The organism is Anabaena subtropica FACHB-260, from assembly GCF_014697105.1.
Lineage (GTDB): Bacteria > Cyanobacteriota > Cyanobacteriia > Cyanobacteriales > Nostocaceae > Trichormus > Trichormus subtropicus.
Map to the genome: position 1 here is coordinate 1 of NZ_JACJRF010000030.1, position 57,671 is coordinate 57,671.

Annotated in this window: 44 protein-coding genes, 1 tRNA gene and 3 pseudogenes; 19 read left to right on the forward strand and 29 right to left on the reverse strand. The window is 39.6% G+C overall.

Going from position 1 to position 57,671, the window contains the following annotated elements:
- Positions 1–106: 106 nt before the first annotated feature.
- From H6G18_RS16555 to H6G18_RS16600, 10 genes and pseudogenes are all read right to left on the reverse strand, one after another.
- Positions 107–1,201, reverse strand: a pseudogene (locus H6G18_RS16555) (condensation domain-containing protein); the annotation flags it as partial.
- Positions 1,198–3,942 carry a non-ribosomal peptide synthetase gene (locus tag H6G18_RS16560; RefSeq protein WP_190408201.1) on the reverse strand — a complete coding sequence of 915 codons (2,745 nt, stop codon included), beginning with the start codon at positions 3,940–3,942 and terminating at the stop codon, positions 1,198–1,200. The gene H6G18_RS16560 and the pseudogene H6G18_RS16555, both read right to left, overlap by 4 nt.
- Before the next feature lie 36 nt (positions 3,943–3,978).
- Positions 3,979–5,232, reverse strand: a complete 1,254-nt coding sequence (ectB, locus tag H6G18_RS16565) for a diaminobutyrate--2-oxoglutarate transaminase (protein WP_190408202.1) — start codon at positions 5,230–5,232, stop codon at positions 3,979–3,981.
- A 160-nt stretch (positions 5,233–5,392) separates the two neighbouring features.
- Entirely contained in the window at positions 5,393–11,326 is a 5,934-nt protein-coding gene (locus H6G18_RS16570; protein WP_190408203.1) for a type I polyketide synthase, read from the reverse strand.
- Positions 11,327–11,477: 151 nt separating this feature from the next.
- Positions 11,478–12,548: an HAD-IIIC family phosphatase gene (locus H6G18_RS16575; protein ID WP_190408204.1), complete on the reverse strand. Its 1,071-nt coding sequence runs from the start codon at positions 12,546–12,548 to the stop codon at positions 11,478–11,480.
- A gap of 3 nt (positions 12,549–12,551) precedes the next feature.
- Positions 12,552–13,736 (reverse strand): acyl-CoA dehydrogenase family protein, encoded by a 1,185-nt coding sequence (locus H6G18_RS16580; protein WP_190408205.1) that lies wholly within the window; start codon positions 13,734–13,736, stop codon positions 12,552–12,554.
- Between the two features lie 23 nt (positions 13,737–13,759).
- On the reverse strand, positions 13,760–14,008 hold the full coding sequence (locus tag H6G18_RS16585) for an acyl carrier protein (RefSeq protein ID WP_190408206.1): 249 nt from the start codon (positions 14,006–14,008) through the stop codon (positions 13,760–13,762).
- Between the two features lie 19 nt (positions 14,009–14,027).
- Complete coding sequence (locus H6G18_RS16590) at positions 14,028–14,882, reverse strand: 3-hydroxyacyl-CoA dehydrogenase family protein (protein WP_190408207.1); 855 nt, start codon at positions 14,880–14,882, stop codon at positions 14,028–14,030.
- 51 nt (positions 14,883–14,933) lie between these two features.
- Positions 14,934–16,334, reverse strand: a complete 1,401-nt coding sequence (locus tag H6G18_RS16595) for an acyltransferase domain-containing protein (protein ID WP_190408208.1) — start codon at positions 16,332–16,334, stop codon at positions 14,934–14,936.
- Between the two features lie 31 nt (positions 16,335–16,365).
- Entirely contained in the window at positions 16,366–21,726 is a 5,361-nt protein-coding gene (locus H6G18_RS16600) for a non-ribosomal peptide synthetase (protein WP_190408209.1), read from the reverse strand.
- A 983-nt stretch (positions 21,727–22,709) separates the two neighbouring features.
- Here H6G18_RS16600 and H6G18_RS16605 point away from each other — a divergent pair.
- Positions 22,710–25,529: a TonB-dependent siderophore receptor gene (locus H6G18_RS16605; RefSeq protein ID WP_190408210.1), complete on the forward strand. Its 2,820-nt coding sequence runs from the start codon at positions 22,710–22,712 to the stop codon at positions 25,527–25,529.
- 108 nt (positions 25,530–25,637) lie between these two features.
- On the forward strand, positions 25,638–26,681 hold the full coding sequence (locus H6G18_RS16610) for an iron-siderophore ABC transporter substrate-binding protein (protein WP_190408211.1): 1,044 nt from the start codon (positions 25,638–25,640) through the stop codon (positions 26,679–26,681).
- A gap of 32 nt (positions 26,682–26,713) precedes the next feature.
- Here the strand turns inward: H6G18_RS16610 and H6G18_RS16615 are convergent, their stop codons facing one another.
- The 3 genes from H6G18_RS16615 to H6G18_RS16625 all read right to left on the reverse strand — a co-directional run bounded on the left by H6G18_RS16615 (position 26,714) and on the right by H6G18_RS16625 (position 31,511).
- Positions 26,714–28,525, reverse strand: a complete 1,812-nt coding sequence (locus H6G18_RS16615; RefSeq protein ID WP_190408212.1) for an ABC transporter ATP-binding protein — start codon at positions 28,523–28,525, stop codon at positions 26,714–26,716.
- Between the two features lie 160 nt (positions 28,526–28,685).
- Positions 28,686–30,710 (reverse strand): acylase, encoded by a 2,025-nt coding sequence (locus H6G18_RS16620; protein ID WP_242040364.1) that lies wholly within the window; start codon positions 30,708–30,710, stop codon positions 28,686–28,688.
- A gap of 729 nt (positions 30,711–31,439) precedes the next feature.
- Positions 31,440–31,511, reverse strand: a tRNA-Lys gene (locus H6G18_RS16625).
- Between the two features lie 175 nt (positions 31,512–31,686).
- On the opposite strand from H6G18_RS16625, the gene H6G18_RS16630 reads away from it, so the two are divergent.
- Together H6G18_RS16630 and H6G18_RS16635 are read left to right on the forward strand one after the other, a co-directional pair.
- Positions 31,687–31,887, forward strand: coding sequence for a hypothetical protein (locus tag H6G18_RS16630; RefSeq protein ID WP_190408214.1), 201 nt, complete (start codon positions 31,687–31,689; stop codon positions 31,885–31,887).
- A complete protein-coding gene (locus tag H6G18_RS16635) occupies positions 31,884–32,195 on the forward strand; it encodes a hypothetical protein (RefSeq protein ID WP_199311722.1) in 312 nt (103 codons plus the stop codon). Before H6G18_RS16630 ends, H6G18_RS16635 begins: the two co-directional genes overlap by 4 nt.
- 71 nt (positions 32,196–32,266) lie before the next feature.
- Here the strand turns inward: H6G18_RS16635 and H6G18_RS16640 are convergent.
- Positions 32,267–32,563, reverse strand: a pseudogene (locus tag H6G18_RS16640) (MarR family winged helix-turn-helix transcriptional regulator); the annotation flags it as partial.
- 634 nt (positions 32,564–33,197) lie between these two features.
- Here H6G18_RS16640 and H6G18_RS16645 point away from each other — a divergent pair.
- From H6G18_RS16645 to H6G18_RS25085, 4 genes are all read left to right on the forward strand, one after another.
- Positions 33,198–35,039, forward strand: coding sequence for an ankyrin repeat domain-containing protein (locus H6G18_RS16645; RefSeq protein WP_242040359.1), 1,842 nt, complete (start codon positions 33,198–33,200; stop codon positions 35,037–35,039).
- 326 nt (positions 35,040–35,365) lie between these two features.
- Positions 35,366–35,848, forward strand: coding sequence for a DUF4174 domain-containing protein (locus H6G18_RS16650; protein WP_190408215.1), 483 nt, complete (start codon positions 35,366–35,368; stop codon positions 35,846–35,848).
- A gap of 130 nt (positions 35,849–35,978) precedes the next feature.
- Positions 35,979–36,617, forward strand: a complete 639-nt coding sequence (locus H6G18_RS16655) for a glutathione S-transferase family protein (RefSeq protein ID WP_190408216.1) — start codon at positions 35,979–35,981, stop codon at positions 36,615–36,617.
- A gap of 222 nt (positions 36,618–36,839) precedes the next feature.
- A complete protein-coding gene (locus H6G18_RS25085) occupies positions 36,840–36,971 on the forward strand; it encodes a hypothetical protein (RefSeq protein ID WP_277875605.1) in 132 nt (43 codons plus the stop codon).
- A 98-nt stretch (positions 36,972–37,069) separates the two neighbouring features.
- Here the strand turns inward: H6G18_RS25085 and H6G18_RS16660 are convergent, their stop codons facing one another.
- Positions 37,070–38,182, reverse strand: coding sequence for a hypothetical protein (locus H6G18_RS16660; protein ID WP_190408217.1), 1,113 nt, complete (start codon positions 38,180–38,182; stop codon positions 37,070–37,072).
- A gap of 314 nt (positions 38,183–38,496) precedes the next feature.
- Between H6G18_RS16660 and H6G18_RS16665 the strand changes: the two genes are divergently transcribed.
- The 4 genes from H6G18_RS16665 to H6G18_RS16680 all read left to right on the forward strand — a co-directional run bounded on the left by H6G18_RS16665 (position 38,497) and on the right by H6G18_RS16680 (position 40,968).
- Entirely contained in the window at positions 38,497–38,958 is a 462-nt protein-coding gene (locus H6G18_RS16665; protein ID WP_190408218.1) for a VOC family protein, read from the forward strand.
- 328 nt (positions 38,959–39,286) lie between these two features.
- Positions 39,287–39,655, forward strand: coding sequence for a Crp/Fnr family transcriptional regulator (locus H6G18_RS16670; protein WP_190408219.1), 369 nt, complete (start codon positions 39,287–39,289; stop codon positions 39,653–39,655).
- 28 nt (positions 39,656–39,683) lie between these two features.
- Positions 39,684–40,478: a carbonic anhydrase gene (locus tag H6G18_RS16675; protein WP_190408220.1), complete on the forward strand. Its 795-nt coding sequence runs from the start codon at positions 39,684–39,686 to the stop codon at positions 40,476–40,478.
- A 172-nt stretch (positions 40,479–40,650) separates the two neighbouring features.
- Entirely contained in the window at positions 40,651–40,968 is a 318-nt protein-coding gene (locus H6G18_RS16680; protein ID WP_190408221.1) for an RNA recognition motif domain-containing protein, read from the forward strand.
- 255 nt (positions 40,969–41,223) lie between these two features.
- On the opposite strand, the gene H6G18_RS16685 is transcribed toward H6G18_RS16680, so the two are convergent.
- The 3 genes and pseudogenes from H6G18_RS16685 to H6G18_RS16695 all read right to left on the reverse strand — a co-directional run bounded on the left by H6G18_RS16685 (position 41,224) and on the right by H6G18_RS16695 (position 42,930).
- Positions 41,224–41,682 (reverse strand): PPC domain-containing protein, encoded by a 459-nt coding sequence (locus H6G18_RS16685; protein ID WP_190408222.1) that lies wholly within the window; start codon positions 41,680–41,682, stop codon positions 41,224–41,226.
- A 69-nt stretch (positions 41,683–41,751) separates the two neighbouring features.
- Positions 41,752–42,441 (reverse strand): annotated as a pseudogene (locus tag H6G18_RS16690) (ComF family protein).
- A gap of 6 nt (positions 42,442–42,447) precedes the next feature.
- A complete protein-coding gene (locus H6G18_RS16695; RefSeq protein WP_190408223.1) occupies positions 42,448–42,930 on the reverse strand; it encodes a GNAT family N-acetyltransferase in 483 nt (160 codons plus the stop codon).
- Positions 42,931–43,231: 301 nt separating this feature from the next.
- On the opposite strand from H6G18_RS16695, the gene H6G18_RS16700 reads away from it, so the two are divergent.
- Positions 43,232–43,681, forward strand: coding sequence for a cupredoxin domain-containing protein (locus H6G18_RS16700; protein ID WP_190408224.1), 450 nt, complete (start codon positions 43,232–43,234; stop codon positions 43,679–43,681).
- Positions 43,682–43,807: 126 nt separating this feature from the next.
- Positions 43,808–44,635, forward strand: coding sequence for a type I methionyl aminopeptidase (gene map, locus H6G18_RS16705; protein ID WP_190408225.1), 828 nt, complete (start codon positions 43,808–43,810; stop codon positions 44,633–44,635).
- On the opposite strand, the gene H6G18_RS16710 is transcribed toward map, so the two are convergent.
- The 8 genes from H6G18_RS16710 to H6G18_RS16745 all read right to left on the reverse strand — a co-directional run bounded on the left by H6G18_RS16710 (position 44,632) and on the right by H6G18_RS16745 (position 50,228).
- Positions 44,632–46,050: an AtzE family amidohydrolase gene (locus H6G18_RS16710; protein WP_242040361.1), complete on the reverse strand. Its 1,419-nt coding sequence runs from the start codon at positions 46,048–46,050 to the stop codon at positions 44,632–44,634. The two genes, map and H6G18_RS16710, sit on opposite strands and share 4 nt — an antisense overlap.
- Positions 46,047–46,235: a DUF4089 domain-containing protein gene (locus H6G18_RS16715; protein ID WP_190408243.1), complete on the reverse strand. Its 189-nt coding sequence runs from the start codon at positions 46,233–46,235 to the stop codon at positions 46,047–46,049. The genes H6G18_RS16710 and H6G18_RS16715 overlap by 4 nt, the downstream gene beginning before the upstream one ends.
- A gap of 37 nt (positions 46,236–46,272) precedes the next feature.
- Positions 46,273–46,509 carry a hypothetical protein gene (locus tag H6G18_RS24825; protein WP_242040362.1) on the reverse strand — a complete coding sequence of 79 codons (237 nt, stop codon included), beginning with the start codon at positions 46,507–46,509 and terminating at the stop codon, positions 46,273–46,275.
- A gap of 179 nt (positions 46,510–46,688) precedes the next feature.
- Positions 46,689–46,928, reverse strand: coding sequence for a DUF2281 domain-containing protein (locus H6G18_RS16725; protein WP_190408226.1), 240 nt, complete (start codon positions 46,926–46,928; stop codon positions 46,689–46,691).
- 77 nt (positions 46,929–47,005) lie between these two features.
- Positions 47,006–47,353: a DUF952 domain-containing protein gene (locus H6G18_RS16730; protein WP_190408227.1), complete on the reverse strand. Its 348-nt coding sequence runs from the start codon at positions 47,351–47,353 to the stop codon at positions 47,006–47,008.
- A 77-nt stretch (positions 47,354–47,430) separates the two neighbouring features.
- On the reverse strand, positions 47,431–48,006 hold the full coding sequence (locus tag H6G18_RS16735) for an REP-associated tyrosine transposase (RefSeq protein WP_190408228.1): 576 nt from the start codon (positions 48,004–48,006) through the stop codon (positions 47,431–47,433).
- Between the two features lie 79 nt (positions 48,007–48,085).
- A complete protein-coding gene (locus tag H6G18_RS16740; RefSeq protein WP_190408229.1) occupies positions 48,086–48,535 on the reverse strand; it encodes a KGK domain-containing protein in 450 nt (149 codons plus the stop codon).
- 175 nt (positions 48,536–48,710) lie between these two features.
- On the reverse strand, positions 48,711–50,228 hold the full coding sequence (locus H6G18_RS16745; RefSeq protein ID WP_190408230.1) for a thioredoxin-like domain-containing protein: 1,518 nt from the start codon (positions 50,226–50,228) through the stop codon (positions 48,711–48,713).
- Positions 50,229–50,725: 497 nt separating this feature from the next.
- On the opposite strand from H6G18_RS16745, the gene H6G18_RS16750 reads away from it, so the two are divergent.
- Both H6G18_RS16750 and H6G18_RS16755 read left to right on the forward strand, forming a co-directional pair.
- Positions 50,726–52,024: a diguanylate cyclase domain-containing protein gene (locus H6G18_RS16750; RefSeq protein WP_190408231.1), complete on the forward strand. Its 1,299-nt coding sequence runs from the start codon at positions 50,726–50,728 to the stop codon at positions 52,022–52,024.
- Positions 52,025–52,252: 228 nt separating this feature from the next.
- Positions 52,253–52,813: a sugar O-acetyltransferase gene (locus H6G18_RS16755; RefSeq protein ID WP_190408232.1), complete on the forward strand. Its 561-nt coding sequence runs from the start codon at positions 52,253–52,255 to the stop codon at positions 52,811–52,813.
- Here H6G18_RS16755 and H6G18_RS16760 read toward each other — a convergent pair.
- Together H6G18_RS16760 and H6G18_RS16765 are read right to left on the reverse strand one after the other, a co-directional pair.
- Positions 52,810–53,190 (reverse strand): calcium-binding protein, encoded by a 381-nt coding sequence (locus tag H6G18_RS16760; RefSeq protein ID WP_190408233.1) that lies wholly within the window; start codon positions 53,188–53,190, stop codon positions 52,810–52,812. The two genes, H6G18_RS16755 and H6G18_RS16760, sit on opposite strands and share 4 nt — an antisense overlap.
- A gap of 76 nt (positions 53,191–53,266) precedes the next feature.
- Positions 53,267–53,914 (reverse strand): Uma2 family endonuclease, encoded by a 648-nt coding sequence (locus H6G18_RS16765; protein ID WP_190408234.1) that lies wholly within the window; start codon positions 53,912–53,914, stop codon positions 53,267–53,269.
- Between the two features lie 244 nt (positions 53,915–54,158).
- Between H6G18_RS16765 and rbsK the strand changes: the two genes are divergently transcribed.
- Complete coding sequence (rbsK, locus tag H6G18_RS16770) at positions 54,159–55,079, forward strand: ribokinase (RefSeq protein ID WP_190408235.1); 921 nt, start codon at positions 54,159–54,161, stop codon at positions 55,077–55,079.
- A gap of 104 nt (positions 55,080–55,183) precedes the next feature.
- A complete protein-coding gene (locus tag H6G18_RS16775) occupies positions 55,184–56,008 on the forward strand; it encodes an NAD-dependent epimerase/dehydratase family protein (protein ID WP_190408236.1) in 825 nt (274 codons plus the stop codon).
- Between the two features lie 130 nt (positions 56,009–56,138).
- Here H6G18_RS16775 and H6G18_RS16780 read toward each other — a convergent pair whose 3' ends face one another.
- Positions 56,139–56,570 (reverse strand): nucleoside deaminase, encoded by a 432-nt coding sequence (locus H6G18_RS16780; RefSeq protein ID WP_190408237.1) that lies wholly within the window; start codon positions 56,568–56,570, stop codon positions 56,139–56,141.
- 17 nt (positions 56,571–56,587) lie between these two features.
- Here H6G18_RS16780 and H6G18_RS16785 point away from each other — a divergent pair, with 17 nt between their 5' ends.
- On the forward strand, positions 56,588–57,511 hold the full coding sequence (locus tag H6G18_RS16785) for a nucleoside hydrolase (protein WP_190408238.1): 924 nt from the start codon (positions 56,588–56,590) through the stop codon (positions 57,509–57,511).
- Positions 57,512–57,671: the final 160 nt, after the last annotated feature.

The window sequence follows — 57,671 nt, forward strand, 5'->3', positions numbered from 1 at the left end:
TCCTGAGCCTATTTTATTAAACCAGATTTTTGCCAAGCTTACTTCTTTAGGACGTATTCATCCCGTTTCTACGGGCGTTGAACCCTCGTAATTTGGCAAAGGTATTGACAAAAAAACCAATTAGTTTTTCAATCTCTTGCCAGTTACGATTGGCGATCGGTGAACCTACTAAAATATCTTCTTGATTGCTGTAACGATGCAACAATGTCTTAAACCCGGCTAACAAGGTCATGAAAAGAGTTGCATTTTCATGACGGCTCAGTGTCTTTAACGCCTCAGTCAAATCAGTGGATAGAGCAAATGATTTTCTTTGACCACGAAAACTCTGAATTGGCGGTCGGGCATAGTCTGTGGGTAATTGTAAGACAGGCAGATTCCCACCAAGTTGTTTTTTCCAGTAAGTAAGAAGATTTTCGAGAACTTCTCTCTGCAACCATTGGCGCTGCCAAATAGCAAAATCTGCATATTGAATGGGTAATTCTGGAAGCGGTGAAGCTTGATTTTGAGAAAAAGCTTCATATAGTGCTGCTACTTCCTGAATGAGTATCCCCATCGACCAACCATCAGAGATGATGTGGTGCATAGTAAACATCACTACATACTCTTCTTGGGCTAATTGTAAGAGAGTACATCGCAGCAATGGTATTTCAGCTAATTTGAAACATTGCGAAGCTTCCGTACTCAGAAGTTTTTGAACTTCCGCTTCGCGCTCTACTTGCGGTAATTCTTGCAAATTAATTACAGGCAAATTTAAAGTCAAAGTCGGGTGGATGACTTGGACGGGTTGCCCTTGTTGTGAAGCAAAAGTGGTTCTTAAGACTTCATGCCGCCGTACAATTTCGTTGAGGGTCTTTTCCAGTGCTACTACATTGAGTGAGCCTTGCAGATCAAAGGCGGCTGGTAGATTGTAAAAGTTACTGCCTGGTTGTAACTGATCAATAAACCAGAGTCTTTGTTGAGCAAAGGATAGAGGTAGATTTTCCGTCCGTGGTACTGGGCGAATCGGCTGATTATGGGAACTGAAAGTTACGTTGTTTTTACGTATAAAAGCGAGGATTTCTTCTTTGCGTTCAGCTAGTTCTGCTTTAATAACTGGTGTCAGCGCACCTTGAGGGGCGTTGCAACGCAGGCGATTTTCTTCAACCCACAGTTTGATATCGAGACTGCAAAGATCGGATAAAAACTCTTCAATAGTTTTCATATTTCTATCTCCTCACGATCTACTGCATCCATAGAAATAAACTGTAGCTGTTGGACTGTCAGCATCTTTTCGATACGCTCTACCAATTGAGCAACTGTAGGTGCTTCAAATAAACTGCGTAAAGGCAACTCTACCCTAAACGCTTCGCGCAACCGGGAAATAACTTGAGTCGCCAGTAAAGAATGTCCACCCAAATCAAAGAAGTTATCATGAATACCTAGATGCTCTCGCTTTAATATCTGCATCCAAATGTCAGCAACTAGCTCTTCTGCGGGAGTGCGTGGTGCAACGAAGCTAATTTCTTCATTTTGAAAATTTGGTATAGGTAATGCCCGACGGTCTATTTTACCACTGGGAGTCAGGGGTAGTGCTTCTAGAGATAAAATTGCCGAGGGTACCATATAGTCTGGTAGCCTTTCTTTTAGTAAATTGCGTAATTTTTGGATTAGTTCGCTAGTAGCTATTTCATTCTGATGAAACTCTGGACTAAGAACAACATAAGCAATTAAGCGTTTATCATGAGCATTTTCCTCCCTCACAATAACTACAGTTTCTTTAACAGCAGAATGCTGATTTATTAGAGCTTCAATTTCTCCTAATTCGATGCGGAAACCACGAATTTTCACTTGATGATCTATCCGTCCCAGAAATTCAATATTTCCGTCAGGAAGCCACCTGCCTAAATCTCCAGTTTTATAAATTAAATCTCTATCTATTCCTGGTAATGGTTTAGCATTGGTAGAAAATGGATTAGGAACAAAATTTGATTTTGTCATTTTTTCATTCTGCCAATACCCTTCAGCTACCCCAAATCCTGATACACAAATTTCCCCAGGAAATCCAATTGGTACTAGTTGCATTTGAGCATCAAGAATATAGATATTTAAGTTTGCTAATGGTTTACCAATAGGAACTGTACGTTGGTTGTCTGGTAAAGGTTGAGTAACGATAAATTGAGTAATATCATCAGCAGCTTCACTTGGCCCGTAAGCATTAACTACTTTAATTGAGGGATACATCCTCAGCCACTTATTTACCAGTTCTACTGATACAGATTCTCCTGTGACCATCATCCATTTCAAATCGGGTAACAATCTTGCATCTGTGGGTAGTTGGGAGATGTAATCTAATAAGCCTGACAGGACGACTGGGACTAACTCAACAATAGTAATTTTCTCTTCTTTAATAACTTTGAATAACTTTTCTGGATTACAAATACTTTCGGTATCGATGATGACAGTCTTTCCACCAATTAAGATAGGCGCTAAAAATTGCCAAACGGAAATATCAGATGAAGCCGGAGCCGTTTGAAGAAAAGTCAAGTCTTCAGTCAACTCTAAAGCATCAAATTCAGCATAGATATGGTTGATTGCACTACCATGTCTAATAATTACTCCCTTTGGTAGTCCTGTGGAACCGGACGTATAAATCATATAAGCCGGATCGATTCCCTGATGATTTACCTTTAAATTCTCTTTAGGGAAGTTATCAAAATCTAGTTCATCATATATTTTTATAGTATTGAATGATTGCTGCTCTGATTTAATATCTAAACATATTAAGCATTCCAAAACCGGACAATCTTCCTGTGAAGCAACCAAAATATCTAAATAGGAAGAGTCTGTTAATAAAATTCTCACTTCGCTGTTAGATATCATGTATTTGATTCTATCAGGCGGATATGTACTATCAATTGGGACATAGACTCCACCAACTTTATGTATGGCAAGTATGCCTATGAGAAAGTTGATATCCCGTTCTTTAATAATTCCAACAAAATTTCCTTTTTGGACTCCTAGTTTAGACAAAAATATAGCTAGTTTATTTGCTTTATCATTTAATTCCCGGTATTTTAATTGAGTATTTCCAAAAACAGCAGCAAATTTGTCAGGTGTCTGTTGTACCTGTTTTTCAAACAACTGGTCTATTGTTTGATTGATGGGATATAGTTTTGTATTATCGTTAAAATCTTTTAATAAAATGTTGCGATCGCTTGCGCTTAAAACAGCGATGTCTGATATTTGAGTTAAACTATTGTTAATAACACAATTCAAAATATTAATATAACAATCGGCAATGATTCTAATACTCTTTTCTGTAAACAATAAATCATTGTAGTATATATGGCAGGCAATTAAATTGCCATTAACTTTAAAAGAAAAAATTAAATCATTTTTTAATTCTTTGACATCTTCTAAGCGATGTATATTTTCTAATAAAGCTATTGCGTCAAAAATGAAAAAGCGATTCTGGGTGTTGGGTAAGTTTAATAATTCAATCAATTCATCAAAAGAATAGTTTTGATGAGTATGACCATTAACAGCTATTTCTTTAACTTGAACCAGTAAATCTTTAAAAGCGAGTTGATTATCAACGTTAAAGCGTAAAGGAATTACTTTTGTCTGTAAATTATCATCACTTCTTGTTTTTGGATAAATTGGAGAGCCAACTATAACATCATTAGTTCCATTATATTTTTTGAAAAAAATGCTTAATACTGCTAAGAGTAATAAATATATAGCAAAATTAGAGTTATTCGTAAACTTAATGATTTTTTCAGACAAATCATTTAGTATTTCAAAGCTTACTGACTTTTTTGTGCCTTCATATATTGCAGGTCTGACATAATCTGCAATCAAAGTAGTCTCAGGTAGTTCGTCAGAAATTTGATTCAGCCAGTAAATCTTATGAGGAAATAAATTTTCAGCATTCAAGTTATTTCTAGTTTTATTTGCAATCATAATTTCCTTCCTCACTCTAATTAAATATTCAAAAGACTATGCTGCTAACTCATTAAAAGCTGTTTTGATAATCGAACAACCTTTTTGTAAAGTAGCCATATCAATTACCAAGGGGGGCAAAATTTTAATTACAGTATCATTTCTGCCTGCTAATTCAAGTATTAACCCTAGTTCAAAACAACGGGAGGTTATACTTTTAGCAAAAGTGTTACCGCCAAAATTTTTAACATCAATTCCCCAAATCATGCCAATTCCCCGGATTGCGATGTTTTCACTAATTGGGGCTATTTCTTGAGTGAGAAAATCTTTTAAAAAAAGCTCTTTAATTTTGACATCCTTTTCAAGATGGCTACTTTCTCTATATTCTAGAGCAGCTGTTGCTCCAATAAATGCTAATTGATTACCCCTAAAAGTACCATTATGCTCGCCTGGTTCCCAGATATCTAACTCTGGTTTAATTAATAATAGCGACATGGGAAAACCATACCCACTAATAGATTTAGAAAGTACTACCATGTCAGGAACAATATCTGCTCTTTCAAAAGAAAAGAAAGACCCTGTTCGACCGCAGCCAACTTGAATATCGTCGCAAATTAATAAAATATCATGTTCATCGCATAACTTCCTAAGTCGTTGCATCCAGTCAATCGGAGCTACAACAATTCCACCTTCAGCTTGCACTGTTTCAAAGATGATTGCTGCTGGTTTTTCAATTCCAGAATTAACATCATTTAAGACTGTTTCTATATATTCTATTGTGTCAAAACTTTCCATGAATCCATAGGGATAAGGCATAAAAGTTACATTACTTGATGTACCAATTGCCCCCGCTCTAATTCCAACATTGCCACTAATAGATAAGCTACCCAAAGTCATGCCATGATATGCTCCCATAAAGGAGAATATCCCCGACCTTTGCTTGACTTTTTTCGCTAACTTTAAAGCCGCTTCAACTGCATTTGTTCCGGTAGGCCCGCAAAACTGAATGCGATAATCTAGTTTTTTTGAACTTAATACTACCTCATCAAATTTAGCTAAAAACTTCTCTTTTGCAGAAGTATACATATCCAAAGCATGGGCAATTCCATCAGCATCTAAATATGATATGACTTTTTGTTTTATGTAGTCATGATTATGACCATAATTTAAAGCACCTGCACCAGCAAAAAAATCTATATATTCTTCACCTGACTCAGCATAAATGATAGAATCCTTAGCTCGATGGAATATGGCAGGGAAATTACGGCAATAGCTTCTGACGTTGGATTCACATTTTTCAAATGTATTCATATGTAGAAATCCGTGTGGGAGTTGTGAAAAATAGTTCTTTTAAACGAACCACAGAGACACAGAGGAGCCAGTATGTTGCGTGGGTTTCCCGCGTTGTAGCAACTGGCGTAACGCAGAGAGATAATAAATAAAGATTTTCACAAATGATTTAGAAGAAAATTTAAGTACATGAGGGAGAAGACCAATTAAAAGATACTTCTTTTTCTAAGATTGCAGCAATTTGTTGTTGTTCTGGTGTCAGCAAGGGTAAGTTTTTAATCTGGAAATGGGGATTAGTTATTAACCCTTGCAATAGCATTTCGATATCTTTGAGGATACCAGTAATGGTAGTAGTCTCAAATCTTCTAGAATCATAGGAAATAGCTATTAATAACTCTTTATTTGGGTACACAACCAAGTTCAGAGGATAGTTATTTCGGTAATACAATTCTGTATGTTGAAATTCTATATTTCCCTGCCAATCTCGGATGAATTCGCTGACAGGAAAATTTTCAACCACTACAATACTTTCAAACAAAGTGGAGTTTCGTGGGATTTCACTCCACTTATGAGCTTCTGTTAATGGAGTGTATTCATAGTCGCGTACTTCAACTAATTGCAATTGAAAACGCTGTAGCCATGACAAAAAAAGCTGTTCAGTATCTATATTGACATGGATGGGCAAGGTGTTAACAAACATACCCACCATTGATTCTACTCCATGCAAATCTGCTGGTCTTCCAGTAACAGTGCAACCATACAATATATTGTGGCAACAAGTATAACGACTGAGGAGAACGGCCCAGATACCGTTCATTATCGTAGCAAGGGTAAGATGATGTTGTGTAGCAAAAGACTGTAGCGCTTGTGTAGTGGTTGATGATAGTTGAATTATCTCTTCACTATACCTGACTTCTTGGGTAGGCGATCGCTCAATTTTTTCTCGTTTTTCTATATAAGTTAGAGGCGTTGCTGTTTTGACACCCTGCAATGCTTGTCGCCAAAAATTTTCGGCTTTGGATATATCCTGTTGCTGTAACCAATCAATGTAGTCCCGAAAAGGACGAGTAGGCGCTAAACTAGTTTCTTTACCTTGGCAAAGTGTCCCATAAGTTTCTACAAACTCTTGGAATACTAATGAGCCACCCCAACCATCGATAATAATGTGGTTAAAGCTCCAAATATATAGATGCTTGTCATCAGTAAAGCGAATTAAAGTATGACGCATCAAACATGGCTGAGAGAAGTCAAAACTTTTTTGGCGATCGCTTACAATATAAGAGTCAAGCTGTGATTTTTGTTCAACTGAATTTACATTAGACCAATCATAATAATTCAGGGGAACTTCTACCTGATTGTACACAATTTGTAATGGATTATCCAGTTCTTCCCAATAAAATCTAGTACGTAAAATTGGATGTCTATCCATCACCAATTGCCAAGCTTTGGCAAACGCCGTCATATCCAGATTGCCACGCAAAGTAAAGATATGTTGGAAAAAATATAAGGACAATTCACTATCAAGCAAACAGTGGAAAAGCATCCCCTTTTGTACAGGTGTAAGTTCGTATATGTCTTCAATATTTTCTAACAAATGCGGGTCATCACACACTCGCTGTATTTGCTGCAATAAAGATTGCTGGGAATTTTGTAAATCGGGCTGATTTTCTTCAAGGAAGCTATGCTGAATCGATGTGATTTCTAACTCTTCGGGTTCGATAGTTGGAGTAATAGATAAATCTGTTGCTAATTCAGCAATTGTTTGGTAGTGGAAAAACTGTTGAGATGTTAACTTCAAACCTGCTTGGTTAGCTTTGGCTGCAATTTGAATTGTGTTAATGGAATTTCCACCTAACTCAAAGAAGTTGTCGTAGATACCTATCTTGTCAATTCCCAGAATTTCTTGCCAAATGTCAGCCAGGATTTGCTCGATTTGGGTTTCGGGAGCAATGTAATCGTTACCTAAATTGGGACGAGGATGTTTTGCTTTTGAGAGATTGACTGAAGATAATTTGTCATCTAAAAGCGTTAATTTATCCTGTAAATATTGGGGAGAATTATTTTGCTGAATTAATGCTGGTAAATCTTGAGTTGAAACAATAAGATGAGGCAGCTTACTTCCTAGAATACGATTAAAAACATCGATACCTTCTTGAGATAATATGCCTTTTTTGATAATTTCTGCACGCTCTTGTTTAATACTATCTGGTAATACAGTTTCCACTGCAAAACCGACTTCTTGCCAAGTATCCCAACTGATTGATACTGTTAATCGCTCGGAGGTGGAAGTATGATAATGAGCGTAAGCATCTAAAAAGGCATTAGCTGCACAATAATCTATCTGTCCAAATTCACCCAAAATTGAAGTTTTGGACGAACAAAGTACAAAGAAGTCCAGATTTGTCTTCTGGAAAACTTCCTCTAAAACTAATGTTCCTTTGACTTTTGCTGCTAAGACATTATTAGCCATATCCCGCGTCTTGAGTTGGGTAACACCACCACCAGGAATCCCAGCCGCATGAATTACACCATGAATTTGACCGAATTTTTGTAAAGCTTGATCAATTATTGTTTGCATTTGTGCAGAATTAGTTACATCAGCACTTATGACCTCAATTTCTGCTCCTAATTCTTCAAGCGATCGCACTTTTTGAATCTGACGACTAATAGAGTCTTGGCTATCATGTTTTACTAGCCATTGTTCCCATTCAGATAGTTCCGGTAATCCCTTTCTACCGATGAGGATTAACTTAGCTTGGACTGTCTTGGCTAGATGTTCTGCTAATACTAAACCAATTCCTCCAAGTCCACCAGTAATCAAGTAAACTCCACCTTTTCTTAACTTAGCCTTGCTGGCAATCTGGTCATGTAATGGTACTGCATCAAAGGTTTGTATCCAGCGATGATATCCACGATAAGCAATTATTTCATTGGTTTTTTGCAGTGTTAATTCTGCTACTAATTTATCTATAATTTTTTGGGGTAAAGATGTTTGAACAGAATGTATTACTAAATCAACAAGACTGCAATCAATATGGCGATATTCCTTAGGAATTACCTTGCATGGGCCTAATACTGTCGCCTTTTGTGGATATAGTTTTTCATCACCATTTACATCATATAAATTACTGGTGACGACCATCATCTTAAGGGCATCCCAAATATCTTGTTTTCCGATTGCTTGTGCTAAAAATAACAGGCTATAGAAACTAAGATCCTGATAATATGCAAATAATTCTAAATCATTTGCGAGTGAAATATCATTTGGTGTAACATTCCAAAAATGAGCAACTCTATTTAGTTTAAACCCCTGTTGTTGCAATTCTTTAAGCAACATATCATAATCATCTGGGTGTTGGGGATTAATGACATAAATTCGCTCATCAAGCTTCCTAAATTGTTCTCCTAACCGTACAGTGATCACATCCTGATTCTGCTGTTCAAGCCGTTTGACAAATTTATTTCCTACTCCATAGTTATCTACAAAGACTAAGCAATGTAACTTTTGTTTGCTCACTTCTTCTTGGAAAAACTCAAGTGGCATGGATTGCTTCCATACAGGAATGTAAAACCAGTCAGTGATATTTGGCTTTTTATCTAACGATTTTTGTGCTACTGCTTCTGAGGTAGACGAGGAATCTAACTCAATAGAATAACGTTGATTTTCAACAGGATGTCTCGATGAATTTTGCTGTAACGATTCCTGGGCGGATGTAAACCAATAACGCTGACGCTCGAAGGGATAAGTTGGTAAGGGAAGACGATAACGGTATTCATTAGCGTAAAAGCTTGACCAATCAACCTTGATTCCCAACATCCACATTTGACCCAAAGAGTTGAGTAAAGATGCGACTTCTGAATGCTGTTCATGAGCATGGGGTATTGAGGTCAGCACAGCTAATTCTGCATTACTCAAAGTCTTTCCAAAACCAACTTCTAGCAAAACTCGCTGTTTATCTTTAAATAACTCGGCAATTCCTTCATGAAAAAGTGTTGACTGCTGTATTTGTACCCAATAGTTAGGGTCTGTTGTTTCAGCTTGAGTAATCCAAGTTCCGCTAACATTGGATATGAAGGGAATTTTTGGAGGATTGAGTTGGACTTTTTCTAACAACTCAGTAGAAAATTCATTCGCTACTAATCCCAAGGCATCCTCCAGGGAAAACACTCCAGCTAAAGTAGCAGCAACGTATTCACTGATACCTTGCCCAATCATTGCTTGAGGAGCAATACCCCAGGACATCCACAATTGAGCCAAAGCATATTCAATGACAAACAAGCTACTTTGAGCAAAGCCAGTTTGTTGCAGTTTTTCTAATGCGGTTTCTCGCTCAGATTCACTGGGATAAATTACGGAACGCAAATCAAACTCTAGATGTGGTTTTAATATTAAGCAACACCGTTCTACCTGGGCGCGAAATACTGATTCAGTTTCGTAGAGTTCTCTGCCCATGTTTGCATACACCCCATCTTTCCCAGGAAAGATGAAAGCAACAGAGCGAGTTCCTGACTCTGAAAATTGAGTTATCACTCGTTGTGATGCTGGCTGATTCAATGCCTGAATTGCGTCTTGGACATCAGAGCAAATCAACATTCGCCGATGACTAAAGTCTCTGCGTCCGACTTGCAAAGTATAAGCTACATCTGCAAGATTAATATCAGGATGTAGCATCAGATGTTGGCTAAGGTTTTGTGTGGCAGTTGCTAACGCAGACTCAGTTTTCGCAGAGAGTAGTAACAAATGATATTTTCTCCCCTGCTCCTCTGCTCCCCTGCTCACCCTCTCTACAACCGGGGCTTCTTCCAGAACTAGATGAACATTTGTTCCTCCCATTCCTAAAGAACTCACACCAGCACGCCGGGGAGTTGAGCCTGTTTTCCATTCTCTTAGCTTGGTGTTGACATAAAAAGGACTATTGGCAAAATCGATTTCCGGATTTGGCTGCTCAAAGTTGAGGCTTGGTGGAATCAATTGATGTTTTAGAGCCAAAACAGTCTTGATTAAGCCTGCAACTCCTGCGGCTGCATCTAAATGACCAATATTCGTTTTGACTGAACCAATGGCGCAGAAATTCTTTTTCTCGGTACTGGCACGAAAAACTTTAGTCAGCGCGGCAATTTCAATCGGATCCCCTAAAACTGTACCGCTACCGTGGGCTTCAATATAGCTGATTGTCTGTGGTTCTACCTCTGCTAACATGATCGCTTCGGCGATCGCTTCTGCTTGTCCATCGACGCTAGGCGCTGTATACCCAACTTTCATCGAACCGTCGTTGTTAATTGCAGCGCCTTTAATCACAGCATATATGCAATCACCATCGGCGATCGCATCTTGAACTCGCTTGAGAACTACTACTCCCACACCATTACCAACAGTCGTTCCCTGCGCCTTGGCATCAAAAGCATGACAATGACCATCAGGAGATAGCGGTCCTCCTGGTTCATAAAAATAACCAGTTTTTTGCGGTAATCGAATAGAAACCCCTCCCGCCAAAGCCATATCGCATTGATAATTTTGTAAACTTTGACAGGCAAGGGTAGTAGCAACTAATGATGTAGAACAAGCTGTTTGAACTGTAATACTGGGCCCGGTAAGATTTAATTTATAAGAAACACGAGTTGAGAGAAAACCTTTATCGTTGCCAATCAACTTTTGGTATGATTCCCCTGACCCTAATTGGTCATTTTGTAAATCAAAAGATAAATAGTTATTTAAGCTAGCACCAGCATAAACACCAATTCTGCTTGCACACTTTGTTGAATCGTAACCAGAATTTTCTAAAGCTGACCAAGCGCATTCTAAAAACAGGCGATGTTGAGGGTCTGTTACTTCCGCTTCCTTCGGATTCAGATCAAAAAATGCCGCATCAAATAAATCTATATTATCTAAAACACCACCGATTTTAACATAATTGCTATCATTTACTAACGCCGCAGGTACACCAGCAGCGATTAACTCTGCATCTGTAAATAAGGATAAAGACTCTACACCATCTTGTAAATTTTGCCAAAAAGATTCTACGTTCATGGCTCCAGGAAAACGCCCCGCCATGCCGATAATAGCAACTCCTTCCATCAATTCATAACTTTGATCAATATCACTTTTTTTATTCATATAATTGAACCTTTATTGCTTTTACTCACTTCCAAATACTCTCTGCGCTTTTGCGTCCACCGAATTTTGCTGAACGGGAGGAACCCGCGCACGCAACTTCTCTCTGCGTGATAAAAATCTTATTTTAATAAAAATAAAGCGCCATAAAATCTTAATCAATCACTTGAAATTTCACATATCCAGGCACATCTTGAATGCGACTTAAATCATTTTCAAAAATTACTAAATCGCCATGCTTTTCAATTTCTTTAAACCCGGCAAACTTATAAGATACATACATCATTCTGTTGCGATCGTTTGATACAAACTCTGCCAGAAGACGCACATTATTGCTTTGAGCCAGACTCATAAGATGATTCAACATAATTGTCCCGACTCCCCTCGACATCACCCGACAAGACATCAACAACAGCTTGATTGTCCATATTTCTGCTTGGCATTCAATCAAAACTAAACCTATTTTCCCGTAGCTACCATACTTATCTTCCAGACTCGCAATTAGCAGTTTATGGTTTTCTGAGGTGCGAAAATGATTCAGGTCATCGTAGGAGTATGTATAACCAGTTGTATTCAATTGGTTAGTCCGTAATGTTAACTCTTCTGCACGCTGTAAATCTTCTTCTTTTGCAGAGGATATAGTCAAATCCATCTTGAGAGTAGCTAAGAATTCATCTGCTGTGCCAACAAATTCTTTCTCTGCATTTTGCCGTTCAATATCGCTAACATACATCAACCTTCTAATTCGTGAATCTTCCGTAATAAAACGGGGATTCATAACTGGCATATCTAATATATCCCCTATTTTATTTGCGTTTATACAAAGAATTTCTGGTGAGGAAAACTTTACTTCTTCCAGTTCAAATAATTGGTCATCGATGAAAGCGATCGCATCCATCCCAATATTCAGTAATTTAGCAATTTCTTTGAGGGAAGCAGCCTTAGAATTCCAATTGATTTGGGGATATAAAAAATACTCTTTTAAACCAAATTGTTCCAATTTAGCTATTGCTGTAGCAAAATCATTCTTACTAGCTATAGATTGTAGGATACCACGATTATCTAAAGTTTGAATCAGATTTATTATATTTTCTCGCAAGACAACTTTTTCGTCTTCCAATAAAACTCCGTGCCATAGGGTATTATCTAAATCCCAAACAACACATTTAATAACTTTTTTATCTTTTTGTTTGCCATTTATATTTTGCTCTTGAGTACTAATCATATATTAAATTCTCTCTACTAATTTCTTGTCTAAGCTAGTAGTTACATTTGCCAAAAGATAATCTTGATAACCTGACTCGGCAATAGTAACTTCTTGAATTTGAGTACTACCTTCAATAATTTCCATAATTTTTGAGTCTCGTAAATACCTCTCAACAGGGTACTCACTACTACAACCATTACCGCCATGAATTTGCACAGCATCATTTGCTATTTTGGTAGCTACTGTAGATGCAAAATACTTCGCAATAGAAGTCTCTATAATTGAGTTGGGGTCGTTAATGTCTTTGAGATAACCAGCTTGATAACATAACAATCTTGCCGCTTTTGTGTTAGATATCATCTGAGTAATTTTTTGACGAATTAATTGATGTTCTTTCAAATAAACACCAAACTGTTTTCGCTCATTTGTATACTTGAGACAAGCTTCTAAACAAGCTTGAGCAATACCTACACATCCCGATGCCACACTATATCTACCATAATCAAGCGCAGAAGCAGCAATGTAGGAAAATCCAAAACCTAGTTTACCCACTAAATTTTCTTGAGGAATTTGACAGTTATTCAACTGTAATTCTGCTGGCATTGAAGCCCTAACACCTAAAATGCCAGAGGTTGGTTTGACTGAGAATCCTGGGCTATTTTTTTCAACTAAAAAAGCAGTAGGTTTACCGTCACATTTTGCAAAGACTAAAAATATATCTGCTATTTGTCCATAGGTAATCCATTTCTTCTGCCCATTTAAGATATAAGCGTCACCAGTAGGTGTTGCTGTCGTTTCTACACTCTTGGCATCGCTACCTACATTTGGTTCGCTTAACGCAAAAGCAGCAATAATTTCTCCAGATGCTAGTTTGGGAAGCCAATACTGTTTTTGAGATTTATGACCCCATTTACACAAAGCATGAGCAACCATGTTGTGAACTGTCAACAAACTCCGCACAGAAGAACATCCCCGTCCAATTTCTTCATTGAGAATGCCATAGGTAATCATGTCCATTCCCTGACCGCCATATTCTTGGGGTAAAATGGCACCGAGAAAACCACGTTGAGCTATTTTGTGAATAAGTTCTGGTGGGGTCAATTCTTTCCTATCCCATTTCCCAGCATCAGGACATATTTCCTGATTGACAAAAGCTTGAAATTCCGTTTGAGCTTTTTTTTGTTGAGCAGATAATTCTAGTTTCATAATACTATTTTGGCTACATAAAATTACTGCGTGAGAATAGCAGTTTTGCGTTCTACCAAATTCGCAATAGAGTTAATTGTGCGAAAATTTTCAAACTCCAAATCTTCGTTTTCAATAGCAATCTGAAACTCTTGCTCTACAAATAAAACAAGTTGCATGGCAAACATCGAGTTGACAAAGCCCAGAGCAAAAATATCTTCATCTGGTTGTAAGTCATGACTGCCGAAAAATTTGGCAAGAAAAGTTTTGACTTTAGTTTTAATTTCGTTCATGAGTCTTGATATTTCCTATTTATTGATATACGTAAAACCCTTTACCACTTTTTCTACCATGCAAACCGGCATCTACCATTTTTTTAAGTAAAGAGCATGGTCTGTACTTACTATCATTAAAGTTCTCATACAAAACTTCAATGGAAAATAAAATGGTGTCTAGCCCGATCAAATCTGCTGTTTCTAAAGGCCCCATTTTGTGACCAAAACAGCCTTTGAAAATTTTGTCTACATCTTCTGCTGTTGCTACTTGGTCTTGTAACAAAAAAACAGCTTCATTAATAGTTAACATCAACACGCGATTAGAAACAAATCCCGGTGAATCATTAACAAGGATACATTCTTTACCCATTTGAGCCAGTATTTTTTTGGCTGTCTCAATTGTTTGCTCAGATGTATGATATCCGCGAATCATCTCTACCATCGGCTTCATTGGTACAGGATTCATAAAGTGGATACCAACAATTTTCTCGGCTCGTTTGGTGGCAGAAGCTATGCGGGTAATGGGAATTGCTGAGGTGTTAGCGGCGAATACACAATCTGCTGGACAAATAGAATCTAATAGATGATAAACCTCTCTTTTAATATCCCACTTTTCGGTGACATTTTCTATGACAAAATCTGTATTTTCTAAATTTTTATAATCTGTCGAAAATTCAATTCTTTTGAGTACACTATCTGGAGTTTCTGTGTTATCACTTTTATGGTAAAAACTCTGAAAGCGGATATTATTTCTGATTTCGTGTTTAGCTTTATCTAGGATGTTTTCGGAAATATCTACCAGGATAACTTGATGGCCTGTTTGAGCGAGGTTTTGTGCAACCCCTATTCCCATAACTCCTGCACCAACAACACCTACTGTTTGAATGTTCATAACTCCAACACATCTCCACTTGGATATTCTTGTATTAAGGTAGTCTTGTTCTTAAAAAAGATACGCAGGTAAAGGAACAGAATGACGAGGCTCGTGAGCGTAAAATCCTGCCCAATCTATTTGCACTCCTGCTAACCAAAGCCTACCTAATGTTTTCAGTAAGAATGCTAAATCTGGTTTCCTATCGTAGGAATATCTCAGAGAGGGCAAGATAATCTGACTGACTGCTGGATTATTTTCTATACATTGCTGTGTAAAGCTACCTAGAGTCTGTCCAGGGCCTATTTCCAACAAAATTGGATATTGTTGTTTCCATAACTCCTGCATACCGGGAGCAAACAACACAGGTTGACACAGATGCTTAACCCAATAATCGGGATTTGTCGCTGATGCTGCTGTTATCCAAGTTCCTGTGACGTTGGATATATAGGGAATTTTTGGTGCTTGCAGGTTGAATGTTGTCACCAACTTACGTAAGTCAGAACTAGCACCCTCCATCATATGAGAGTGAAAAGCATGAGATGTTTCCAGACGACGACAAGCTAAACCTTTTTTCGTTAACTGTTGTTCTACAACTTCTATCGCATCGGTTTCACCTGCAATTACACCCATAGATGGGCCATTGACCGCAGACAGTGAGAGTTTGTCATTGAGTAGGGGAGAGATTTCTGTTTGCGAAAGTGGAACTGCAAGCATTGCTCCATTAGGCAACTTTTGAATCATCTGCGCTCTAGCAGCAATCAGTTTTAAACCCTCATCTAAAGATAAAACCTCTGCCAAAGTCGCGGCTACGTATTCACCAATGCTATAGCCAATCATTGCTGTAGGACGAATTCCCCAGGATATCAATAGCTGTGCTAAGGCATATTCAATGACAAAAATAGCTGGTTGAGCGAGGTGAGTTTGATTGAGTAAAGATGTTGCAGCTACTATCTTTGTGTCGACTGGTGTATGACCGCGACCTAACATTTTTCGCAAGTCCAGACCTGAAGAATTTTCTTGAGGCGATCGCTGCTCTTTTTTTCCATTAGGATAGATTACATCTCGCAAATCTTGACCGATAAGGGGTTGGAGAAATTCACAACAGTAGTCAACTGAGGCGCGAAACACAGGTTCAACTTGGTAAAGTTCAAGAGCCATGTTGACGTAATGAGTACCAAGTCCAGGAAACATAAAGGCTACAGGACGCTCTGTTGTTTCTTGGATGTTGGTAAGTACTCGTCTGGGATCTTCGAGTGCAACTAGAGCATCTTCTATATCTCGACAAACAACCATCCGCCGATGCTTAAAAGCTTGTTGTTCCCGTTGCAATGTATGAGCAACATCTGCAAGGTTCAAATCACGATGCTGTCTCAAATAATCTGCAAGGTTTACGGTAGCAGTTTTTAGTGCTGAGTCAGTTTGAGCAGAAAGTACTAATAACTGCCAAGGACGAGAAGGGCTAGTAAGCATTTTTGACAAACTCCAAAATTTTCACTTGCTTTTAGTGAGCATTATTTCTTGATTTCTTCATTAATAATTGTTTTGTTCTATTGTTAGCTGCTTTTTGTTTTTCGATGCGTTCACGTATGATTTTTAAGGATAATTTATCCTCTGTTGTTTGATTTAAATATTGCGCCAATGAATAAATAGTTGGGTTCTGAAATAGAGTCACAACTGATATATCTCGCTGCAAAATTGCCCGCAGTTTATGATTAATTTGAAGCATTAGTAACGAATGCCCACCTAAATCAAAAAAGTTATCATGAATACCCACTTTATCAAGATGTAGCACCTCTTGCCAAAGCTTCGCTATCTGCTGTTCCATTTCTGATTGAGGTACTTCATAATTAGTCGTCAATGTTGGACGCAAGCTTTCAGGTACAGGTAAAGCACGACGGTCTAATTTTCCGTTAGGCAACAGTGGTAAGGTGTCTAGGAAGATAAAAACACCAGGTACCATATATTCAGGTAACAGTTCTTTAAGATAGGTTCGCAGTTCATTAATTGTAGGCCTTTGTTCTGATAAACAAACAATATAAGCCACTAATTGCTGATCGCCTTGCTTATCTTCTTGTGCTAAAACTACAACTTCCCGCACTGCTGGATATTTAAGTAAGGTATTTTCAATTTCACCCAACTCAATCCGAAATCCTCTAATCTTAACTTGATAATCGATTCGCCCTAAATACTCTAAATTTCCATCGGCTAAATAACGAGCTAAATCTCCAGTTTTATATAGGCGTGATTCCAGTTTATTACTGAATGGGTTAGATATAAACCGTTCTTTTGTTAACTCTGGTCGGTTTAAATAACCTCTAGCTAAACCAGCACCACCAATATAAATTTCTCCTGGGATACCAATTGGTACTGGTTGCAAATTAGTATCCAGCAGATAAATTTGTGTATTGGCAATGGGACGACCGATAGTTACTTTGTTATCTGCTTTATTTACTTGAGTAAATGTAGAATAGGTCGTGTCTTCAGAAGGGCCATAAAGGTTGAAAACCTTCTGAATATGATGATTTTGATAAATCTGCTGCACAAGTTGATTTTGCAGTGGTTCGCCAGCAAGATTAACTGTCCTGACTGAAGCAGGAATACCATCTACTTGCAGTAATTCTGCAATGATGCTGGGGACTGTATTCACCAAGCTAACCTCAGCAGCCAAAGAGGGCAAATACAAAGCATTTTCTACAAGAATCACCTTACCACCCCAACTTAGGGGAACAAAAAGTTCAAATACTGACAAATCAAAGCAAATAGAGGTTGATGCTAAAACTCCAGCCAGGTCATCATCTGTAAAGACCTCTCTTGACCATGTCAATAAAGCAACACAACTTTGATGTGCGATCGCAACACCTTTTGGTAAACCTGTAGAACCAGAAGTATAGATGACATAAGCTAGGCTATGGGGTTTTACTTCACTAAATAGATTTTCTCTACTCTGTTGGCTAAGTAAGTCTGAATCTCTATCGATACAGACAATATGCAGACTCGATTTAGCAAACAATTCAACTAAATGGCTTTGAGTCAGCAGTACCTTGGCTTGACTGTCTTCTAGCATGAACGCTAAACGTTCTTGAGGGTAAACTGGGTCTAGTGGTACATAAGCCCCGCCAGCTTTGAAAATAGCCAACAAGGCGATCGCCATTTCTAGGCTGCGCTTCATACACACACCGACAATTACTTCTGGCTTTACCCCCAGTTCTTGTAAGTAGTGTGCTAGCTGATTTGCTCGGTCGTTTAACTCGCGGTAGGTTAATTGTTGATGTTCAAAAACAACTGCAACAGCATTTGGTGTTTTCTTTACCTGTGCTTCAAATAACTGATGAATGCACTTATCTTGGGGGTAGTCTGTCTGGGTATCATTCCACTCAAGTAATAACTGTTGTACTTCAGATGGGGTTAGGAGTTGCAAGTCTGCTATACGCTGTTGGGGATCGCTAACTATACTTGCCAATAAAGTCTGCAAGTGTGCCAGCATCCGGGTTACAGTATCTGCATTAAATAAATCCGTGTTGTACTCGCAAGTTGCCATCAACCCTTGTTCGGAATCCTCCATAAACAATGTCAAATCAAACTTAGATGACCCGTTGTAACCTTCCTCATAAGTAACTGATACATCCGATAGGCTTAAATTAGGTTTTGGCACATTCTGAAGAACGAACATCACTTGAAATAGTGGGTTGTAACTCAAGTCTCGATTAGGCTGTAGTTCTTCTACTAACTTGTCAAAAGGTAAGTCTTGATGAACATAAGCTTCTAAAGCTGTTGACTTCACCCGTCCTAACAACTCCTGAAAACTCAGGTCGCCAGAAAGGTCTGTACGTAGGACTAAAATATTGATAAAAAATCCTATTAATGATTCGATTTCTGCTCTATGACGATGGGCAATTGGCGAACCTATTAAAATATCAGTCTGACCTGTATAGCGATAAAGCAAGGTTTTGAAGGCTGTCAGCAAGGTCATAAACAGAGTTACCCCCTGCTGACGACTCAAATTCTTGAGTTCTTTGGTTAGGGTTGGAGAAAGAACTAATTTCGCTTGAGCGCCTGAGAAGGTTTGAACTGGAGAGCGCGGACGATCTGTTGGTAAATTCAGTACAGGTAGTTCACCCTGCAATTTTTGTTTCCAATAGGTCAGTAATGGTTGAATACGTTTAAAATCAAGCCATTTTCGTTGCCAATAGAGAAAATCTCTATACTGAATGGGTAATTCAGGTAGTGGTGTATCTCTTTGGGGAAGCAAGCTACGCGTAGCGTCTTCCAGAGAGAGTTTGGCTGTAGAAAATGATTCATATAGTGCAGCTAGTTCTTTAATCAGAATACCAATAGACCAACCATCTGCAATTATATGATGAACGGTGACCAACAATTGATAACTTTTATCATTTAATTTGATAATTTTAGCGCGCAAAAGCGATTGAGTAGACAAGTCAAATGGCTGCTGTGCGAATTCTATAGCCAAACGTTGTGCTTCTTGAGTGCGTGCGCTATCGGAAAGTGAATGCAAATCTTCAACCGTCAAAGTTAAGGGTACAGCTTGATGGATAACTTGCATTGGTTGTCCATCAACGGCTGTAAAGCTGGTGCGTAATACTTCGTGTCGTCTAATAATCTCGTTCAGACTATCTTGTAAGGCTGTTAGGTTAATGCAACCTTGTAAGTTAATAACTATAGGAATGTTATATGTAGGACTATCGGGAGTCAGCTGATTGATAAACCACAATCCCTGCTGGGTAAAAGAGAGAGGATGTATGGATGTGTTTTTATCTTGTTGGGTAAGGGATATTGACGCTATTGCATCTGTTGTTATTTGAGCCAGTAGCTTGGTGATGAGCTGAAGCGTACTCATTCCTTCAAAGAAGTCGGCTACGGATACTTCTACTTCTAAGTCAACTTCAATCCGGTTTTTCAATTCAAATACTTTTAAAGAATCAAGTCCAAGGGTACTTAATGGTTCTTCAGACTTGATATCATCTGCTGCTATTGAAAGTACTCCTGCCAAGAGTTCAATCAAATAGCTTTCTAAAAGTGGTTGACACTCTTTAGGAGAAAGCGCCAAAAGTTCAGAACGTTGTAGTCGAGTTTCCTTTCTGGCAACATCGCTAATTTTGAGAATGTCACTTTCAACTACATTGAGTTCGCCATCTTGAAATTGAGCGCGAGTTGCACGCCGTTGAATCTTACCACTGGAAGTTTTGGGGATACTACCTGGTTTAATTAAAACCACGGCATAAACTTGTACTTCATGCTCTTCAGTAACCGCTTGGCGAATTGCACTTGCGACTTCTGCTAAATTTGGCTTGGCGCGAAACTCTAATTCTTGTACGATTACTAGCTTTTCTTCGTTGTTAACCTCTACTGTAAATGCTGCACCAGCACCAGAGCGTAAGGATGGATGACTACGTTCTGTGGTTAATTCTATATCTTGTGGGTAGAGGTTGCGACCACGGATAATAATTAAATCTTTGGCTCTACCTGTAATGAAAAGCTCTCCATTGTGCAGAAAACCCAAGTCCCCCGTCCGCAGAAAAGGGCCTTCTTCTGTGTCTGATAGATAAGCATGGAAGGTTTCGGCTGTTTCTTCTGGCCGATTCCAATAACCTTGACCAACACTCGGCCCAGATACCCAGATTTCCCCGATTTCATCAGGTTGACAATTACTTAATTTTTCTGGGTTGGCGATCGCTACCTGCTGTTCTGGTATGATGCGACCACAACTGACAAAATGGTATACATCTTCGTCTTTAGCAGTTGATTCTACTACTCGATTAGATTCTAGTGCAGACTTTTCGACTGTTTTGATCATTGGTGATGTTGCTTTATCAACACCAGAAACCATCAGAGTTGTTTCAGCCATTCCATAACAAGGGTAGAATGCCTCTTTACGGAAGCCACACTCTGCAAAAGCTGCTGCAAAACGCTCTAAAGTATCATGCCTAATCGGTTCAGCACCGTTAAATGCAACACTCCAACTACTCAAATCAAGAGTTTGTTTTTGTTCGGGAGTAATTTTTTGAGTACACAAATCATAGGCAAAGTTCGGCCCACCACTCGTTGTACCTTTGTATTGAGAGATAGCTTGTAACCAACGATAAGGGCGTTGGAGAAAGGAAGTTGGCGGCATGACGATGCAAGGAAAACCTCCATACAAAGGCTGCAAAATTCCCCCAATCAGACCCATATCGTGGTACATCGGCAACCACGTCACAAACTTACTTTCTGGAGAATGCTCCATAAATTGGTAAGTTGTGGCAGCATTATGTAGTAGGTTTTCATGACTAATCATCACACCCTTAGGTATGCCTGTAGAACCAGAGGTGTATTGCAAAAAGGCTAATGTATCTCTATCAATAGTCGGTTCTTGCCAAGCATCTTCTATACCCACTGCAAGATTATCAGTGGCTAGCCAGTCTAAAGATTCTCGGTCGGTCTTTTCTGTCATTAAAGACTGCACTGTAGGCAGGATATCTGTTGTTGTGAGAGCGATCGCTGCTTGTGCATCTTTGGCAATAGCTTTGATTCTCGGTGTATTGCGCTGATTTCGGGGGGGATATGCAGTCACAGCCACAACTCCTGCATACAAACAACCGAAAAAAGCCACTAAAAAATCTAGCCCGGCTGGATAAAGTAATAAGGCTCGTTCTCCAGATAAACCATTAGCTTGTAATTGAGCAGCTATTCGACGCGATCGTTTATCTAATTCTTGATAGGTTAGTGTCCCTTGTTGTGTTTCCCCATCCAGTAAGAAGGTAAAAGCATCTCCATCTGGCTGAGTAGAGCTTCTTAAGCGCAGTACATCGACAAATGTAGAACAGTTGCCCGAAGGTTCAAAGAAGCTATGAAAAACTTTGCTCATTTTCATTTTCACAAGTTAAATGTCACCCTGATATACTGCTCTTTTTTTCTCACTCTGATGAGAACAATAAAGAGCCAATTTCTACCAACACCTATAGAAAATTTCAGTTTGAATATCTACGCATTAATATGAGTTACTACTTTGATAATGCTAAATACTAGTGCGCTACACAAACTTAGTATGCTGTAAAATCTTTCAATCTCAGCATGAATACAGTTAATAATATTACCAGTATTCCTGCGTCTACGCAAATAACTCTACTTTTGTTGCAAACATTTAATTATGGAGGTCTTCATCACACAAATCCTATGCTTACTACTGAAATTATTCACTCAAAACCTTAAGCCTAGTAGTCAACCAAACCAAGTTTTACGAGTCTAGTTAGAAAAGTATGCTTAATTGTTTGACTTAGACCTCGACTTTTCGATGATTAGTTTAGCTAACTACTAACACCGATGACGCTGTATAGAACCTAATATTAGCAATTTACTGGGGTAAACGTTGCTAGTTTATTGAAAGTAATTTTTATTTAGCTCAGCTTACTATAACGAAAACTAGTTGCATTAGCAACAGCCTTATGTATCGGGCTGATTATCAATAAACAATATAATATTAGCAAAACTAATATTATATTGTTTATGTCTTTTGGAAGATGACAAGTGCTTTACTTTACAAAAAATGTCTTATTTACAGCTATCTAAATTTTGCATAAGTCTAGATTAATTTTGTCATATTTGTGAGAAATCCATAACCAAGGACGTTATCTAGGCTTTTTGGAACACTTCTGTGATTAATGTCAAGCAAACACTTGACTATAAGAATACTTGCTGCTTAGTATCCATCTTAATTAAAAGAAATTATTAATTATCTTGTGTCTTGTGTCACTTCATAATACTATCTACAGTTAAATGACAATTCCTTTCAAAAATCCTCATCGTATCTTGCGATACGACCAAGTAGTGTGATTGAGTGTGAGTGGATAAATGAAGCTAGATAAATTTTTGCAAAACCTGCTATTGACAAGTGCGGTTCTTTTTTTTATTGGTACTTCTGCGAGAGGTGAGGAAGTAACAAAGGATGCTCAAGGGGAATCTTTTGCCCAGGCGGGAGGGACATCTACAGATGAGAAGGTTGCAGTTACAGATCGGAAATCGTTAATTGGCAAATCTCCAGACTTAGCTGGACGTAGCAGAAAAACCCGACTCTTTCGGTCTCAAATTGCTAATTTATTGCAAATAGCAAAGTTATATCCAGTAAGTAAGAATATTTCCCAATTGAGTGAAATCGAACGTCCCGCTACTAGCGCTCAAGTGTTAGTACAGTCTTCCACACCAAGCAATTCCCCTAACCCAGAACAAACAAGTGGGGAGCAAATCGTACCAATTACAGGAGTGAAAGCAAATCCAACCGAAAAAGGTGTGGAAGTGATTTTGGAAACTGCTCTTGGGGAGCAATTACAAATTACAAATCGCAGTACGGGTAATAATTTTATTGCAGATATACCAGGGACACAGCTACGATTATCATCGGGTGAGGCTTTTACGTTTCGTTCAGAGAACCCAATTGCGGAAATTACTGAAATAACAGTCACCAATGTTGATGCTAATACTGTCCGGGTGACAGTGGTAGGTGAAGCTGCATTGCCCATTGTTGAATTATTTGATGGGGATGAAGGGCTGATTTTTAGTGTAGCGTCTGCTGCAACAGCGACACAGCCACCACAAGAACCATCAACGCCACAAACACCGCCAGAGGAATCGGCAGCCCCACAAGATGAGCCGATTGAGTTGGTAGTGACAGGAGAACAAGATGGATATCGTGTGCCAGATGCTACGACTGGGACACGAACTGATACTCCTTTACGTGATATTCCTAGCTCCATTCAAATCGTGCCGCGTCAAGTGATTGAGGATCGTGCCGTCACCAATGTGGCAGAGGCACTACAAAACGTCAGTGGTACTAACTCAGAAGTCCTTTTTGGAACTACTGCAATACCTTACTTACGTGGCTTTGATAGTGCTGAATCTTTTTTCAGAAACGGGACATCATTCGGTGGTAATCTCGGCGTTACTCAGTTCAACTTCAGCACAGATAATCTTGAGCGAATAGAGGTACTGAAAGGCCCCGCTTCTGTACTCTTCGGTCAGGGAAGCCCTGGCGGAATTATTAACTTAGTTACAAAAAGACCTTTAAGTGAACCTTACTACAATCTTGGCTTTTCAGCCGGAAGTTTCAGCCAGATCCGCCCTTCCTTTGATTTTTCCGGGCCTCTAAACCCAGAGAGAAGCGTTTTGTATCGATTTATTGGTTCTTATGATAGAGCCAGAAGCTTTGTAGACTTTGCTAATTCCGAACGGTATTTCTTTACCCCCAGTCTAGAGTGGAACATTTCTCAAAATACAAACTTGGCACTGGATTTTGAGTTCATTGATTCCAGTCAGAGTATCATCTGGGGCATTCCACCTATTGGACGAGAAATTGCTAATGTTTCAAGAAGTCGGGCTTTGGTTGAATCAGGCGATTTCGGTGATCCGTTTGGTAAGGCTGAGACTAGACGATACAACTTGGGTGCGACATTCAATCACCAGTTCAATCAAGATTGGGCGCTGCGTAACACGTTTGTTGCTAGATGGAATCAACTGCGTAGGGCAGCCATATATGCGGATGGTGGCTTTGATGAAGCGACAGGAGATATCGAACGGTATCGTTTTACTTCAGATGATTCATCTAGTTCATACTTTAATAATTTAGATGTGACTGGAAAGTTCACAACGGGTTCGATTAATCATAAGTTGTTAATCGGATTTGAGTTTGGGGATGATATCACTAGACGCAGGCTATTTTTGGGTGACAATGATCCATCATTAACGCTGAATATTTTCAATCCTGTATACACTACAGAAAGATTTAGATATAACTCATTCCCTTTCAATGTCAGTCGCAATCAGAGCAATAGAACCTATGGTTTTTACCTTCAGGATCAAATTGACTTCACTGATAAATTCAAGTTGGTATTGGGTGGACGCTACGATATCTACCAGCAAGAAGTTGAGAACTTAATTCGTTCAGTCACTACTGAAAGTGAAACTTCAGAATTTAGTCCCAGAGTTGGATTAGTTTATCAACCGATACAACCTGTTTCTCTTTACGCATCCTTTGTTCAAGGATTTGAACCAAATAGCGCAACACTGGCGGATGGTTCAGTACCACCACCGCTTAGAGCAACTCAATATGAAATCGGTGCTAAGGTCGATTTGGGAAATTTAGCGGCAACTTTAGCATATTTCAACATCACTAGAACGAATATCCCCACAACTGATCCAAATAATCCAGAGTTTGAGATTTTGGCGGGAGAAGTGAAAAGTCGGGGTGTGGAATTAGATGTATCGGGACAAATTTTGCCAGGATGGAACATTATTGCAACCTATGCTTATACAGATGCTTTTGTCAGCGAAGACAATAATATTCCTGTTGGTAATCGGCTGCAATCTACACCGCGTCATTCTGCTAGTTTATGGTCAACTTATCAGATTCAAAGAGGTAACTTACAGGGTGTGGGATTTGGCTTAGGATTTTATTATGTTGGAGAGCGTGAAGGCGATCTAGACAATTCTTTCATTCTTCCGAGCTACTTACGCACTGATGCTTCTATCTTTTATCGCCGGGATAATTTCAAAGCACAGCTAAACTTTCAAAATTTGTTCAACATTGACTATATTCAGGGAACTTCTGGGTATCGTGAAGGTGGAGCTTTCCTTGGTGCGCCATTTTCTGTTGTTGGTTCTGTTTCTTATAGTTTTTAGATGATAACTAACGTTTCTGAGTTTAAACAATTTGTAGTTAAAATCAGAAACGTTTAGTATTGGTTTTGGCGATTGTGATTACTGAAATTACCTAACCGTCATCTATTTATGAAATCCTTTTTTATTGCCCTTATTGTGAAGTCTGTTAACCTTATCAAAACTAATTTTTTGGGCTTACTTATATTGCGACGATACAATTTTCTAGCCATCTTGCTGACAACATTAATTGTTTTGACAGTTGCAGCTTGTAATAGTGAAATAGGACAAAATCAAATAGTTTCACGATTATCGGTAGAAACCCAAATAGTTAACCATGCTTTAGGTGCAGTTAAAATTCCAGTCAAACCGCAACGAGTGGTTGTGTTACATGATATGTTGCTTCTCGATCCTGTGCTGGCGCTGGGTGTGAAGCCGATTGGTGTGACCTCTTGTAGTGCTTGTAAAGAAGAGCGTTTTCGAGGTATACCCAGTAACTTAGTTGCTGACATTCCAGAGGTAGGTGGTATCAGTCAACCTGACATAGAAAAAATTCTGGCTTTAAAGCCAGATTTAATTTTAGGAACGAACTTTCAAAAAAATTATTATCAATTACTTTCGGCGATCGCACCTACAGTCTTGATAGATTATAGAAAACTGTATGACTTTAAAGAAAGACTGCAATATATTGCTCAGGTGCTAGGAAAGGGCGATCGCGCAAAAGAAGTTATTACTAAATATCAGCAACGCATTCAAGAACTACGGCAGCAATTAGGAGAAAAATTAGAGACAAAAACTATATCTGTAATCTACCTTTTAGGGCAAGGACAAGCTTTTTCTGTTTATAGATCAGACTACCTAGCTTATGGTCAAATTATTAGTGATGTAGGTTTACGAGCGATTCAAGAAAATCAAAAAGAAATTGAACAAAAATTAAGTATTGAAGTTTTACCCCAATATGATGCTGATGTTTTATTTATTATGACAGAATTTCTAACAAAAGATTTCATCAGAGCAAATCCTGAGCCTTTGTCTTTCTTAAGAAAACCTATTTGGTCACAACTTAAAGCTGTCCGAAATCAACAAGTATATAGGGTAAATTGGGATGTTGGAGGAACTTTAGGGGCTAATAGAGTCATTGATGATTTATTTAAATACCTCGTCAAAATACCTTAAAAGCCCCACACTTGTCAAAAACGCTCTGGTTTTTATTTCACACCCGATTGCACCCGCCACAAATTAGCATAAATCCCATTCTTATCTAACAATTCCTCATGGGTTCCTGACTCAATCAACTCTCCATATTCCATCACATAAATACAATCAGCATTGCGGATAGTCGAAAGACGATGAGCGATCGCTACTGTCGTCCTATTCACAGTAATCCGTTCTAAGGAGCGCTGAATAGCAGCTTCGGTTTCATTATCCACTGCTGATGTAGCTTCATCTAAAACTAATATGGGCGGATTTTTTAAAACAGCTCTGGCGATCGCAATTCTTTGTCGCTGTCCACCAGATAATTTTTGACCCCGTTCTCCGACTATCGTCTCATAACTTTGAGGGAGTCGCATAATAAAATCATGAGCTTCGGCAATTTTGGCAGCTTCAATTATTTGTTCATCCTTAGCATCAAAAGTACCATAGGCAATATTTTCAGCAACAGTACCATGAAATAAGAATACATCCTGACTTACCAAGCCAATACTGCGACGCAAATCACGTAAATTTAATTTTTGGATATCAATACCATCAATCGTAATAGTTCCAGCAGAAATATCATAAAATCGCAAGAGTAATTTAACTAAAGTGCTTTTACCGGAACCTGTAGAACCAACGATCGCAATAGTTTTACCTTGAGGAATATGTAAGGATAGTTTTTTAATTACTGGTTCTCGATTTTGATAAGCAAAAGTTACTTGCTGAAAGTCAATTTCACCACGAACCTGAGCAATATGTAAAGATATATCCCCCCTAATAATGTTAATGGGAGTATCCAATAAATTCATAACCCGATTGGCAGAAGCCATTGACCTTTGATATTTATCAAATATTTCGCCTAGTGTGACTAAGGGCCACAATAATCTCTGGACTAAAACGAGTAAAACACTGTAATTACCGATGGATATAGTTCCAGCGTATGTTGCCATACCTCCCCAAAATAGTAAGGCGGTGAACCCTACTAAAACTAACATCCTGATTAAGGGAATAAAGGCAGCCGAAAGTTTAATTGCTTTGGTATTACTTTTTCTATATGCTTCGCTTTCTCCTGCCAGTCTAGCACTTTCATATTCTTCAGCAGTGAAACTTTTAATGGTGTTAATGCCACTGAGATTATTTGCTAGTCGTGAGTTCAAAAAACTTACTTTCTCACGCACCTCAGCATAACGAGCTTCTAGACGCTTTTGGTAAGTAAAAGAACCCCAGACAATAAATGGCATTGGCAACATTACTACTAGGGTAATCGAGGGAGGTAAAATCCAGAAAGCACCACCAGTTAAAATGATGAGTGAGGTGCTAATTTGGATGATGTCATTAGCTCCAAAATTCAAAAAATCTTCTAGCTGGTTGATATCATCATTCAGAATTGACATCAAACCACCAGTACTGCTTTCTTCAAAGTAAGCTGAATCTAATTCTTGTACGTGATTGTAAGCATCCAAGCGTAAATCATTCTGAATATCTTGGGCTAGATTTCGCCAAAGTCGATCATAGGCGTACTGAGAAAGTGATTCAAATATCCAAATAATCACAGTCAGAAATGAAAGCAATACAAATTGGGAAACTACATTTTTAATTCCCCACTTTCCAATTACGGAATCTTGCTCCTTGACGAGAATATCTACCGCAGTACCAATCAACCACGGTGGTGCTAAATCCAAGATTGTATTGATGATTGAAAATGATGTTGCTTGCCAAATTTGTTGGCGATATCGGCTGCCATAGTTGAGCAAGCGTTGTAAAGGATGGACTGAATTCTTACGCTTATTAGATACTTGAGGAGATGGAGATGTTATTGTCACGACTTTTTGTTGCTTGTAAAGACTTTAGTAGTGCTGAGTGAGTAAGAACTACTCACTCAATATTCATGCAAAAGCACTGTTTTGGTGATTGATGCAGCGATCGCCGCTTCCCAATCAACACAAGTTTATTGAGAAAAGTGCAGTTTCTGCGAAAATAATCTCAATTTCTAAATACTTTGCGCTCTTGTAAATGGGCTTTGATTTCTTGAGGCGATCGCCAAACCGGACGCAACTCTTGACGAGCGAACATCTGTAATTGCTGTTCGGTATGTGGTGAACCCGGTTGAGATGAATTGCCGTAACTGGTGAGTGCCATTGCTTTTACAGGTTGGGAAAACTCAATCGCAGCTACATAAGAATCTCCAGCAACGGGTTGGAAGCGATCATTTTCTGTAGGAACAAAATAGAGGACACGGAAAATTCCTAAGTTTCCATTACCACCATTTGCAGGTAAATCTGTCTTGCCATACTTAAGCCGGAAAACATCTCCCCAAGGTACATCTAGCCGACTATAAGTTTTTTCCACTGCTGCTGCTGCTGTTGCCAATGCTACTACTGCACTTTGGGGATCGGCTAAACCATCAGGTGTGGTGCGTGGTGATTTCTCACTCCAAGGTTTGCTAAAGGCTGTATCAAAATCTAGTTGTTCTACCCAATTCGCAAAGAGTACTGCACCCCGACTATCTGCATTTGCTTGTCTATCCCATCTTGCCAATACATCAGCTGCTCGCTGGGCTAGTTCATTTCCGTACTTCTTGGCGGCCGGAATCAAATCATCTAGTATCCGGTCAGCCAGTTCCATACGCGTTGAATGCTTATATTTAATCATTTCCTCAAAGGAAATTTTTTCATCTTCAGCCAGCATTCTCACAGAACGTTGCGCCCGAAAATCCATAGAACGCGGTGCCATATAAGGAGGATATTTATCTGCTTTGATGGCTAGAGGAAAGGTGGTAGTCCAAGGTGGGTCATTGGCATTTTGTAACCAGCCACTAGGAGGATCGGTGACGCGCGGTAAATCTTGGTAAGGGTGGGTTTTTGTCCATAAGGTTTTCGATGTGTTGCCAGGAATAATGCCTTGCCAGTATTGAAAATCACCTGTTTGATGCACCGGAACTTGACCGTTGAACAGGTGCATAATGTGTCCTTCTCGGTCGGCATAGATTACCGTAAACATCGGTATTTGTAGGCGCTGGAGTGCTTTTTGAAATTGTGGGAAATTTTGCGATCGCGCCATATCCCACCACTGTTCCAATGCACCTGGTTGGTCAAGTCCGACAACCCGCAGTGCTATTGCTTTATCTGCTTTTTCTGTCACTACTGGCCCGTGAACAGAACTTTTCACCACTAGCGGTTGCTCACGCAATTTACCATCTTCCTGCTTGACTTGCAAAGAGATAGTTTTTGTCTCAAAGGGACGAACTTTGTCATCAAAACGGTAACTATCACCAACTAGGTCAAGTTCATAAGCATCCCATCCATCATGGGTGTTGACGGTATGAGTCCAACCCAAGTTATTATTAAAGGCAATATTTAATACAGGAATACCTACAAGTGATGCTCCATAAGCATCAATTCCTGGTGCAGTAATCTGGGCTTCATACCACAAGAATAAATCTGACCAAGGTAAGTGAGGATTGGCTAACAGCATAGCTTTGCCACTTGCAGAGCGTTTAGGTGCGATCGCCCAACCGTTAGAGCCTGCTTTTGATTCCTCTTGACTAACACCTGCAACTTGTTCAGGATTGACTATAAAAGTGAAATTTAGTAATCGTTGTAAGTGCGCTAGTACATCTTCTCCTTTAACTGGAAGTACAACCTTTACAGCATCATCAATAGCATCAGAATGCTCTTTAGCATAATCATTGATCCCTACGGCAAAAGCATCTAGATACTTGCGAAAAGCAGGACTCTGCATCTGATACCAAGAACTAGCACGACTTGGTACTCCCATTGTCTGTACCCATTTGTCTGATTCTAAATAGTTCTCTCCCCAATATTCGGCGGCGCGTCCCCGTGCTTGACCGTAAAGGCGCAACAGTAAGTTTCCGTGACTTTGCATTTGCGCCCAACCGAATGCTTGGAAAGCACTTTGGGTATCTTTTGCATAGATATGTGGTACTCCATAAGTATCCCAAAGGATCTCAGTACTTTTTGGTGGGGAACTCCAACCTTGATACCCCATAGTTAAAGCCAAGATCAAACCAAGTATTAATGGTAAAACTCGAAATGATTTTCCTCTGACAAGCCTGAGTGTAAAATTCTGCCAACGAGATGGTAAAAGATTGCTAAAAATAGTCAACTGCACCCTCCTCCTCAACATTACGGTTTTAATGAATAAACAATCAAAAAAGTTTTGTTGGTCTTGCAGTCTTTTCTGGCTAGATAGACCATGCTTAGGGTTATAGCAATGCCCTAGCCCCAGAATAATCTGTGGTTTAATAACCAGAAAATAGCTTTTAATCAACTCTTTGTCAGAGTAGCAGTTAACCAGGGATAAATGATAGTAATTCTCAAAAAAAATTTAAATAGCGAACCATTTCAGCTTGGTGATGAGGTATTGCCTAAGGGTAATACTTTAGCCAAAAAGAGAGATTAATCTTTAAGGGTGAAGAGGGAGAGTATAGCCTGGTTTTTACTGGGGGCTAGAAAGAAGGAGAATCTACTTGATTTCCTGTAAGATGCTATGTTGAGAACAAATACCTTAAAGAGCATTCTGGAATAATTATCTAATTTATTCCTCTAGCCCACATCCGCTTAAACTGATATCCTAATTGGATCAGCTTAAATTATCAAAATCAATAATAATAATAATTAGATTGTAAAGTAGAATCCGTGTCTCTATTTCGTTGTCTTGAGGGTAAATTAGATCGAAATGAGAGAAAAATGAGATAGAAATATCATATGTGATAAGTGGGTGACGAGGGATTTGAACCCGCAACCAATAGATTAAGAGTCTACTGCTCTACCGTTGAGCTAGTCACCCACACCATTCATCATACTAACAAAATTATTCACTTCTGCCAAGATTCAACCAAGTGATACAGGAAATCTCTCATTCAGACGCCGGTGGTCATTGTCTAATCTCAACCAGCTAATAACCTGATTTAGGTAGATTTTCCCTCAGTTTTCCCTCAAGTTAACTCTAAAATGAGAGAAAAATGAGAGAAGGCTCAAACCAAGATACAGTAAGCAATTTAGATAATCATTTAATTGGTTATGAACGCTTATTATCTTTATTTAAAAGTATACAAAAGCAGACTCCCAAAGGCGTAGGCTTAAAGCGAGAAGTAAGGGCATCGGCTACCTACGTGGCTCTTCAATTCAAAATAGGTGGTAAAAGAACCTTGCTATTTCCATGATGCAGGTTGGGGCGATCGCGCATCTGTTCGATGGAGTACAAAAAATTGCTTATGCTGCATTGCAAGGGTTACAGGATACTCGTGTGCTGATGCTGCTCAGTTTTCTGTTTTATTGGTGCATTGGTTTAACCAGTGGTTATTGGTTGGCATTTAGATGGAATTTAGGCGGCGTAGGTCTATGGTTGGGGCTAATGATTGCAGTGGCGATAGCGAAGCGCTGCCGCCTACGGCAGATCGCAGCAGTGGTCTTTATTTGGCGCTTTCAAAGGCTAACCTCAAACCAAACTGGAGCTAAACTGTTTAGTTAAAAAGATGAAACTCCTGCCAGACAAGTTGTTGAGAATTTAAGTATGTTTGTCCGGCAACAAAATTCAATTTGTTAGGTTACTTTTTTGAAGACTGGGGTTAACAATGCAGATGTTCCGATTTGCACCTTGTTTAACAACTTAATCAGAGTTTTCTTTTCTTTGATTGTCAGGTTTGCCATTAATCCTGTCGTGCGGCAGAAATGATCGGGCAAGATCTCAGCAACTAACTGCTGTCCTTTTGGGGTCAGATGAATAATTAACCTTCGGCGATCGCTAGGATGTGGTACACGTTTAACTAGTTCTTCCCGCTCAAGCCCATCTAACAGCCCCGTGATAGTCGCACGAGTGACACCAACGCACTCAGCAAATTCTGAAGGCGCAAGCCAATAGAGCGTTTATAAGCCTTACAAAATCCTACCTATATTTCTATCCGTAATGCAGTTATTGTTGGCGGTGCTGTGCAAACTCTGTTACTTGTAGTCATTATCATAATCTCAGTATTGAAACCTTGGGGACGGCGTAAAACATCCATGTAAAAATTCTGAGACGTTATTTTAGTTCTCAAAGCATCTTGCGATCACGAATATTTATAAGTTGGCAACTAAATTATTAAACTAAGAGTCTTATCCATTATGTAATTCGCTTTGCTCTATTAATACTTTGTATGAGTAAAAATATAAAAGCAATTTATATCGCAATGTTGATATTTACTTGGATATTATCAACTTATATTTTATTAGGAAAATTTGCTTACATGGGGTTGCAGACATGAATCGGAATAACCGAAGGTGCAGATGTAAACGTTCCATATAATCACAAATATGGCATCCTGGGATATGCGCCAAAAACTAATATCAAAAATGGAGAGATTGCCACAAGTCGCATTGAATCCTTTATTAATGTCCGATTTGCGTTCTCTATTTTCCTCACAATCGGAGTTTGGGGAATAGCTGCATTAATAATTTATAAATCTTTTATAGGAAATAAGGAAATCACATCATAATGGCGAAGTTTAACTACAAATCATCTCGTTATCTCTTCAAGACAATTTTTCTGATTTCCCTTACTGCTTTGGGAACAATGGTAATGATACCATTTGCTGTTGAATCTGTTGTACCAAAAAAATCTAATTCCATCTCTCCTTTTTGTAAAACTTTATCGGAAAAATTTAGTCCCTTCGGTGCTGCTCCTGATTTATCTGTAGCATTAGGTGAGGCGATCGCCAAAGGAGGTAATCTGAATCAGCCCTGCGATATCTTTGGTGAAAAGTGGCTACCGCTCAACTTTTTACTATCCACAGACGAAGTACTGGCTGAGCGTTTAATCCAAACTGGGGTAAATGTAAATGCCAAGGATGGGAAAGGAGATACTCCCCTACATTATTTAGGAAAATCTGAGAAAAATGCGCGATTACTTCTGAGTAGAGGAGCAAAGGTCAATGTCCGCAACCAAAATGGTAATACCCCACTCCATAATCTTTTTGGACAGAAAACCGCTCCTGTAATCAAATTTTTGATAGATCGGGGTGCTAAGGTTAATGCTAGAAATCAAGAGCAAATGACACCGCTACATTTTGCTGCCAATTCCGGAAAAGCTGATATCACGGAGCTATTAATTAGTCGTGGTGGGGATATAAATGCTCGTAGCACTCAGAACTGGACACCACTACACTACGGAGCATCAAATCTAGAAGTCGCCAAAAAACTAATCCAAGCAGGCGCGGATCTAACTATCCAAAATCGTGAAGGAGCTGTGATTCACTCCAGCAGTTTGGAACCAGCAGTACTAAAACTCCTGCTCGATAGGGGAGTTAATGTTAATTTACGCAATCGTCAGGGGCAAACTCCGCTCCACATTCATCGTTTCCAACCCGCTCTAGTGAAATTGCTATTGGCTCGAAAAGCGCAAGTTAACCTACGAGATGCTCAAGGTAAAACCCCTCTGTATGATGTCAACCTGGAAGTGGCTCGACAACTGGTTGCGGCTAATGCAGATTTAAATGTTCAAGATAATTTAGGAAGAACACCTCTGCACCAAGCAGTATTGGAGGAACAAAGTTTCTTTGGTCCGGAATTGGTAACACTATTTCTCAGTAAAAATGCTAGTGTTGACCTCAAAGATAAGCAAGGGAAGACTGCTTTAGACTTGGCTCGACAACTTAATAAAACCCAAATCATTAATTTGTTAGAGCGACATATCGCAACTAAAAATTCTGCTGGTAGTGGAACAACCACAACCAAAGCCACAGAAAAACTCCAGCAGTTCCTCAATTCTAAAAACTGGAGTGCTGCCGATCAAGAAACCCGCCGTCTCTTATCACCTCAAAAAGACCTCTTTGGACTTAACGCTGCCACCATACCTCTAGATTTAATTCAAGAGATTGATCGAGCTTGGTTAGTCGCTAGTGATGGACGGTTTGGACTAAGTGTCCAAGCAAAGATTTGGCAAAAGGTAATAGCATCTCATTCGAACAATTCCGAAACTGCCGCCAATACCTTTCGCGATCGCGTCGGTTGGAAACTCAAAGTTCCTCGAACCGAAAACGATTTTATCAGCAGCGACTGGCTGAATGAATCCGAACTCAATTATTCACTGCAAGCTCCTGTCGGACACTTACCCTGGGCTGGTGTTTCAGACGCATCTGTACTATCGGTTGCAGTTCCTCCCCCTGGAGAACACTGTGGTAGCTGTACCATCGATGCAATTTTTCTGCGAGATGGGCGATTCTATAAATATCTGCCTCAACTTTTTGCACGGGTTCAAATGGCATTGAACGTTGTTGAGCATGGAAATAAGGGTTTGGGGGGATTAAGTGATCGGAAGCGATGGACTCAACCAAGTTAATGTGAAAGCTATGAAACCATTATTTACTGCATTCGATAATGCTTGGCTGTCATGATTTGTCAATCAAGAGATAAAGGTGGGCGACAAGGGTATCTCAACTTTATCAAGCAGTTTTTTCAATCTCAATGACGCACCCCCATCAGATTCTTAGCGGAAAAATGAAAAAGAGCGATGGCGTAACCGCCCGTCGAAGGCGATGAGCTACGCTCCACCGTAGGTGATCGCTCTTGTAGGTAGGCATCATACTTATTCAATCATCAGATAGAGTCAGAGCGGGGAAACTAATGATAGTTTGAGATGATGGAACGCTCATCTCAACCCCCGAAGTGAATAACTCAGTATTAATTGCCCTGACCCTTACCGCGTCTATAGCTCTATCGCCAATTAGCATTGGTGGTACTGCCCAAGGTTCAACCCAAGCCATCAAAATGTCTTCATTTAACCTCAGTTCCCAAAAATGGCAAAACCGCGTGCTATTAGTGTTTGCACCGTCTGTTAATAACCGTAGCTATCAACAGCAGATGCAGTTATTTAACCAGCATCAAAACGGTTTTACAGAACGGGATTTAGTTCTGGTTCAGGTTTTGGCAACAGATAAAAGCTATGCCAACGGACAGTTAATAGATGAATCTTCTGTGGCCAATTTGCGAAATCGCTTTGGAGTTGATCAAGATAATTTTCGCGTCATTTTGGTAGGCAAAGATGGTGGTGTTAAGCGTAGTGACAGTACACCAGTAAACGCCACAGCAATTTTTGAGCAAATTGACGCTATGCCCATGCGCCAGCAAGAAATGCGCTTTTCGAGGTAGAAAGTAACTTAAAAATACAAGCGAGTCAAACGCTACATTATACCCAGTACAAACCACCAGATAGATGAAGATTAGGGGAACTGATGATACTTTGAGATGAGCAAAAGCAGATAACAAAAAGTAGCTCCCAATGATTATTGTCCATCATCTCAACAACTCGCGATCGCAGCGTGTGCTATGGCTACTTGAAGAATTAGGCATCGAATACGATATCAAGTTTTACGAACGCGACCCAAAGACGATGTTAGCACCAGCATCACTGCGCCAAGTCCATCCGCTTGGCAAGTCACCAGTGATTACAGATGCACAAGTGACTGTTGCTGAGTCGGGCGCTATCATCGAATACATAGTAGAGAGCTACGGCAATGGTCAGTTAATCCCAAAATCCGGTATGCCAGAGCGTCTGCGCTACACATATTGGCTGCATTACGCCGAAGGTTCGGCAATGCCACCTCTGGTAATGAACCTCATCTTTAACCGTTTTGGGGCAGGGGATAGCAGGGCAAACGACGCATTTATCGCGCCCCAAATCAAGCTTCACTTTGATTACATAGAAGCTGAACTTGGTAAGAGTACGTGGTTTGTAGGCGAAGAATTTACCGCCGCCGATATCCAAATGAGCTTTCCTCTGGAATTGGTTGCTATGCAAGCCGAACTCATTGAGAGCCGACCAAAGATAAAGCAATTTATCGAACGCATCCATGCACGACCTGCTTACGAACGCGCCCTTGAACGTGGAGGCAAATACAACTATGCCAACAGCATTTAATAATTTAATTATCGTACAAGAGCGATATCTACGATAAGATCCGCTAACGCCTGTTTCCTGAAATTCAAGCGAGGAAACTTTGCAATAGGTAAGCGATATCTACAGATTAGCTCTACTAACCCCTACGGCACTGACCAATTTTAAAAAAAAATATTACCGAAGCTTAACTCTGTGTGAGATACAAGCCAATTATTTTGAGAGGGACTTTAAGGAAAATCTACCATGAAAAGTCTCATTCGTACACTGGCGCTTGGAGCGATCGCAGCGAGTTGTTATGTCGGTCAAGCTTATGCTGATACAATGAAAAATCCCCTCGCCCAGTCTGTACCACGCACTCATGCCAACAATACATAATCCCCACATTTTAAGTAGGGATTATGTATTGTTTAACCTCAGTTTCTTGATAGCACGTATGTACTACATATTTACCCAATCAGAAATGCAGTTTATGATTATGAGCATTGATTTTTGAGCTTGCCAATCAGAGAAGTCAGATTAATCTGAGTAGGCCAACCTTGAGGAAGATTTGCCGAATTATATCCTTTGTCTTTCAAGCCTTGAATAAATTGGTTGCGGATGTATGTGGTATCAAAAGTCCCCAGCCCATCAAAATAAACAGCAGTGAGGTGAGCAGGGTCTAAAGCCATTTCACCTTTATATACTGCACCATCGTTGGAGTCATCCCAACCCCAAGGAGCATTAGCAGAATTGTTACTACAAGTAGGTGTACCAGCACCACAACCTCCACTAGAATCGCCCTTAAAAGTTCCCCAATTAGCGAAAATCAAAGCAGAAGAACTTGATAAAGAGGCTTCATTTAATTGATGTTGCCACATTCCATTAGTGGCAAACACATCAACTAATTTATACTGCACATACCTGTCATTCCCCGAAGCTGGAAGTTCTGCTGTAGTCCCAGAAGGATAATAAATAATCCCATCTTCACTACTAGTACCTTTAAAGTTTCCAGTATAAGGCCAGGCTTTTAGTCCATGACCTTTAGCTTCTTGCGTTGTTAACGGGTGCAGTGAACCACTGTAACTATTCATTGTCAGTGTGCCATCAATACTTTCTGCACCATTTCGTAAAGGGCTACCAGTTGGAGTGTAAGAGTAGAAATCTCGATGAAATACAGTTACAGCACCCTCTAATTTACCAAAAGCTGAACCATCCTTACGAACAATTGTTAGTAAACCTTCTAAATCATTTTCATGTTCTTGATCAAAAGGAATATCAGTCCAGTCTTGGGGATGGAAAAAGGAATATGTAATGAACCAATGAGTACAAGTTTCAGCTACAGAATAGTAAGCATGAGCAGGGAGAGGATATTGCTGCATATTATCCCAATTATTTGTCCCACGCCAATCACTATCATAATCAAATCGCGTAATGTAGTCTCCACTATATTTAGTGCTATCTGTATCTTGATAGTGAATAGGGGCATGATATAAAGCTAAAGCCAAATCACTGGCAGATTGAGCAATTACTTTTGTATTTGTCAAAATACCAGTTGTTATTGCTACAAGCAGTCCAAGAGCGACAAGAAGAATTTTTCTGAAACTCATTTAGTTTCACCTTTGCTCATAAACAAGACTCAGCATAAAAGCTAATATTTAAGAATTGGTAATGACTCAGGTTATTGGTGCAATTACAAGTCCAGATGGTTTCAGGTGTGATCGCTATAGGAATTGCCTTGTCTTCGTAAAATCAATTCCGTATGATTCATCATTTCTTGTATAGTAGATGATACTGTTGGCGAATGTACTACATATTTGTAAATATAAGTATTGCGTAAGCTCAAACCTTGAATCTGTAGTTGCTGCTTTTAGTTGTAATACTTTTGTTTATGCGTTTGTAACACTTTCGCCAACAATATCCTATGGTAACTACTCCCCACTCCTTAAACAGCGTGTTAATACCGGGTAATCTGCGTAGAGTCCATCATATTGCTTTGAATGTCCAGGATATGCAAGCCTCACGTCATTTTTACGGTAATATCCTGGGTTTACATGAACTTACAGGCGATGAAGTACCAGCTACATTGGTAGAACTTGTTACAGCAGGTAAAGTTGCCAACTTTGTTACCCCTGACGGAACAATTCTAGACTTATTTTGGACACCTGATTTAGCACCACCAAACCCAGACCCAGAGCAGAGTTTTACTAGAGCATACCATCTAGCCTTTGATATCGATCCTCGCTTATTTGAGCGAGCAGTGGCAGTATTACGAGAAAATGAGATTGCGATCGCTCATGGCCCCGTCACTCGTCCTACTGGTAGAGGTGTGTACTTCTACGACCCCGATGGCTTTATGATTGAAATTCGTTGCGATCCGCAGTGATGGACTTATAAATAAAAAATATGAAGACAAATAATTAATCTAACTTAAGTAAAGGCGCAGAAATTAACCTGACCATTAAGTTAGGCTAACTTCTGCTACACTCCTTGCATATATCAAAAATAACAGTGTTTCAAATCTTATAATTGCCAAATTGCCACAAACCTTTTTTGATACTTGTTAATTTTGATACTATAGAAATACTAAATACAGACAATAATCAGCAATATTGCGGGGCTGATGCTTCAACAGAAAGTAGTATAATTTTCTCTGCTCTGATATTGCCTATCCAAAGGCTGTATCTCAATATAAAAAATCTAGGTTTGTGCTTATGTTAAGTCCTGTGTTTACCATCGCTATCTTTCAAAAGCAACCTAATCCTCAAGTATTTTCAGCAGGTCAAGTCATATTTGAAGAAGGACAGCCTGGTGATTTTATGTACGGGATTGTAGAAGGATCGGTAGATTTGTTAGTCAATGGTAAAGTTGTAGAAACAATAGAAGCAGGTGAAATATTTGGTACAGGAGTACTAGTAGGAGTCAAGAATAGGACTTATACAGCGATCGCTAAAACAGACTGTCAACTAGCTTTCTTAGATGAAAAAAGATTTCTATTTGCCGTCCAAGAAACACCAATGTTTGCTCTCAATGTACTGAGAAACTATGCAGAACGTCTCAGTCGTTTGCAGCATTTAGTTTGAGAATACATCATGTTTCAGCCCTAGTGAAATGACTAGTACTTTGCAGAGAAGGCGACTACTGAAATTGTTAGGAATGAGTTTCTTGGGAACCTCATTCTCTAGCTGTGTTACTTCCCCAGCTAGAGCGACAACTGTGAACTGGGGATATATAGGCAAAACCGGGCCAGCAAATTGGGGTGAGCTTTCACCTGAATTTCAGCTTTGTCAGATAGGACGACAACAAACACCTATTGATTTGCAGATTGCAGATGTGAAAAATGCCCACAGCAAAAATCAGGATTTGTTAGTCATTAATTATCAGCCAACGGCATTACATCTGATAAATAACGGCAAAACTATTCAGGTCAACTATAAAACCGGAAGTTATCTCAAGTATGCTCACCAAAGTTTCGAGTTACTTCAGTTCCACTTTCATCACTTCAGCGAACACCGCATCAACGGTAAGTCATATGATATGGAACTCCATTTCGTTCACCGGAGTCAAACTGGTAATTTAGCTGTAATGGGTGTTTTCTTACAAGCAGGAGCGTTTAACCCCGCACTGCAAATTATCTGGGATGCTATGCCTCAACAGCAAGGTTTAGAAACAAGAATAGAGGATATAAATATCGATGCTTCCCAATTTTTACCAGCAGAACACAGATTCTTGACCTATTCCGGCTCTCTAACAACCCCACCCTGTTCGGAAAACGTTCTCTGGTGCGTGATGGAAACACCTATCGAAGCTTCTCGCTCACAAATAGCTAAGTTTAGCCAAATCTTTCCCCATAATGCTCGTCCGCTCCAACCCCGCAACGATCGCGTAGTTATCGAAGTCCTTTAAAATATTTTTGCTAACTATACCCTGATTTTCAGTTGCTATGTCATACTAGGGAGTGAGAATTAATTCGGCGACCACGTTTGTTTTTAGTATTGACAGGCTTTTTCCTTTTGGTATTTACAGACATTTCTCCGAAATCTCAATCCCTAGACACTCATGATTTTGGAGACAGTATATGTCAATTTATGTAGGCAACCTTTCTTACGACGTTACAGAAGAAAGCTTGAATGCCGTATTTGCAGAATATGGTTCTGTGAAACGGGTTCAGCTGCCTGTAGACCGTGAAACAGGCCGCGTACGTGGCTTTGGATTTGTGGAAATGGGTAGTGACGCTGAAGAAACAGCTGCCATTGAAGCACTGGATGGTGCTGAGTGGATGGGACGTGACCTTAAAGTGAATAAGGCTAAACCCAGAGAAGACAGAGGCGGTTCCAGAGGTGGTTCCTTTGGGGGCGGTAATCGAGGCAACAATAACTTCCGTAGCCGCTATTAAGAAAAATAGATTTGTATAGGAGAATAGGGAGTTATGATTTCTATTTCCTAAATTTCCCCTTTTGCAATTTGCTTTTTTAACGCAACTTATTATTAGTATCGGCTCAAGCATTCCTGCTTGAGCTTTTTTGATGTAACATCTGCTATTAACATCTGATACCAATTCTGCAAACTCTGGCAACAGATTCAATCCTCGCAATCCAGATTAAGTCTGTCTTTATTAATTACGAATTACGAATTGATACTATTTTAATATTTATTTCATGGGTTGCAGTTTTGTCACCTTGAGTTTAAAAGGCCCAACCCCAGTTTCGCCAAACGACCGAACACGAATAATAAAAGTCCCTGTTTCGTTGATGCGAGTAAACAGTAGAGAATTACTAGTGCCATCAGGGCCATCATCATTTTCTGCTAGTGTTGAGCCATCAGGTGCTAGTAGTGTGATGATACTATCAAAACTTTCCGAAGTTAAATCAATTGCTAAATTGTCACCCTTATTCAACTTCACCGCATAATCGCGGGCAAATCCACCCAGACCGGTGGGAATGTCTTTATCAGAGAGTGCATCAGAGATTTCTTTAAAATCAGTCAAAAGAATAGGACTGTACAACTTATTTTGAGCAAATGCTGCTGTTGTACTCATGGCGATCGCCATTAACGTAGCGGGAAATATAATTATTCTTGGGAAATTCTTAGTCAGAAATTTACTGATCATTGCAAGTGATGTTCCCACAAAAACTGGGTGGTTTGGTTAATTATAGATTTGTCAGAGATAGCTTGCCCATTAATTTTTAATGTCTCTATCTTTAACAGTGGTAGCCGCCGCCGCTAACCCCAGAACAGCAATTCCATTTTGACGAAGTGTCTGCACAGCAGATTTAGCCGTAGCACCAGTGGTGTAAATATCATCTACTAACAATACTGGGGCGTTCGGACGGCCATTGCGGAAATCTTGCCCTATTGTGAAAGCTTCAGCCAAGTTATTTTCTCACTCAGATATCGATAAACCAAACTGTGCTGTCGTTTCACGAACTCTCGCCAAACCATTTAGTTTGAATTTTAGTCCAGTTGTTTGGCAAAAACTCTGGGCAATTAAGGCCGCTTGATTGTAACCTCGTTGTTTTTGCTTGCTGTCGTGGAGAGGGATCGGTACAACTACAATTTGTGTTGTTTGATGAAGAGAATTTAACAACCAGACCTCTCCTAGCCATTGTCCCAGAGGACGGGCAATTTGGGGTTGATTATCGTACTTCATCACTGCGATCGCTCTTTTGAGAATACCACCATACACACCCCAGCTAAATACTGGTATGGGCTGTTTCCACAAAGCATGAGGGTTTTTGTGATGGCACTTTTGTAACTGTCTGGTGCAGTTTAAACAAAATTCACTAGGTGTAGGTCTTTGACACAGAGGACAGTTGGATTGTAAAAATAGGTCAAGCAGACCCTGAAAATGTTGATTCCATCTGGGCATTTAAAGCTACTTGAGGAATTTGATATAGACGCGATCGCAACGTGCTGTTTCCACACCCGTAGCTGGTTCGTAGCCATGATTTTCGTACAATTTGACTGCTTCTACCAAAACGCTGGCAGTTTCAATCCAAATCTGCTGAAAACCACGAGATGTGATCGCTGCTTCTAACTGTTGTAACAAATATTTCCCCAATCCCAAACCCCTCACACTGGGTAAAAGATACATTTTCCTGATTTCTACAGCTTTTTCCCCACGATGAATCGGGTAGTATGCCCCAGTACCTACTATTTGGCTTTGGTGTTCAATTACCCAAAACTCGCCTCCAGTTACTAAGTAAGATTCTTCTACTTCCAACACATCGCGGTCAGCACCTTTGGGTTCCCAACCTAAACCGTATTCTGATAATACGTAACTAATGACTGCGGCGGCTTTAGTGCGATCGCTTTTTTGCCAGTTACGAATTAAGAAGTCTTGATAGTAGCTGTTCATTACCGTTTGTGGGTCAGGTTTGTACAGAAAAGTTTTCTGGATCTATTACCCAATTTACCCAGCATATAGCTTCTCTTGCTGATTCTAGCTCAGGTGACACTCCCAACGCATGGTATCTGGATGAGCATTCGCCTCTAGTCCCTAGTTGTTAGTGATCAAGCTGCACTCCCAACTCAGAAACGCTTTATCAGATTCTCAGCTTGGCATGAGGCATGGATAATAAGAGTTGGTAGTATTAATGTTTAATATTAAAATTATTTGCAAAAATTTAGACTCCACTAATTCACTTTGGTTACCAAAAATGCGTCAGATTTGCGTAATTTTTTCTTTAATTTTATGTTTTTTCTTCACTAACGCTAATTCTGCATTAGCGGTAAAAGAATCTAGTAATGTACTCAAGCAACCAGTTACAGAAATTAAAGTTTCTTTGGGTAATTCAGCTAATGAACTCAAGTTTGAACCAAATAACTGGGAATTAGTGGCTGGTAAACGTTATCTACTGCGCCTCAACAACCCCAGCCAACTGAAACATTATTTTACTGCCAAAGACTTCGCTGATGGGATTTGGACGCAAAAAATTGAAGCAGGCAAAGTAGAAATTAAAGGGGCAATTCATGAACTAGAACTTAAGCCTGGTGCGGAAGCTGAATGGGTGTTTGTTGCCCTCAAACCAGGCAAATATGGCTTACGCTGTCCTATACCAGGACATACTGAGGCAGGAATGACTGGGGAAATTGTGATTAGTGATTAGTCAACCATTCTTTAGTACGTATCTAGCAGCGAAAAATAAGTTAACGTAAGTATAGATATTATTTCTCAACTGGTCAGGAATAACCTGCAATTTTAGCGGCAAGGTACAAGTAATCATTGATTTCCCATGAACATTCTCACCAACTTGCTTTCTCAAACACCAAAGCCAACACCTGCAAAAAAACAACGCCGGGGTATTGAAATTAAATCACCCCGTGAAATCGATATTATGCGGCAATCGGCAAAAATTGTCGCCACCGTACTTAAAGAAATTTCTGGGTTGGTAAAACCAGGAATGACTACGGCTGACTTGGACGCTTATGCAGAAAAGCGCATCCGCGAAATGGGTGCAACACCAAGTTTTAAGGGTTATCACGGTTTTACTGGTTCTATTTGCTCAAGTATTAATAACGAAGTTGTACATGGTATCCCCAGTCATAAGAAAGTGATTCGGACTGGAGATGTATTAAAAGTAGACACAGGTGCTTATTTTCAAGGCTTTCATGGTGATTCCTGCATTACTATTGCTGTTGGTGAAGTAACTCCAGACGCTGCTAAACTGATTCGTGTAGCGGAAGAAGCCCTATATAAGGGGATTGAGCAAGTTAAAGCTGGTGCGTATTTGCTTGATTTGGCTGGAGCAATCGAGGATCATGTGAAAGTCAATGGCTTTACTGTAGTAGAAGAGTTCACAGGACACGGCGTAGGACGGAACCTACACGAAGAACCTTCTGTATTTAACTACCGCACAAGAGAAATGCCCAATGTAAAATTGCGTGCAGGAATGACATTGGCAATTGAACCAATTTTAAATGCAGGTTCCAAACACACAAGAACTTTATCCGATCGCTGGACTGCTGTAACTGTAGATAATGCTCTATCTGCCCAGTTTGAGCATACAGTTTTGGTGACAGAAACAGGTTACGAAATTCTCACCGATCGCACAAAAGTTTAATTCAATTGCGATCGCCTCTTTACGTCAAGCGATCGCTCTTTCTTCTCCTCATGACGAATTAAAACTCCTTGAGCTTCCAACACCATTGCTACCTGTAAAATTAAAACTTCATTATATGGTGCGGCTATTAACTGTACACCCAAAGGTAAAGCATTGGGGCGGTGGATTGGTACTGATAATACAGGTAAGCCAATAAAAGATAAGGGTTGGGTGAACAATCCCAAATGAGGACGTACTAGAATTTCCTCCCCGTTTAAAATCATAGTCTGTTGACCAATCAAGGGTGCTGTAATCGGTGTAGTAGGGGCGAGAATCACATCAACATTCTCAAAAACTTCACGGATGCGATCGCGGTACCATTTCCGAAAGCGTTGTGCTTGTATATACCAACTGCTAGGAATTAATGCCCCTGCCAAAAAGCGATCGCGTGTTGACGGGTCAAAATCCTGGGGACGGGTTCTTAATTTATCTAAATGTAAATTTGCCCCTTCGCTGGCTGTAATCACGAATGCGGCAGCTTTGGCGCGGTGGGCTTCTGGTAAAGTAACGTAGTTGGTCACATTTAAAGCATCTGCTACCTGCTGTACGGCTGCTAATGCTTCTGGTGTTGCACCTGTTTGGAAATAATCATCAGCGATCGCAATTCTGATCTGGGATATGTCTTGATTGAGTCTGGGTAAAGTTGGTTCTGGAGGTCGTTTAGTGCAGATAGGATCGCGATCGTCCTCTCCTTGCAGGATATCAAATATTGTGGCAATATCCTCCACCGACCGAGCAAAAGCACCAATGTGATCAAAACTACTAGAAAACAAAGCCACCCCAGCACGAGACAAACGTCCATAAGTCGGCTTGAAACCAAACACACCACACAACGCCGCCGGCACACGAATGGAACCGTTTGTATCAGAACCCAAGGTAAAAGCAACCAATCCAGCAGCCACAGCCGCAGCAGAACCACCAGAGGAACCCCCAGCCATTCGCTGTAAGTCATGGGGGTTATGGGTAGCACCATAATGAGAATTTTCTGTGACAAATCCGTAGGCGTACTCATCCATATTTAAAGCACCTACCAGGACTGCACCAGCTTGTCTGAGTTTGGCTACTGCTGTCGCATCTTGAGTTGCTGGAGGATTTTCGGCATTAATTTTCGCACCCGCCAGAGTCGTTAGACCAGCGATATCAAATAAGTTTTTCACCGCAAAAGGTACACCAGCAAGTAACCCAGGATTGTTACCTGCGGCTATTTCCCGATCAATACGTGCTGCATCGCTCAAAGCTATTTCACTAGTTACAGTCGTGAAACAGTTTAATTCTGCGTTTTGTGCTGCTATCCGCGCCAAAGCAGCTTGTGTCACCTCTACTGCGGTAACTTTGCCTTCACGTACAGCCTTGGCGATAGAGACAGCATCATTCATGGTTCAAAGACGGGTGCAGGTTCTATTGTTTCTGGTAGTGGGAATGAATTAACAAGTTGAGCGATCGCTCTTATTCTCTCAAAATTTGCCACCACCCCATCCCGATATTCATCTTTTATCGGCAAATCCAACAGCAACGCCGTTTGTTCAACATATATATTTACATCTAACTCTTGAATTGTCATCTCAGCGCCTCTGTGGTTTTTTTCGATGATATTCTGACTAATCATCTGGCATAATCACAGAAATTAATTTATTACGATTCTTGCGATAAATCCTAAAATCGCTATCAAATGTGAGCAATTCGCTTTCAGGATACAATTGTGACATTCTGACTAAACACGCATCAGCTAAGGACATAGGAACAGATTGATATCGTCGTAGCAATTCTTCAATCACGTCTGCTTCTTCGCTCAAGCAGATGGGAATTAGAAGATGTCCTTCTTTTACCAAAGACATCACACTTTCCTGACCACCGTAAATATGTCGTAATAAAAAACAAGTTTCTACAATTACAGCCTCACAAGTCAGTAAAGGTGGCTCAATTCTATCTAGAGTATTGATTATTCATTTATGTAGATTCTCTCTACGATTAATAAAAGCTACCAATGGCCCCGTATCGGGGATGACTCGCTGCTTCATTCAGTGCCAAAACCTTCCATATATTGTTTGTTAGTAGCTAAATCAGCAGGGCCGTCATCAACACAACCTGCAAATTTTTGGGCTGCCGCCAAAAATGAAATAGGTTTTTGCTCTTCTGAATTTGTCTTCTCTTGTCCTAGCTGACTCTGGAGAAACTCAATAAAATCTAATACCTCTTGCTGCTTCTCAGGCGGAAGCGATCGCATTTTTTCACTTGCAGTTTGTATAATACTCAAATTTACCTCCTGACTTCATTTCAATTCTAAACTTATACAGTTCGACTCAATTGTCATATTAGCGCCTCTGTGGTTAACTATCCTAAACTTACAACCTCTGAGGGTAACTCAAACAACCCATCTTCGCCAGGCTCAAAATTAATCACTTGATACACCGCATCAAGATTTAACTCACCATATATATGAGGGAATAATTCACCATCAGCCGCCTCATAACGAATTTCTGGATTCACAAGGTTAGAGTTAATCAGCAGTAGTATTAATCCTTTTTGATTAGCAAAAATATAATTTGCAACTTTAATCACTTGTGCTGGTTGAGAACAATGTATAAAACCTTCGGTATCCAGCGAATCAGCACGGTAGCTGCCGACATTTTTTGCTTGTTCCCATTTTTTACGTTGTGTGATGTGGAGAATAGTATTCATATTTGATTTATTAAAGTCTCGAATATTGAGTAGGGTGGGCATTGCCCACCAATTATCTCATTATTTAGTAACCAAACTCATTCTCCAATTTTTTCCCAATTTTTATCAAAATCAGGTATTTGTATTCTCTTCCCAGAACATGAACAATACCAATTGCTAGAATAAATACCTTTTCTCACAAACTTATGGAAACTAGAATAATCCCATAAGTGAGGACAAGAAACTAAACCATGCTTAACTGGATTGTAATGGATATAGTTCAAATGCTTTTCAAAATCAGCTTCATCACGTATAGTATGTTCCCAAAAACGACGTTGCCATACATTACTTTCACGGTGTTTACGGCGTGAATTAGATAAATTTTCGGGTAATATTGTTTTACTACCTAGTGAACGAGTAAATAAAACTTTTAATCTGCCAATTCGTTGGGAATAATTTTCGTCGTCAGTAGGTAAAGTCCAGAGAAAATGGATATGATCTGGCAAAACAACTGCGCCCTCTATTTCAAAAGGCATTTCGGAACGTACTTTTGCCAGAGCAGAACGCAAGTGACAGACATTTTCTATATTTGAAAATATTGGGTAGCGTTCGTATGTCACCAATGTTAAAAAGAAAGTTCCACCCGATAAATATGCACGACGATATTCAGGCATTTTGATGAGTTAAATATAGGTTTTGGAACAATTTTTAGTGTGTATTTTTACATAATATTTTTGGTGGGCAATGCCCACCCTACTGAGATTGAATTATTTGGCGAAGGTCATCTAGAGGTGATTTAGTTTCAATAGATTCTAAGGAAGAAAATTCAAAATATATATTAATTTCATCACGTTCAACATCACGATATCTCCACATTGATTGCTTACAATTAATTAATATTGATACTTGAATTTTTAATTCTCCGTTCTCCCAGCCTTTACCACCAACTTTTAAAATTTGGCAATTTTTGAATGTATTAAATTCAATTACCTTTACATCAATTTGTTCACTATTAATTGAAATTGTGTCTAGCAAACTATAAATCCGATCATTAGCTTTTTGAGTATCTTCATCGTAAGTTTTTCGAGTCCACTTATACTTAACCTGTGCTTCAATCAACTCTTTTAATCTAAATAATGTAAAAGTATCTCTCTCAAAAAGTACAACATCATTACTATCTAGCGAAATTATTTTATTATTCATACCAATAAAGAAAATTTACTTGTATTGAATGGTGAGTATTAGCCACTCTTATGATAATTGAATTTACTACTTAGTTTAATCGAGAATTTCCAACAGTTATTGTAGTAAATATACTGAAATTATAGTTGTCGAATGTCCTGCAAACAAGCAGAATTTTCTGTGCATTTGCGCGAACTTAAAAGTTATTAGGAATACATACATCAGGCGCACATAAGCCATTAAATTGCATTGTCCTCACCTCCAGCGTATTTAAATTTACATGACGGATGGCGTGGTTATTAGTATCAGCAACGTATAGATATGAACCCATAACACTCAACCCTGAAGGTTCAAAAAAGCGGGTATTTTTACCTTGACCATTTTGTAACCCAGCCGAACCATCTCCTAAAACAGTTTGACAATTACCAGTGTAAGGACTAACTAACTTAATTTTGTGGTTGTAAGTATCTGCAACCCACAAATAATTTTGAAAATATTCCACCCCTAAACAATGCTGTAAACGGACATCCTCACCCTGTCCATCCACATCACCAAAACCAAATAAACCACCACTACCACAAACAGTCCTGACTTGCTGAGACTCTAGTAGTCTCATGCCACGAATCGAACTAATTTCACTATCAGCGATGTATAATTCCTTCCCATTTGTAGTAATTCCACTGGGTTGAGCAAAAGCCGATTCTGTCAGCGAACCATCAAAACAACCTTCTGCACCAGTCCCAGCATAGGTTTTGATAATACCGCTTTCTAAATCCATCTGCCAAATTTGATGATTCCCTGCCATTGCAATGTATAAATTATTTTTGACCTTTATCAAGTCCCAAGGCGAATTTAACGCAGTTTCTAAACTAACACCCCCATGCGGATGAATATTACGGCTTTGTTCACCTGTTCCCGCAATGGTTTCTACTATTTGCTGCTTGATATTAATTCGTCGCAAAGCATGATTTCCCGTATCAGCGACGTAAAGGATTTGATTTTCCACATCAAACGCCATTCCTTGGGGTGCAGAAAACTGTGCTTCTTCAAAAGCACCATCACTTAAGCCAGATTTTCCAGTACCAATTAAATGTAGAATCTCACCGTCAAAGTCACTAACAACTATACGATGATGACCAGAGTCAGCGATGAATAACCCTACTGGGGTGGCTAGGACTTTACCAGGAAAAGCTAGAGGTGTGATTAATGGTTGACGCTGTTTCTCTAAATTCAGGCTGAGTTCTTGAAAATTAATCGTTCCTTGGTTTTGATGTTCCTGAATTATTTTGGCAATTAGTTTCTCTAAAGTATCCCGATTTCCTTCACCAGAAAAGTAGCCAATGACATAACCTTTTGGGTCAATAACCATTAAAGTAGGCCAAGCACGCACAGCGTATTCTTGCCATACACGAAAACCCTTGTCTACTAAAACTGGGTGTTCAATGTCGTAGCGCAATATAGCCTGGCGGATGTTTTCGGTTTCCTGTTCGTTGTCGAATTTTGCAGAATGGACACCAATAACTGTCAGACTGTCTCGATATTTCTGTTCTAGATATTTCAAATCTGGTAAGACGTGGAGACAATTGATACAACAGTAAGTCCAAAAGTCTAAAATCACGATTCTACCCTTGAGTTCCTTAATAGATAAGGGTTTGTCAGTGTTCAGCCAAGGATAATTGTGTGGTAGTTCTGGCGCTCTTACACGAGGAATCATATATATTTTTGCATCTATAGGAATGTGATGTGATTGTTAAAATACGTAACTCTCTGTTATCTGTATCTCTGTGGTTAGAGCAATTATTTTGACTAGACAAATACTGGGATAAAAGCAAAAACTTTATAGCTAGGAATGTGATTTTATCAGTCAAATTTATGGGAGTAGTAATGCCTGATTTGCCTATATTTAAAAATTAAGCATTAATTCTATAGGATGTGAAAATTAATGTGCTTATTAGTTTTATTTTTTAGATACATAATATACCAAATACATTTTCTGATTTAAACCGATTGAGAAAATTTGCATAATTATATTATATTTATTGAAGTTATAAAATTTGGCTAGCAATTAACAGACTATATCATAGTAAATCAATAGTTTAATCAAGCAAGTATACCGATATTTTAGAGATTGATTATCATAGAATTAATAACTTTCAGATGGAGTTGCTGCTAACAACAATATCTGAACCTTAGCAAACAGGTAAATTTAACATGGTTTCCCGCAAAATCCTAGTTGTTGAGGATGAAGCAGTCCTAGCATTGAATATTAAAAATAGTTTACAAACATTAGGATATAATGTTATAGAAATTACAAAATCTGCTGAAGATGCAATTCAAAAAGTAGCAGAGAAGAACCCAAATCTAGTATTATTTGATATCTGTTTATCCAGAGAAATTAATGGTTTGCAGGTGACAGATATTATTCAAAATAACTTTCATATACCTGTGTTGTATTTAACCGAGTATTCCGAATATTTAGAATTAAATAAAAACAAACTAGATGAGCCTTTCAGTTATCTTCTCAAGCCATTTGTAGAAAAAGACTTACATCTGGCTGTAGAAATGGCTTTTAGTCAGTATCAAGTTAACAAAAGAATCAAGGAAGATAAAGAAAAAACGGCAGCAATTATTAACAGTATGGGCTGTGCAGTAGTTGTTACCTTTACTAATGGTCATATTCAAATGATGAATCCGATGGCAGAAAGACTCACTGGTTGGATGGAACATGAAGCATTTGGTAGAGATTTGGCAGAGGTTGTCAAACTAGTTGATCAGGATATGGACGAAGTAATTGATAATTTAGCTACACAGGCAATGCAGACTGGTAAAATAGTGAACTTACCGGAAAACTGTACGCTAATTTCCAAGGACGGCAAAGAGATACCTGTAGGAGATAATATTGCGCCTATCCGTGATAGTAGTGGTATTATTACTGGTGCAGTGTTAGTTTTTCAAGATATCACTCAACGCAAGCAAGCGGACGTGCAATTACTCCGTAATGCTTTTTATGATGGACTAACAGCGCTACCCAATCGAATTTTATTTTTAGACCGTCTCAAACAAGCAATTGAACGTAGCAAACGCCGTAGTGATTATCGTTTTGCCGTGTTGTTTTTAGATTTAGATGGTTTTAAGGGGATTAACGATCGCTTTGGACACGGAATAGGAGATGATTTTTTAGTAGCGATCGCTCACAGATTAGAATCATGTATACGTAGTGGGGATACTGTCGGGCGATTTGGTGGTGATGAATTTGCCGTGTTGTTAGAAGAAATTCGAGATGTTAACGACGCTATCAACGTAGCCAAGCGCATTCAAGACACCTTAGGATTACCCCTCAATCTGAATGGACATCAAATATTTACTACAGCCAGCATTGGTATTACCTTAAATGGTGGTAGCTATGATGAACCAGAAAACCTATTAAGAGATGCAGATCAGGCTATGTACCGTGCTAAACAACAAGGAAAAGCACGCTATGGCGTATTTAAAAAAGCTACTAATTGTTAATAAATTACCTATCTAATATCAACAACTTAAAGTGTATCTACCAAATTTACCAGCATATTAATAATATTAAAATACTCGAACTTCCGCTAACTTTATTAAAATTATATTTTCTTAAATATCAATATTAAACTTTAAACTAGTAATCCCAGATATTGTAAGTATTTGTAAAAGCCCAGACTGCTTACTCTTTATCTTCTTTGCGCCTCTGCGTGAAACAAATCAATATTTATGGAAAAAACCGAAAAACAAAAAATGCTTGCAGGGGAATTATACCTAGCAGACGATCCAGAATTAGCAGCCCAGAGTAAACGAGCCAGCCAACTGTTGCGAATGTACAATGCAACAACCGCAGAACAGCCAGAACAACGCAGGCAAATTTTACAAGAATTATTTGCCCAGGTAGGTGAAAAAATTACCATAGTACCGCCGCTTCATTGTGACTACGGTAGTAACATCTACGCAGGTAACGGATTATATATGAACTATGGTTGTGTAATTTTAGATTGCAATAAAGTAGAAATTGGTGAAAACGTCTTGTTAGCTCCCTATGTACAGATTTATACGGCCTACCATCCCACAGAACCAGAAATTCGCCTATCTGGGAGAGAATTAGCAGCCCCAATTAAAATAGGTAATAACGTCTGGATTGGTGGTGGGGCAATTATTTGTCCGGGAGTAACGATTGGAGACAACACAACTATTGGTGCTGGCAGCGTAGTTGTGCAAGATATCCCTGCTAACGTTGTAGCCGTTGGGAATCCTTGCCGGATAATTCGCCATTTATCTTAAAACTTGTAGCCTCTACCTAACCAATATAACCAATCAGCGATCGCTTCTTGAGTCTCATCATCCACATCAATCGCCTCAATTTCCGAAAGCTTGGCAGAATGTATGTCATCTTCCTTACCACCAATGTAAGCAACTTCCACATACATATCTTTCAAACAATCATCCTCTGGAGCCATACCCAAAACTTCTACAGCCTTCTCTTCAATTGCAGAAGTTTTGCGCGATTTCTTCTTCCATTTACCCATAAAGGGAAATTCCAAAGTATCATCTAGGTAGTAATACCAGCCCATTGCTCTATCTTCTTTATCCTCCGCATCGACAACAATCTCTGTTTCAATACGCTGTTCTCTAGTTTCGTCCCGTTCCACACTAGCCATAAGACAAACACCCACTCCCTATACAGTTTGATATGGTAGCCTGTCGAGCTATATCTGTCGATAAGCTACGGGGTATCTAAGTATTTGAATTTACTATCTGCTGACTTACCCAAACACGGAATAATCTAATCATTGATATTTCCCCAACGTTGAGGCTTTGTTCGAGAAAATGGGGAACTTCAGTTGCTAAGGGGAGATTGGCAAAACTTGGCGACACATCACTAGGGACATAGACCCCTTCACATAACCGATAAATTTGCATTACAGGTTCGTCATATCGCCACACTTCGGGAACACCCAATGCTAGATAAATAGGAAATCGGTCAACAGATGCGCTAGTGTAGTCTACCTCAATCACTAAATCTGGTGGTGGGTCTTGAGTCAAGTCGAGATTCTGCTTTTGTCGCATCATCGGCTCATTTTGGATATAAAAAGCCGAATCTGGTTCTACACCACGCAGTAAATCATGACGTTTACAAGTTGTTGAACCAATGCTTTTCAAATTCAGGTTGAGTACCTCAGCTAGAACAAAAACCAAGTGTTCCAGTAGTCTATTATTATGTTCATGAGGCATCAAAGGAGTCATAATTTCTAGCATTCCCTGGTCATAAGCCAATCGCACAGCACGATTAGCTCCCATTTCTGCCAAGATAGTTTCAAAGGTTTGCCAACTAATATTTGATAGTACAACCCTTGGGGAATTAGTCGATGCTATCATCACCATAGGATGTAACCTCAGTTTTCTTTTAAAATATCAAACAAGTAGCGGTATTTGCATTATATTTCCTCAACTCATCGCCAGTTGTCCTGAATAAATACTTGGCGCTACTGTGCGTTCCTAGCCTTCTTTTTTGGAGATGCTACGGCGAATGCGTGGAAAAAAGCTATAAACTGATGCAAAAAGAAGACCCAACATTAGCAGCCTGTTAGGTTAGTGCAATACAGTAATTACCCAGACACCCGAAATCATGAGTATTATCGTCTTCGGTAGCATCAATATAGATTTAGTCGCCACAGCACCCCGCTTACCTGTGGCTGGAGAAACATTGCTGGGAGAAAACTTTTTTAAAGCTCCTGGTGGTAAAGGTGCAAACCAAGCCGTAGCATTATCACGGTTGGGAGTTCCTACCCAAATGGTGGGACGCGTCGGCGCACATAGTTTCGGTGCAGAACTGATAGAAAATTTGCAAGATGCTGGTGTACAGACTGAAAATATTTTTGTCGATGAAACTGCGAGTTCTGGTGTTGCTATTATCACCGTAGCTCATAATGGTGAAAATCAAATAGTCGTCATTCCTGGTGCTAATGGGCGAATTAATCAAGCAGATGTCGAACGATTAGGGCAGATATTACCCACAGCTACAGCACTATTATTACAACTAGAAATTCCAGTAAATTCTGTGATTGCGGCTGCTCAAGCGGCAAAAAATGCCAATATCACGGTAATTTTAGATCCTGCACCTGCACAATCAGATTTACCAGCAGAACTTTATCCCTTGGTAGATATTATTACACCCAATGAAGTAGAAGCAGGACAACTGGTAGGTTTTTCTGTAGATAGCGAAGATACAGCAGCCAAGGCGGCTGGGGTGTTATTGCAAAGGGGAGTGAAAAGTGCGATCGTGAAGTTGGGTGCTAAAGGTGTTGTCTGCGCTACTGGAAAAGAAACCTTTTTTGTCCCAGCGTTCCCCATAGAAGCTGTTGACACCGTAGCTGCTGGTGATGCGTTTAATGGTGGTTTAGCAGCAGCACTTTACGCTAGACTTTCCTTACATCAAGCGGTTGTTTGGGGTGCGGCGGCTGGTGCTTTAGCAGCCACAAAATTAGGCGCACAAGCTTCGTTACCCGACAGATTTACATTTGATGCTTTCCTCAAGGAAAGGGGATGAATAGGGAGAGTCACTATTAACTGCTAATTTAAAGATTATGAAAGACCTTTGGTTGGTTTAAATTTTAAGTCTGTCTTGAGCGAAACTATATGCAGGCGAGGACTATGAAGATATTAGTCACGGGCAACGAAGGAATGATTGGTTCAGTTGTTGAAAAAATTTTGTGTGCTGACGGATATGAAGTAATAGGCTTTGATATCGCAAGTGGTCATAATATCCTCAATCCTCATCAAATTCGTTCTGCGATTGTTGGTTGCGATGCAGTCGTTCATCTTGCTGGGCTACTTGGAAACTCAGAGGAAACGCCGGATGAAATAATGGCAGTCAATCTTCTCGGAACTTGGCATATTCTTTCAGCAGCAGCAGAGGCAAAACTCAAACGTGTTGTTTTTTTCAGCAGTGTTGATGTATTGGGAATCTTTAAAGGTGAGAGAAAACCAGATTATCTTCCTTTGGATGACAATCATCCTTGTTATCCAACCACCCCTTATGCGGTTTCTAAGCGCCTTGGTGAAGAAATGTGCAGATATTTTACCGATAGCACAGGTATCCCAACTATTTGTTTGCGACCACCAGGTGTTTTTGATGAAGAAACTTACGATTTTATTATTTCCAATCGGCGAGCAAATCCTGAATTTGAATGGAATCCTTTTTGGGAATACGGCGCTTTTCTCGATGTGAGAGACGCAGCCCAAGCAGCACGGTGCGCTTTACACTGCCCTAATCCTGGTCATGTTACCTTGCTGCTATGCGCGGATGATATTTCTTCGGCACATCGAACTAGTCAAGAAATGGCTCAGTCCCTACTTCCTGAAGTAGATTGGCACGGTAGTAATGAATATGAACGTGAGCCTTACAAAGCTCTGATTAACACTCAACTTGCTAAAGAAGTCCTCCAATGGGTTCCACTTCACAGATGGCGACCATGAAACAACTAACTTTAGTTTCCTGCAAATCCTCTATCTTCAGTACTACAAGAGCCTTGTTTTTATGTTTAAAAGCAGACGGACGAAGAGGTTTAATGAAAACTTTGTGTTTCATATTTGAAAAAATTGATTATTAATTACCAATATCCTCATTCCACAATTCAGGATTGGTTTGAATAAACTCACTCATCATCTGTTCGCATTCATCTAGATTTAAATCAATTACTTCCACGCCGTGAGATACCATAAAATCTTTAGCGCCAGGGAAAGTTCTAGATTCGCCGACAATTACCTTTTTAATACCGAATTGCACCACAGCCCCAGCGCACAAATAACACGGCATTAAGGTTGAATATAATGTAGTACCTCTGTAGCTGCCAATTCTCCCAGCATTACGGAGACAATCGATTTCGGCATGGGTAATCGGATCACCATCTTGTACACGTTTATTGTGTCCTCTGCCGAGCAGTTTACCATCTTTGACGAGGACGGAACCAATAGGTATTCCGCCTTCTTGTCTGCCTTGTTTTGCTTCTTGAATAGCGGCTTGCATAAATTCATCCATATTTTCTATCTCCTGATATGACAAAACAACTTGTGTTAATGGATCATGATGGTGGTGTAGATGATTATCTAGCAACTATGCTGCTGTTGACGATGGAGCATATCCAACTCCTGGGCGTTGTCGTCACTCCTGCTGATTGCTATGTCCAACCCGCAGTTAGTGCTACACGCAAAATTATTGACTTGATGGGATTCTCTCATATACCAGTGGCCGAAAGCACAGTACGCGGGATTAATCCTTTTCCTCGCTTATATCGTCGTGATTCGTTTATTGTTGACCATTTGCCGATTATCAACCAAAATGAATTGATTCACACGCCTTTGGTGGAAGAAACAGGTCAAGATTTCATGGTGAGAGTATTGCGGGAAGCAGCAGAACCAGTAACTCTAATGGTGACAGGGCCTCTCACAACAGTCGCAGTTGCTTTAGACAAAGCACCAGAGATTGAAGCGAAAATTAAAAAAATTGTGTGGATGGGTGGAGCTTTGAATGTTCCTGGTAATGTGGAAAAAAGTTTAGAGGCTGGACAAGATGGTTCTGCTGAATGGAATGTTTATTGGGATGCGGTTTCAGCAGCGCGAGTATGGCAAACCCAAATTGAAATTATTATGTGTCCTCTAGATTTAACTAACAATGTGCCAGTCACATCAGATTTAGTATACAAAATGGGGCGACAACGCCACTATCCGATTTCTGATTTAGCGGGACAATGTTATGCCCTGGTTATCCCGCAAGATTATTATTTTTGGGATGTGTTAGCAACTGCTTATTTAGGACATCCAGAATTTTATCAACTACGAGAATGGGAAACAGAAATTATTACTAATGGGTTGAGTCAGGGACGGACTAAAGTTGTTGCTGGTGGGCGAAAGATTTTAGCTATGGATAAAGTTGATAAAGATGCTTTTTACGCCTACATTTTACGGCAGTGGGCAAGATGATGAAACCAATTCGCCATCAAAATCCCATTAAATTTTGTTTACTGGAAATTTAATGAGGTTTATATCGGGTTGTTTCCAGTTGAGTCTAATACAGACCTAACCCCCAACCCCTTCCCTTGTAGGGAAGGGGAGTAAGCCTCATAGAGTACTCCATGAGAAG

Excerpts from the sequence above, each read along its gene's own strand:
- H6G18_RS16560 (WP_190408201.1), bottom strand. The coding sequence starts at position 3,942 with ATGATTGCAAATAAAACTAGAAATAACTTGAATGCTGAAAATTTATTT.
- ectB (WP_190408202.1), bottom strand. The coding sequence starts at position 5,232 with ATGAATACATTTGAAAAATGTGAATCCAACGTCAGAAGCTATTGCCGT.
- H6G18_RS16570 (WP_190408203.1), bottom strand. The coding sequence starts at position 11,326 with ATGAATAAAAAAAGTGATATTGATCAAAGTTATGAATTGATGGAAGGA.
- H6G18_RS16575 (WP_190408204.1), bottom strand. The coding sequence starts at position 12,548 with ATGATTAGTACTCAAGAGCAAAATATAAATGGCAAACAAAAAGATAAA.
- H6G18_RS16580 (WP_190408205.1), bottom strand. The coding sequence starts at position 13,736 with ATGAAACTAGAATTATCTGCTCAACAAAAAAAAGCTCAAACGGAATTT.
- H6G18_RS16585 (WP_190408206.1), bottom strand. The coding sequence starts at position 14,008 with ATGAACGAAATTAAAACTAAAGTCAAAACTTTTCTTGCCAAATTTTTC.
- H6G18_RS16590 (WP_190408207.1), bottom strand. The coding sequence starts at position 14,882 with ATGAACATTCAAACAGTAGGTGTTGTTGGTGCAGGAGTTATGGGAATA.
- H6G18_RS16595 (WP_190408208.1), bottom strand. The coding sequence starts at position 16,334 with ATGCTTACTAGCCCTTCTCGTCCTTGGCAGTTATTAGTACTTTCTGCT.
- H6G18_RS16600 (WP_190408209.1), bottom strand. The coding sequence starts at position 21,726 with ATGAGCAAAGTTTTTCATAGCTTCTTTGAACCTTCGGGCAACTGTTCT.
- H6G18_RS16605 (WP_190408210.1), top strand. The coding sequence starts at position 22,710 with ATGAAGCTAGATAAATTTTTGCAAAACCTGCTATTGACAAGTGCGGTT.
- H6G18_RS16610 (WP_190408211.1), top strand. The coding sequence starts at position 25,638 with ATGAAATCCTTTTTTATTGCCCTTATTGTGAAGTCTGTTAACCTTATC.
- H6G18_RS16620 (WP_242040364.1), bottom strand. The coding sequence starts at position 30,710 with ATGGGGTATCAAGGTTGGAGTTCCCCACCAAAAAGTACTGAGATCCTT.
- H6G18_RS16630 (WP_190408214.1), top strand. The coding sequence starts at position 31,687 with ATGAGAGAAGGCTCAAACCAAGATACAGTAAGCAATTTAGATAATCAT.
- H6G18_RS16635 (WP_199311722.1), top strand. The coding sequence starts at position 31,884 with ATGATGCAGGTTGGGGCGATCGCGCATCTGTTCGATGGAGTACAAAAA.
- H6G18_RS16645 (WP_242040359.1), top strand. The coding sequence starts at position 33,198 with ATGGCGAAGTTTAACTACAAATCATCTCGTTATCTCTTCAAGACAATT.
- H6G18_RS16655 (WP_190408216.1), top strand. The coding sequence starts at position 35,979 with ATGATTATTGTCCATCATCTCAACAACTCGCGATCGCAGCGTGTGCTA.
- H6G18_RS25085 (WP_277875605.1), top strand. The coding sequence starts at position 36,840 with ATGAAAAGTCTCATTCGTACACTGGCGCTTGGAGCGATCGCAGCGAGT.
- H6G18_RS16660 (WP_190408217.1), bottom strand. The coding sequence starts at position 38,182 with ATGAGTTTCAGAAAAATTCTTCTTGTCGCTCTTGGACTGCTTGTAGCA.
- H6G18_RS16665 (WP_190408218.1), top strand. The coding sequence starts at position 38,497 with ATGGTAACTACTCCCCACTCCTTAAACAGCGTGTTAATACCGGGTAAT.
- H6G18_RS16670 (WP_190408219.1), top strand. The coding sequence starts at position 39,287 with ATGTTAAGTCCTGTGTTTACCATCGCTATCTTTCAAAAGCAACCTAAT.
- H6G18_RS16675 (WP_190408220.1), top strand. The coding sequence starts at position 39,684 with ATGACTAGTACTTTGCAGAGAAGGCGACTACTGAAATTGTTAGGAATG.
- H6G18_RS16680 (WP_190408221.1), top strand. The coding sequence starts at position 40,651 with ATGTCAATTTATGTAGGCAACCTTTCTTACGACGTTACAGAAGAAAGC.
- H6G18_RS16685 (WP_190408222.1), bottom strand. The coding sequence starts at position 41,682 with ATGATCAGTAAATTTCTGACTAAGAATTTCCCAAGAATAATTATATTT.
- H6G18_RS16695 (WP_190408223.1), bottom strand. The coding sequence starts at position 42,930 with ATGAACAGCTACTATCAAGACTTCTTAATTCGTAACTGGCAAAAAAGC.
- H6G18_RS16700 (WP_190408224.1), top strand. The coding sequence starts at position 43,232 with ATGCGTCAGATTTGCGTAATTTTTTCTTTAATTTTATGTTTTTTCTTC.
- map (WP_190408225.1), top strand. The coding sequence starts at position 43,808 with ATGAACATTCTCACCAACTTGCTTTCTCAAACACCAAAGCCAACACCT.
- H6G18_RS16710 (WP_242040361.1), bottom strand. The coding sequence starts at position 46,050 with ATGAATGATGCTGTCTCTATCGCCAAGGCTGTACGTGAAGGCAAAGTT.
- H6G18_RS16715 (WP_190408243.1), bottom strand. The coding sequence starts at position 46,235 with ATGACAATTCAAGAGTTAGATGTAAATATATATGTTGAACAAACGGCG.
- H6G18_RS24825 (WP_242040362.1), bottom strand. The coding sequence starts at position 46,509 with ATGTCTTTGGTAAAAGAAGGACATCTTCTAATTCCCATCTGCTTGAGC.
- H6G18_RS16730 (WP_190408227.1), bottom strand. The coding sequence starts at position 47,353 with ATGAATACTATTCTCCACATCACACAACGTAAAAAATGGGAACAAGCA.
- H6G18_RS16735 (WP_190408228.1), bottom strand. The coding sequence starts at position 48,006 with ATGCCTGAATATCGTCGTGCATATTTATCGGGTGGAACTTTCTTTTTA.
- H6G18_RS16740 (WP_190408229.1), bottom strand. The coding sequence starts at position 48,535 with ATGAATAATAAAATAATTTCGCTAGATAGTAATGATGTTGTACTTTTT.
- H6G18_RS16745 (WP_190408230.1), bottom strand. The coding sequence starts at position 50,228 with ATGATTCCTCGTGTAAGAGCGCCAGAACTACCACACAATTATCCTTGG.
- H6G18_RS16750 (WP_190408231.1), top strand. The coding sequence starts at position 50,726 with ATGGTTTCCCGCAAAATCCTAGTTGTTGAGGATGAAGCAGTCCTAGCA.
- H6G18_RS16755 (WP_190408232.1), top strand. The coding sequence starts at position 52,253 with ATGGAAAAAACCGAAAAACAAAAAATGCTTGCAGGGGAATTATACCTA.
- H6G18_RS16760 (WP_190408233.1), bottom strand. The coding sequence starts at position 53,190 with ATGGCTAGTGTGGAACGGGACGAAACTAGAGAACAGCGTATTGAAACA.
- H6G18_RS16765 (WP_190408234.1), bottom strand. The coding sequence starts at position 53,914 with ATGGTGATGATAGCATCGACTAATTCCCCAAGGGTTGTACTATCAAAT.
- rbsK (WP_190408235.1), top strand. The coding sequence starts at position 54,159 with ATGAGTATTATCGTCTTCGGTAGCATCAATATAGATTTAGTCGCCACA.
- H6G18_RS16775 (WP_190408236.1), top strand. The coding sequence starts at position 55,184 with ATGAAGATATTAGTCACGGGCAACGAAGGAATGATTGGTTCAGTTGTT.
- H6G18_RS16780 (WP_190408237.1), bottom strand. The coding sequence starts at position 56,570 with ATGGATGAATTTATGCAAGCCGCTATTCAAGAAGCAAAACAAGGCAGA.
- H6G18_RS16785 (WP_190408238.1), top strand. The coding sequence starts at position 56,588 with ATGACAAAACAACTTGTGTTAATGGATCATGATGGTGGTGTAGATGAT.